Source organism: Aquibium sp. ELW1220 (genome assembly GCF_030398385.1).
Lineage (GTDB): Bacteria > Pseudomonadota > Alphaproteobacteria > Rhizobiales > Rhizobiaceae > Aquibium.
On record NZ_JAOAOQ010000022.1, the window covers coordinates 1 to 55,074 of the forward strand.

A 55,074-nucleotide genomic window follows, 5' to 3' on the forward strand; every position below is an offset into this window, starting at 1 on the left:
GCACGCGCGCATCGATGCGGTCGGTCTTGGCGAGGCCGAAGGAGCGGGCATAGGCGCTGATCTGGGTGCCGTGGCCGCGATGGGCGGGGATCGACAGGCCGTTCAGGACGCCGAGCAGGACATCCTCGTAGCCGCCGGTTGCCTCGCACACGGCGAGATCATGGCCGCGGAATTCGGCCAGCGCCTGGCCCAGCGCCTCCGGCTCATTGTCGACGGTGAAGGTTCGGCCCGACGCGAGGTCGTGCAGCGTGACGGAGTGCTTGGCGACGTCGCAGCCGACGACGCGGTGGAATTGCGGACAATCGTGGATCATGATGGGCCTCCGGCTTCGGATTGTCTTCGGGTGCGTCCCAAGGGGCGTCCCGTTCACGTCAGCAAGCGAGCGAAGCCGGGCCGGCGGGTACCCTTGATGAGGACGGACGAAAATCCGAACCTGAGACGGGAGCCCGCCGGCGCCAGCGCCCGTCTGGCCAGACGGGCGCTGGCGAACCAGCTTCCCCGACAGTTAAGCACATCGACGACAGACAATCCTGAGGCGCGAGCGGAGCGAGCCTCGAAGGACGCACGACCGTGCCGCCGCGGGCTTCGTGACCCGCCTCGCTGCACCGGCGTGGTGCGTCCTTCGAGGCTCGCCCGCGGAGTGAACGGCCGCTCGCCGAAGGTGGTGCGGGCTCGCACCTCAGGATGAGGACCGTGGGTGGCCTGCGTTGCCCGATGCGGAGCCTGGCTGCGCCAAACCTCGCCACGAGGACCCCCGTGCAAGCCCATTCCTGTATACATGATTGATCCCATTGTCGTTCCCCACGAAGCCGCGCATGCCGTCCCTCGCTTTGGCGCCAAGTTCGCAAATCGAATCCGGATTCGTACGGAGACTCTTGCATACCAAGACCTTTTTGCGATTGCGTCGACAGCTTCGGGAAAGTGCAGAGCCATCCGATGTCGGGCCGCATCGGGTTCTTGTGCGTGTTCCCTGGTTGACAGTGCCGTTATGGATCGACAGTATGCATACATGCGCGTCGCTGATGGAGGGCTCGACGGTGCCCCGCCTGCCAGACATCGCCGACCGGAAAACAATCACGCCCCTTGCCCGCGCCCCGGTCAGGCTCTACGCCGCATCCGATCAGTTCCCGCGCGCCAGCCGGCGCCCGCTCGCACCAATACGCAAACCCAAAACGGCCCGATGCCCGCCATCCTCCCGCTGATGTTTCCGATCCTGTTCCTGATCGGCCTCGGCTTCCTCGCCGGCAGGACGGGCTATGCGACGCCCGCCCAGATCGACGGGCTGGCGGGTTTCGTGGTGAATTTCGCGCTGCCCGCGATCATCTTCTCCACATTTACCGGCCAGCATCTTGGGGAGACGATCAACCTCCCCTTCCTCGCTGTCTATGCCGGCGGATCGATGATCGCCTTCGCCGTCGTCTTCGGCGTCATGCGCCTCGTGCTGCGGCGGCCGCTGACGGCGGCGGCGATCGGCGCGCTGGGCGGCACCGGCTCCAACACGGGCTTCATCGGCTTTCCGGTGGCGTCGCTGGTGATCGGCGCGCCGGCCTTCGTGGCGATGCCGCTGACGATGCTGGTGGAGAACATCCTGATCATCCCGCTGGCACTGACGCTGGCCGAGCTCGGACGGAACGGCGGCGGCTCGGTGGCGGGCCTGCTCGGCGGGACCGTACGGCGGCTCGCGGCCATGCCGCTGATATGGGCGATCTTCGCAGGCACTGCGCTGTCCTTTGCCGAGGTGCCGGTTCCCGCCCTGCTCTCGACTTCGGTCGACCTGCTCGGCCGCGCCTCCGCGCCGGTGGCGCTGTTCGTGGTGGGCGGGGTGGTGGCCAGCCTGAACCGCGGCGACGTGACGGCGGATATCGGGCCGGTCGTCATCGGCAAGCTCGTGGTGCATCCGCTGGCCGTGGCCGGCATGCTTCTTGTCATTCCCGGCGTTCCGGCAGGACTTGCCGCATGTGCGATAGTTTTCTCGAGCGCCTCGATGCTAACGATCTATCCCGTCCTCGCCCGCCGCTACGCGCTGGAGACGAAGGCCGCCGCAGCGCTGATCATCGCGACCGTGGCCGGTCTCTTCACCGTGTCGGCCGTGCTGGCAACGCTGCTGACCCGCAGCGACGGAGCCTTCTGACCCGCCCGGGCGCCGCGATCCTCCCGCCGCGCCGCCCAGGCCCGACCTGACCGAATGGAGACCAACTTGGCTGACGAACCTCTGATCCTTTCCGCTTCCTGCTCCAACAAGCCGGGCATCGTGGCCGCCCTGTCGAAGGCGATCTTCGACATGGGCGGCGACATCGCCGACCTGCAGCAGTTCGACGACCACGGCACCGGCCAGTTCTTCTCGCGCGTGGTGTTTTCCGGCGCCACGGCACCGATCGGGGCGCAGAAGGCGCGCGACCTGCTGGCGCCCGTGCTGGCGCCCTTCGAGATGAACTGGTCGCTGCGCGCCCGCAACGAGCGTCGGCGCGTGCTGATCATGGTGTCGCGCTTCGACCATTGCCTGGCCGACCTGCTCTATCGCTGGCACATGGGCGAGCTGAACATGGAGATCGCCGGCATCGTCTCCAACTATGCCCGCGACACCTATCCGAACCTCGCCTTCGGCGACATCCCGTTCCACCACCTGCCGATCTCGAAGGAGACCAAGGCCGAGCAGGAGGCGAAGCTGCTCGACATCGTCAAGGCTGGCGAGGTCGATCTCGTCGTGCTGGCGCGCTACATGCAGATCCTGTCGGAGGAGATGACCGAGCACCTGGCGGGGCGCTGCATCAACATCCACCATTCTTTCCTGCCCGGGTTCAAGGGCGCGAAGCCCTACCACCAGGCGCACGAGCGCGGCGTGAAACTGATCGGGGCGACCGCCCACTACGTCACCAGCGATCTCGACGAAGGGCCGATCATCGAGCAGGACATCGAGCGCGTGAGCCACCGCGACACCGCCGAGGAACTGGTGCGCAAGGGCCGCGACATCGAGCGCCGCGTGCTCGCCCGCGCGGTGCGCGCCCATCTGGAAGACCGCGTGCTGATGAACGGCATGCGCACGATCGTGTTTCCGGATTAGGCCTCGCCGGGACGCTTGACCGGTTGCATCTCCCTTGCCGTTTCCCGGTGAGCAGATACCTTTGGCATCGGGCGGGTCGTCATCCTCGGGCTTGTCCCGAGGATCTGCCGACTTGAGTGAGGTTGGTGCCCGGAGCGTTCCGCGTGACAGCAATACCGTCAAGAAGTCCGGACGTGGGTAGATCCTCGGGACAAGCCCGAGGATGACGGCGAAGGTGTTGCTCCGATAGTCAGCCGCAAGGGCCGTTGGTTAAGCGCTGTCGGGACCGCTTCGTCGTCCCGACACCCTTCGAAACGAGAAAAGCCCCGTCCGGCACTGGCCAGGCGGGGCTTTTCCGTTGGGGACCGTCACTGACGCGTCAGGTCCGCCGCATGGGAATCGGTCGCGCAGGTCAGGTGCGCAGCACCCGATAAATGGCTGGTATGACCAGAACGGTCAAGATGGTCGAGGATGCCAGCCCGAACAGCAGCGAGATCGCCAGCCCCTGGAAGATCGGGTCGGTGAGGATCACGGCGGCGCCGATCATGGCGGCGAGCGCCGTGAGCAGGATCGGCTTGAAGCGGATCGAGCCCGCCTCGATCAGGATCTCGGTCAGTGACCGGCCGGCACCGTCGGCGTGGCGGATGAAGTCGACGAGCAGGATCGAGTTGCGGACGATGATGCCGGCCAGCGCGATGAAGCCGATCATCGAGGTGGCCGAGAACGGCGCCCCGAAGAGCCAGTGCCCGCCGAGGATGCCGATGAAGGTGAGCGGGATCGGCGTCAGGATGACCAGCGGCACCTTGAACGAACCGAACTGCGCGACGACCAGGATGTAGATGCCGAGCAGAGCCACCATGAAGGCCGCGCCCATGTCGCGGAACGTCACCCAGGTGACCTCCCACTCGCCGTCCCACAGCAGCGTTGGGACCGATTCGTCCTGCGGCTGGCCGTGCAGCGCGATCACCGGCTTCTCGAGCCCCGTCCAGTCCTGGGCGTCGATCGCCTCCTGCACCGCCAGCATGCCGTAGAGCGGTGCCTCGAAATCGCCGGCGAGCTCCGCCGTCACCATCTCGGCAGCGCGGCCATTGTGGCGGAAGACCGGGTAGGACGCCGTCTCCGCGTTCAGTTCCACCACGTCGCCGAGTTCGACGACCCCGCGCGCGCCGGGCAGCACGTTGGCAGGGATCGGCGTGGTCAGGAAGCGCTCGTCGAGCGTACGCTCGCCCTTCGGCCGCTCCAGCCTTATCGCGATCGGCTGGCGCCCGCCGCCGCGATGCGAATATCCGACCGTCTGGCCGCCGTTCAGGATGCCGATCGTGTCGAACACGTCGCCCTCCTCCACCCCGAAGAATTCGAGGTCGTCGGTGGAGATCGTCAGCCGCAGCTTTCGCGCCTGCTCGCCGTAGGAATTGTCGACGTCGACGATGAAGGGCACGGAGCGGAACGCCGCCTCGACCTTCGCGGCAACGAGACGCCGCGTCTGCGCATCCGGTCCATAGATCTCGGCCAGAAGCGTCGCCATGACCGGGGGTCCGGGCGGCGGCTCGACGACCTTGAGGCTGGTGCCAGCCGGCACCGGCAGACCGGCGATGCGCTGGCGGATGTCGAGCGCGATGGCATGGCTCGAGCGCGACCGCTCGGCCTTGGGCAGGAGGTTGATCGCGACCTCGCCCTGCTGCGGCTCCGTCCTGTAGAAGGAATGCCGGACAAGGCCGTTGAAGTTGAAGGGGCCGGCGGTCGCCGCATGGGTCTGGACCGACTTCACCTCCGGCAGCGCGAGCACCTCTCCCGCCACGGCCTGCGCCACCGCATCGGTCGCTTCCACGGACGCGCCTTCGGGCAGGTCGATCGTCACCTGCAGCTCCGACTTGTTGTCGAAGGGCAGCAGCTTCACGGTGACGTCCTTGGTGTAGAACAGCGCCAGCGAGCCCAGCGTGAGTGCGCCGACGGCAAACAGGAAGAGCCAGCTGCGCGCCTTCGACGCCAGGATCGGCCGGGCGACTGCCGCGTACATCTTTCCGAGCATGCCGCCATGGGCGTGGTCGTGATGGGCGGGCATCGGTGCGTTGCCCGCCGTCTTCAGCATCAGCCAGGGCGTGACGATGACGGCGACGAAGAAGGAGAAGATCATGGCGGCCGACGCATTGGCCGGGATGGGGCTCATGTAGGGACCCATCATGCCCGAGACGAAGAGCATGGGCAGGAGTGCAGCGACCACGGTGAGCGTTGCCACGATGGTGGGGTTGCCGACCTCGGCCACCGCCTCGATGGCGGCCCGCTTGCGATCGCGCCCGTCGCCCATGCCCCAGTGACGGGAGATGTTCTCGATGACGACGATGGCGTCGTCGACCAGGATGCCGATCGAGAAGATCAGCGCGAAGAGCGAGACGCGGTTCAGCGTGTAGCCCATGACGCGGGAGGCAAACAGCGTGAGCAGGATCGTGACCGGGATGACCACGGCCACCACGACCGCTTCGCGCCGGCCGATGGAAAACCAGACCAGCAGGATGATCGACACGGTGGCCAGGCCGAGGTGGTAGAGGAGTTCGTTCGCCTTCTCGTTGGCGGTCTCGCCATAGTCGCGCGTGACCTCGACGGCGATGTCTTCGGGAATCAGGTTACCCTCGAGGCTTTCAACCCTGTGCAGGATCTCTTCGGCCACGGTGACGGCGTTGGAGCCCGCGCGCTTGGCGACGGCAACGGTCACCGACGGCACGCGGACCAGACCGCCCTCGCCGCGCGTGACGGTGGCGACATAGGTGTCGGCGCCGTCCTCGGCGAAGCCGATGTCGGCCACGTCGCGGACATAGACCGGGCGGCCGTCGCGGGCGGTGAGCAGGAGATTGCCGATCGCGGCGGGCGAGCCAAGGGTTTCGCCGGCCACCAGCATGACCTGATCGCCGCCGTCGCGGACGCGGCCTGCGGGGAAGGCGCGGTTGGCGCCCTGCACCTTGCCCGCCAGCTGCTGCAGCGTCACGCCGAACAGCGCGAGCTTCTCGGGGTCGGGCGCGATGCGGATGCGCTCGTCCTGGTCGCCGACGAGATAGGTCAGGCCGACATCGTCGATCTTGGCGATCTCGGTGCGCAGTTCGCGCGCGATCCGCGTCAGGGTGTTGGCGGTGATGGCGTCGGCGGCTTCCGGCTTCGGCGACAGGGTGAGCGAGACGATGGCGACGTCGTCGATGCCGCGCCCGACGATCAGCGGCTCGGGCACGCCGACCGGAATGCGGTCCATGTTGGCGCGCACCTTGTCGTGGACGCGCAGAACGGCCGAGTCCGACGAGGTGCCGACGATGAAGCGCGCCGTGACCAGCACGCCGTCGTCCTGCGTCTGCGAATAGACGTGCTCGACGCCGTCGATGCCCTTGACGATGGTCTCGAGCGGTTCGGTGACGAGCTTGACGGCGTCCTCGGCCTTGAGGCCGGAGGCATCGACGCGGATGTCGACCATGGGAACCGAAATCTGCGGCTCCTCCTCGCGCGGCAGCGTCATCAGCGCGATGAGGCCGAAGGCGAAGGCGGCGATGAGGAACAGCGGCGTCAGCGGCGAGGAGATGAAGGCCCGCGTCAGGCCGCCCGCGATGCCGAGCGACGTGCCGTGCGGTGTCTCGGGGGATGTCATGGCAGCTCCACCACGTCACCGGCGGACAGGCCGGTCAGGACTTCCAGCGTGCCGGCGTCGCCGACCAGCGGCTCGCCGAGAACGACCGCGCGTTCCACGGGCTGGCCGTCGCGCATGACGGAGACGAAGTCGATGCCCGAGCGGGTCGTCACCGCTGCGCGCGGAACGGCAATTCCCTTCCGTTCGCCGACCGGAACCTCCACGAGGACGCGCGCGTCGACGAAGGCGCTGTCGAGGCCTTCGACCTCGACGTCGGCGACGACGCGGCCATTCTCGATCTGCGGATAGATCTTCGCCAGGCGGCCGGTCAGTTCCTTGCCGTTGCCGGTGATGCGGATGTCGGCGCCCGGCACGAGAGTGGCGGAATGGCGTTCGGGGATGGCGAGCCGCAGGAAGAAGCCGCCGCCGCCGAGCGTGGCGATCTCTTCGCCCGCCATCACGACCGCGCCGCGGGTGACGGGCACGGTGAGCACGCGGCCGTCGGCGGGAGCCAGAACGGCGCCTTCCTGGCCCTGCTGCACGACGACCGAGCGCTGCGCCTGCGCCGCCGCGATCTGGTTGAGCGCCACGTCGACGTCGGTCCTCAGCTGGTCGAGCCGCTGCGCCGTCGCGATGCCCTTGTCGACGAGGGACTGGCCACGCTCGAGTTCGGACTGCGCCCTGGCGAGCTGTGCCTCGAGGGCGCGGAGCTGGGCGTCGTAGGAGGCGATCTGGAACTCGATCTTGTCGTCACGCACGGTGGCGATGCGATCGCCCGCCTTTACCTCGTCGCCTTCGGTCACGAGCAGCTCGACGACGATGCCGCCGATCCGCGAGCGGGCCGGCACGAGGTCGCGCGCCTCGATGCGGCCGTAGACGGCCTTCCATTCGGTGATGGCGATCGGCTCGATAGTCAGCCCGGCCGCCGCCGCCGGGGCGGCGGCGAGCAGGACCGCGGTCAGGAGGGCAATGCGCATGACGGTGTTCCCGTTGTCAGAAGGCGCAGCCCGGCTTCACGCCGAACAGCTTGAAGATGGATGCCGCCGGGCAGAAGCCGGTGAAGGCGGACTGCAAGAGGTTCAGGCCGATGAAGACGGTGAACCAGACGAAGAGCGGCGACACCCAGACCGTCAGAACGACGGACAGGAGGACCATGATACCGGCAAAGGCGAGGACGGAACGATCGAGGGACATGGGTGAATCTCCAATTCGAATTATCACATGATCACTTATGCATGTGTTATGGAAAGTGCAAGGCCCTGGACGCCATTCTCCGATGCGGATCTGGTCAGGCCTGTGGCGCGCCGGTGCCGCCGCCGATCCGGACTTCCTTGAGCTTGTCGATGCCGAGCACCTGGAGCGCGAGTTTCTCGTAGAAGGGCTCGGACTGTCCCGACCGGATCTTGTGCAGGAAATACTTCTCGAAGCCGATCTTGGCGGTGTGGACCCACTTCCCCGACGCCGACCAGTTGACGTTGCGCGGCGGGATCTGCGGCTGCGCCACGAAGGCGATGCCGGAATCGCCGAAATCGGCCAGGCAGACCGCGTTCCAGGTACCCTGGGCATCGGGCGCCTTGCCCTCGACGAGGCGGGCGATGTTGTGGGCGGTGGCGGTGACCATGGATTCGATCATGAAACCGGTTTTCGGCACGCCGACCGGGACCGGCGTCTTGCCGACCGGCGGGATGGCGACGCAGACGCCGATGCCGAACACGTCCGGATAGGCGGGATTGCGCTGGTGCTCGTCGACGAGGATGAAGCCGCGCGGGTTGGTGAGACCCTCGATGCCGCGGACGGCCTCGACGCCGCGGAAGGCGGGGAGCATCATCATGAAGCTCTGCGGCACCGCGTGGACCTCCCGGACGGTGCCGTCCTCGGCGATCTCGCTGGCATGCAGCATGCCGGGCTCGATCCTGTCGACGCGGGCGTTGCAGATCCACTTGATGTGATGCTGGCGAAGCTCGCTCTCGAGCAGGCCCTTGGTGTCGCCGACGCCGTCGAGACCGAGATGGCCGACATAGGGTTCGGATGTCACGAAGGTCATCGGCACGCGGTCGCGCACCCTGGCGTCGCGCAGGGCCTTGTCGAGGATGAAGGCGAATTCATAGGCGGGGCCGAAGCAGGATGCGCCCTGCACGGCGCCGATCACGACCGGACCAGGATTGGCGACGAGGCGGTCGAAGGCCTCCTTCGCCTGCAGCGCGTGGTCGACGTGGCAGACCGACTGGCTGTTGGCGGCCGGACCGAAACCCTCGATCTCGTCGAAGGCGAGATCGGGGCCGGTGGCGATGACGAGGTAGTCGTAGGACAGGCGCGCGCCGTCGCTCAGCTCGACCTGCTTCTCCTTCGGATGCACCTTCGCGGCGCCCTGGGGATGGAGGTCGATGCCGCGCTTTTCGAAGACCTTCGTCAGGTCGACCTCGATGGCCTCCCTGCTGCGCCAGCCGACCGCCACCCAGGGGTTGGACGGAACGAAGGAATAGCGGCTGCCCTTGTTGACGACCGAAATCCTGTGCTGCCTTCCGAGCGCGTCGCGCAGCTCGTAGGCCATGATCGTGCCGCCAAGTCCGGCGCCCAGAACGACCACATGTGCCATGTCTTCCACCTCCCTCGCATCGTGCGAATGCCGCAGGCGTCAGCCGACGACAGGATGTGGATAAGCTTTGGCGGAGCGGGCGTCCTTGACCTCCGTCAACACCGGTTCCGTGCCCGGAGCGCCGAAAGACATGGCAACCGGTCTCTTCCCCGGAGGATTTTACCAACTCGTCGGCTTGCCTGCGACCGCGCCCGGGTGGTCGGTGACGTCGTCAGACGGGGTTTTGCCGCCTGCAGACACGCCTGCTCAATTCAGCGTCTCGTCCAGCAAACCGTTCATCGCGTCGGCCATTGCCTTGCGCGTGGCGGCAGGCACCATCGGGAGATCCAGTCGACGCTCGTGCAGCATCTCAAGCATCTCGCTGTAGGTGATGTCGAGCCGGTCCATGACGATGTGGCGATCCAACCCGCCGGCGGAGAAGCGCCGCAGCAGGTCGTCCGTCAGGTCCAGCCGGGTTTCCGTGGTCTTCGGTTTCATGGTGCCATACCCCTGGAAACGCTCACCCAGCCGTTTCCAGCCACGGTCGGGCAACAGGACGCACAGTACCACACGGCGAGGTCTCCACTCCACCCTCCATCAGCCAGCCGCAGTTGACGTGCCAGACGGTCGCAGCCCGGCGCCGGCGCGTCGATCCTGGCTTTACCCGAGGCGAGCGACCGAAACCGTGGTACAGTGCGGATCGACCGCCAAGGCAGGAGCACTCTCGTTGGGGATCCCGGAACACGAACGACTGTCTGCCGAGGCGTTTCTCGTTTGGGTCGAGAAACAAAGCGAGCGATTCGAACTGGTCGAAGGCGTGCCGATCCGCATGATGGCGGGGGCCAGACAAAGCCACAACGTGGCGACGAGCAACATTCTCGTGGCACTCGCTCCCTCCGCAAAGGCGATGGGCTGCCGCACGACGTCGAGTGACACGGCCGTCAAGACGGGGACGTCCGGCGTCCGCTATCCCGACATCGTCGTGGATTGCGGCCCGCCCGACCCGTCGGCCAAGGCAGCGACACGGCCGACCGTCGTCGTCGAAGTCTCGTCACCGGGGACCCTGGCCGTCGACCTGACCGACAAGATGGATGAGTACCGGGCGCATGACGACATCCGGGTCATCATGCTCGTGGAGCCGGATGTCGTCTTCGTGAAAGTCTACCGACGCGAGACGCATGGCCGGTGGACCGTCGAGAGGTACGATGGCCTCGACCAGACGGTGGTACTGCCCGAGGTGAATGCTACCGTTTCGCTTCGCGACATCTACGACACGCTTGAACCGAAGTCCCGCCCGCGCCTGAACGTGGTCGCGGACGATTGAGCCGAACCTCCAGCCTGTCGCGGGCACCGGCGCCAGATATGCATCGGGGGCGCCCGGCGGACGCCCCCTGGAGACGATCAGACTTTGGCGCGCTCAGGCGGCTTCGTAGGCGACGCCGTCGTCCCCGGCGGTGCCGATGACGTGCCAGACGGTGGCGGCGCCGGCGCCGTCGTTGCGGATCCAGTGCTTCTGGCCGGCGGGCGTCTTGACGAGATCGCGCGGTCCGAGTTCGACCTCGACGGTCTTGCCGTCGTCTTCCCAGCCGACGACCAGCGAGCCTTCGAGGACCAGGAAGGCATCCTCGACCGGGCGGACAAAGGGCTTCAGCGCGACGCGGGACGGGATGCCCCACATTTCCTTGCGGCAGCTGTCGTTGGCAAGCCCGCCCTGACCGACATAGACCTTGCGGGTGAAGCCGGCCTTTTCCCAGATGGTGGGCTGCTGCGCGTGGCGAACGACGTATTTCGCCATCAGCTGCTGCAGCGGATGGCTGCCCTTCGGGTCGAACTTCATGGTCTTGCCGGGCTCGGCGCCGAAGCTGCGGGCGAGTTCGGGAGCATGGTCCTTCGGGTGGTAGTGGTAGACCGGCGGCAGCGGCTTGCCGACGTCGACCGAGATGGTCATCAGCACCGGCTCGACGCCGTCGACGCGGAAGCCGTGGCCGATCTCGCGGGCGTTGAGGATCATGTCCTTCGGCCCGAGATTGACCTCGACGACCTCGCCGTCCTTCTCCCAGCCGACGACGAGCGCGCCGTCGATGATCAGGAAGCTCTCCTCGATCTCGTGGCTGTGGCAGGCGGCGTACTTGCCCGGCTCCTTGTAGATGAGGCTGAGGGTAAAATGGTCGGGCTTCAGCGTCGTCGTGTCGCCGACCTTGGGCGAGCCGCCGGCGCCGATGTAGCGCATCTGGGCGCGGGCGAGATCGGCAAAGCCGACATTCGACGGAAAGGCCTTCCAGTCGAAGGTCTTGTCGGTGAAGCGGCCGGTGTGGGCGGCGAGCGCCTCGGCAAGCGTGTCGAAGTTCCGGTACTGTGCGGTCATGGCGGGTTCCTTCCTGCTGTCAGCCTCGAACTGACACGAACCTAGCCGCGATGGACTTTGCCGGCGAGGCGGCGTTTTGCTGGCAAAGCAGGCTTCTTCGTTGTAGGACGGCCACAAAACCGCGACCGGAGCAGCAGCGATGGCAGACGATCCCGACGGCGACCGCTATCTCGTTCCAGGACTGGTGCGCGGACTGACGGCGCTGAAGCTGTTCACGCCGGAGCGGCCCGCGCTGACGCTGGCCGAGATCGCGCGGGCGCTCGGCATCTCGCGCTCGGCGGCGTTCCGCACCGTCTACACGCTGACCGAGATGGGGTGCCTGCTGCATGACGAGCGCGAGCAGCGCTATGCGCTCGGCCCCGGGGTGATGCGGCTGAGCTATGGCTATTTCGCCACGCGCGAGGTGGTGGAGATCGCGCAGGGCGAGCTGGAAAAGCTGCGCGGCGCCACCGGCTGGTCGGTGCATCTGGGGGTGCGGGACGGCACATCGGTGCTCTACCTGATCCGCATCGCCGGCGACCGCCACAACGCGGCGATCGTGCAGGTGGGCAGCCGGCTGCCGGCCCGCAACACGACGCTGGGGCGCGTGCTTCTGGCCGATCTGGAGGAAGCGGAACTGATGGCGCTGTTCCGGGCCGACGCGGCTGGCCTGTCGAAGGGCAGATCCCCTGCCCTGCCCGGCATCCTGTCGCGCGCGGCGCAGGACCGAGTGGCCGAGGTGGTCGTGCATGCCGGCGATTTCGAAGCGGGCATCGTTTCGGCCGCAGCCCCCGTGCGCGACATGACCGGACGGGTGGTCGCGGCCATCAACGTCACCGCGCCGCACACGCCGGAGGCCGTCGCCGACCTGGACGGCGCGGTGCGGGACGCACTGCATGCCGCCGCGCGCAGGATCTCGCGCATGCTCGGCTGGGACGGCGCGATGCGGGCGGCGCAGGCGCACTGAGCGGGGATTGCGCGCTCCCGCCCGCCCGGCGGGTCGGGATGACGTTGCAGCCCCCTCCGGCAGTCGCTAAGACAGCGATCCGTTCACTATTGGACAGCGCGTTCAACGATCTTCGCACCGGCGGGAGGAGCCAGGCTTGCCAGACATCGCACCATCCGAGGCAAAGGCGCAGACCTATGGCGTGCCGCCGGTCAGCCGCGCGATCGCGGTGATGCGCTACATCGCCGCCGGCAACCGCTGCCGCAACCTGAGCCACGCCGCCAAGGCGCTGGGGATCAACCGGACGACGCTGATCCGCATCCTGGCCACGCTGGCGGAGGAGGACATGATCGAGGAAGTGCCCGATTCGGGCGGCTACCGGCTCGGAACCAGCCTGATCGCACTCGCGGCGCAGTCGCTCAACGAGCGCGGCATCCTGCAGGTCTCGCGGCCGGTGCTGCGGCGGCTGGTCGACGAGCTGAACCTGTCGGCGCATCTCGGCGTCATCGAGGGACGCGAGATCATCTATCTGGCGCGCGAGACGCCGAACTCGCATCTGGCGAGCATGGTGCGCGAAGGGACGCGCCTCCCGGCGCATGCCACGACGATCGGGCGCATTCTCCTGGCGCAGCTGTCGCGCGCGGTCCTGCACGACCTCTACAAGGACGTCGACCTGCCGGCCTATACCGACAAGACCCGCACGAGCCTCGCCGCACTCGAGGAGCAGCTTTCGGCCGACCGGGCGCGCGGCGTGGCGTGGAGCGTCGGCTTCTTCGAGCCCGAGATCGGCTCGGCGGCGGCGGCCGTGCTGGACCACCAGGGCCGCGCCGTCGGCGGGATCAACGTCACAGGCCACTCGAGCGCCTTTGCTCCAGGCAGCCCGACGGCGGGCAAGATCGAGGAAACGCTGAAGCGGGCCGCGCGGTCGGTCTCCGAGGCGCTCGGCTATCGCGGCTGGGGCTCGGATCAGCTGTAGGTGTAGCCGAAGGCGATGCCGGTCTCGGGCAGGCTGAGCGGCGCATTGCCGCGGCGCGCGCGCCTTACCCAGACACGACCATGCGCCTGGACGTCGGCGAAATCGGCCTGTGCAGGAAGAGACGCGCCGTCGGCCCAGAAGCCGCCGAGCCATTCGGCGCCGGCAAAGCCGGTCTCACCGGCGAAGGCGGCTTCGTGGAGCGAGAAGTTGCCATAGCCGACCATCGCGGCGAAATCGGCGCCGGCCGCGAAGCGCGCCCGGTCGAACAGGCCGATGCCGCGGAACTCGGCCGCGTGGAAATCCGCGTCTGCGGTGAAGCGGGCATCCTCGAAGCGCGCGTCATTGTGGAAGACGGTGCCGCCGAAACGCGCCGGCCCGCCGAACTCGGCGCCTCGGAACCAGGCGAGGCCGAGGAAGCGCGCGCCCGTGGCGTCGAGGCCATCGGGGAAGCGTGCGCCCGAGAAATCGATGCCGGTGAGGTCCAGTCCGGCGAGATCGAGCGGTCCGTCGACGGTGACGCCCCTCAGATCGACGTGTTCGCCGTGCCGCCAGGGAGCGACGAGCGCCTCGCGGACGGCGGCGGGCTCCATCAGGCGTCCTCGCCGACGAGGTTGGCGGCCGTCTCGACGACCGCCCGAGCCCAGGGAAAGGCGAGATCCTCGGCCATGTCCGGACCGGACGCGTCGTGCGTGACCCGCTCGCCGACCTGCACGGCACCGCGCGCGGTCATCAGGGCCGCGAGCTTCTCGCCGCCGCCGTTGAATGTGTCGTGGTACTCGCTGTCGCCGAGGCCGAAGATGGCGAAGTGGATGCCGGAGAGATCGGGCGCCTTCGCCTCCACCGCCTTGGCGAAGGGCTGCGCGGAGGCGGGAAGATCGCCGTCGCCATAGGTCGACGAGACCAGGATGTAGAACGTGGCGGCATCGAAGCCGGCGGGGTCGACGGCCGACAGGTTCTTGCAGACGACCTCGTGGTCGCCCTCGAGTTCGGCGGCAAGGTCCTCGGCCAGCATCTCGGCATTGCCCGTCTCGGTTCCGTAGAGAACGGCGATCTTCATCAATGGCTCTCCTTCTGGTCTCCACCGGCCGCGAGCGACAGCATCGCGGCGCGGTCGGCGATCTTGGCGCGGCAGCGGCCGGGCGGCGGGGTGGCGGTCTCGGCCGCGTCGATGCGCGTCCAGCCGTCATAGGTCACCACGCCCGGCAGGCAAGCGAGGAGTTCGCCGCGCTGCCCGGTCGCGGGCATGGCGTCGAGATCGGCGAGGATCAGGGAGGCGAGCGCCTGGGCGTCGGCGCGGTTGTCGGGGATGGTGCCGCGCGGACCGCGCGCGAACCAGCCCGCGCCGTAGAGCCCTGGCGCCATCCGGACGGCGGAGCCGCTCTGCGCCGTCGCGGTCTCGCCGTCGAAGCCGATGGCGGTGAGGATCGACGTCGCGGCGAAGCGCTCCTCGCCTCCGTCGGGCGCGGCGCAGAGAAGGCCGGTGACGTGCCCGGCGCCCTCGACCGCCAGGGGCCGGCGCGCGAAGACGAAGCGGATGCGTCGCGCTCCTGTGCCATGGCCGCGAAGCGCAGCCAAGGCCTCCAGGGTCCGCGTGCCCTCCTCCGTCTCTGCCGTTCCGAGGTCTTCGACCGAGATCGACACCCCGCCGAGCCGAACGAGTTCCTTGAGCATGACGGCGTCGAAGCGAGCGGCCGAAGCCGGAGAGCGGCCGAGAATGGTGATCTCCTCGATGCCGCTGCCCGCAAGCCAGGCCGTGGGTCCGGGACCGAGGTCGGAGCCGTCGAGTTCGCCGGGCGTCTTGGCGAGCAGTCGCAACAGGTCGATGGCGACATTGCCGTTGCCGACGATCAGCGGCCGGGGACCGAGCGGGGGCAGCGGCTCGGCGTCGGGATGCTCGTAGAGCGCGCGGGTGATGCGGCCAGCGCCGTAGACGCCCGCGAGGTCGTCGCCCGGAACGCCGAGCCGGCGGTCGGCCGCGAGGCCGGTGGCGATGACGACGGCGTCGTAGGCCTCGCGGAGCGCCTCGAGCGTCAGGTCGCGGCCGATCGCGACGTTGCCGAAGAAGCGCGCGCCCTGGCGCTCGAACAGCCGGGAGAACTGGCGCGTGATGGCCTTGGTGCCCTGATGGTCGGCGGCTACACCGTAGCGGACGAGGCCGTAGGGGACCGGCAGGCGGTCGAGGACGTCGACCTGAAGCTCCGGGCGCGCCTTCAGGAGCGCCTGTGCGACGAAGCAGCCGGACGGCCCCGCCCCGACGATCGCAACGCGACGGCTCATCGGATCGCCTCCCCCGCCCAGGGATGCGGCGCGCCGGTAAGGTCGTGGTAGAAGCTCTTCTGCGTCATGTAGGCGCGCAGGCCCTCGCGGCCCTTCTCGCGGCCGAGCCCGCTCTCCTTGTCGCCGCCGAAGGGCGTGGCGATGGAGAACTGCTTGTAGGTGTTGACCCAGACGGTGCCGGCGCGGATGGCGCGGCCGACCCGCATGGCCTTCGGGAAATCGCGCGTCCACAGCCCGCAGGCAAGGCCGTATTCGTTGTCGTTGGCCTGCGCGATCACGTCGGCCTCGTCGTCGAAGGGGAGGACGACGAGCACCGGGCCGAAGACCTCCTCGCGGCAGATGCGGGCCGTGTTGGGCACGCCGGCGAGAATCGTCGGCAGAAAATAGGCGCCGCCGTCGTAGTCCGGTCCCTCGGGCGCCGCGCCGCCGCACAGCACCTCGGCGCCTTCGTTCCGCGCCATCTGGACATAGGCCGCGACGCTGTCGCGATGCTGGAGATGGACCAGGGGCGCCACCTGCGTGGCGGGATCGAAGGGATGGCCGACCTTCAGCTTGCGCGTCGCAGCGACCAGACGTTCGACGAAGCCGTCGTGGATCGACCGCTCGACGAAGAGGCGCGAGCCGGCGATGCAGCTCTGGCCGGTGGATGAGAAGATGCCGAACAGCACGCCCGCGAGCGCGACGTCGATGTCGGCATCGGCAAAGACGATGGTGGGCGACTTGCCGCCCAGTTCGAGACTGACAGGCATCAGCTTTTCGGCCGCCTTGCGGGCGAGCGCGCGGCCGGTCGAGGTGCCGCCGGTGAAGCTGACGCGGCCGATGTCGGGATGCTCGACGAGCAGGTTGCCGATCTCGGAGCCAGCGCCGGGCAGCACCGAGAACAGGCCGGCCGGGAGGCCCGAGGCTTCCACGATGCGGGCAAGCTCCAGCGCCACCAGCGGCGACCAGGAAGCGGGCTTGAGCAGCACGGCGTTGCCGGCGGCGAGTGCCGGCGCCACCTTCTGCGCGTCCGACGCGATCGGCGAGTTCCACGGGGTGATGGCGGCGACGAGGCCGATCGGCTCGTGCATGGAGAGCGTCAGCGCGTCGCCGCGCTGCACGGTGGCGAGGTCGTCGGAGGTTTCGAGAACAGCGCCGTAGTAGCGGAAGGTACCGGCCGCCGAAGCGGCGAGCGCGCGGGTCTCGCGCAGCGTCTTGCCGGTGTCGCGGGTCTGGATGAAGGCGATGCGCTCGACATTCGCCTCGATGCCGTCGGCGATACGGTAGAGGAAGCGCGCGCGCTCGTGCGGCTTCAGCCGGCGCCAGGCCGGATCGGCCTGCGCTGCCTTCGCACGCGCGATGGCGCGCTCGCCGTCGGCGATCGAGGCGCCGCGGAGCACGCGGTTGACCGAGCCGTCGGCCGGAAAGATCGAGACGATTTCGGCGCCGGTGCCCTCTTCCCAGACGCCGCCGACGAAGAGGCGGCCGTCGGGCAGGTCGATCGCATGTGCGTCCATCAGATCACCACCGGTCCCTGCCTGTTCCTGATCTCGCGCAGCACGCTCATGATGGTGGCGAGCGAGGTCTTCGCATTGCCCGAAGGCGCGTTCTCGATGCGCATCGTCACCCGCGCCACCGGCGACACGGCCTCGAATTCGTGCACGTTGCCGGGAGCCGACGGATCGGCGACGAGCACGACACGCGTCGCCTCAAAGCCGGCGCCGGCGAGCGCGAGCGTGGCGGCCACGTTGGCGTTCTTGGGATAGGCGGTCGCCGCCTCGCGCGCCGTGCCCTCGAAGATCACCGCCGGGCGGTCGAGCGCGGCGAGATCGACGACGGCCTCGGCCGGCGTGCCCGCCCAGGCCTTCGGCGGCTTGGTGCCGGTATAGCGTACCTGGATTTCGCCGCCGGCGCCGAGTGCCGAGAGGATGTCGATGCCGCCGACCGCGCCCGCCGGCAGGATCATGCGGGAGCGCCCCCCGACGGCAGCGTCGCGCAGACGCCGGGACAGAGCCTCGTCGGCCAGCGCGCCGATGGAGACGACCACGACGTCGAGCCCCGCGCGCAGCAGCGGCGGCACGAAGGCATCGACGGCGGAATGGCCGGCGCATTCGACGACGAAATCCGGCCGTTCGGCAAGCAGCGCATCGACGGACGTGACGGCGGCGACGGGAATGGCGCCGTCGCCGAAGGAGGCCGGCACGTCGGCCTCGCGGCCCGGCCGCACCAGCACGGTGACGGCCTCGATGCCCGAGACCGCGGCGAGATGGCCGGCGAGCGTGCGGGCGATGGTGCCGTATCCGATCAGGCCGAGACGCATCGGATCAGTCCGTCTTGCCGGCGGCACCGGCCGGGGGACCGGCGAAGCTCTGGGCGAAGGGGCCGATGGCGACCATGTCGATCTCGATCAGCTGCGGCCCCTCGGCGGCGAGGGCTGCTCGCAGAACGTCGCCGAAGGCCTCGACGTCGTCGACGCGGTGGTGCGGCATGCCGATCGAGGCGCAGAAGAGCCTGAAGTCCGGCACGGCGATCTTCGAATAGTGCCGGCGGCTGCCGTATTGCGCGTCCTGGATGTTCTGGATGACGCCGTAGGCCTGGTCGTTCATCATCACGTAGACCAGCGGCGCGGCCTCGTCGACGGCGGTGATCATCTCGGCGAGGCCGAGCATGGTGCCGCCGTCGCCGAGCAGCGTGATCGCCTTGGGGCCGTCGGAGGCGAGTGCCGCGCCGACGCCCATGGCCACGCCCTGGCCGATGCCGCCGCCCAGCGCATGCACGCCCTGGCGCGGATCGGTGAGCCGGACGTAGCGGTTGCCGAAGGTCGAGTTGGAGATGGTGACGTCGCGCACCCAGGCGTGGCCGCCGGCAGCCACCGTCTCCGACAGCGTGTCGGCGACGACGAAATAGTCGCCGATCTGGTCGCGCATGCGGCCCTCGGCGGTGGCGCGGGCCTGGGCGATGTCGAAGAACAGGTCCGGGTCGGTGTCGAGCTTCGCCGGCAGGCGTTCCAGCAGGCGGGCGAGCGTGTCGGCCGCGTCGCCATGGGCGAAGACCTCGACAGGATAGTTGCGGCCGCCCTGCGAGGCCTCGGCGTCGATCTGGAGAAGCGGCGACGGCAGCGGCAGTTCGTTGTTGCGGGTCTCGTTTCCGCGCAGGCGCGAGCCCACGACCAGCATCAGGTCGCAGCCGGCGTAGAGCTTTTCGGCCTCCGGCGTCATGTTGAAGGCGCCGAGATTGCCAGACGAGGCCTCCGAGACGACGGCACGGCCGTTGGTGGAGGTGACCACGCCCATGCCGCGGCGGTGCAGTTCGGTGGCCTCGGCCACCGCACCGCGCGCGCCGCCGCCGAGCCAGAGCAGCGGCCGGCGGGCGCGGACGATGCGCTCGGCAAGATCGTCGATGACGCCGTCGGACGCGCGCGGCCGCTGCGGCAGCGGCGGATGGATACGCGCGACGCCGCGGGCCGGCGTGCGCTGGACGTCGACGGGGATTTCGAGGCTGACCGGGCCGGTCGGCGCCGAGATCGCGGCGGAGACGGCGGCGGTCAGGGCGCCGATGGCCCCGTTGGCATCCCACAGGCGATACACCGCCTTGGAGATGCCGCGCAGCATCTCGGGCTGCCGCGGCACGTCGTGGATCGCAGCGCGGTCGCGGTCGGCATAGGCGAGGTCGACCTGGCTGGTGATGTGCAGCACCGGCGCGCCGGCGGTCAGGGCTTCCGCCTGGGCGCCCGCGGCGTTGCCGGCGGCGGTGCCGGTGGAGGTGATGCAGACGCCGAGCGTGCCGGAGACGCGGGCATAGGCATCGGCCATGTTCATGGCGCCCGCCTCGCCGCGCGCCGGCACGAAGCGGATGCGGCCCTGGCGGGCGACCGCGTCGAGGATCGGCATGTTGTGGATCGAGATCACGCCGAACATCACCGTGACGCCGATCTCGGCCAGATAGCGTGCGATGAAGTCGCCGACGGTCTCGGCCTGCACGAGGGGTTCCATCTTCATTGTGTCCGGCCTCAGATGTGTCGCGACAGCCCGCCCGAAACCTCGAGCTGGGCGCCTGTGATGTAGCTGGCCGCACGCGATCCGAGGAACGCGATGGCCGCGGCGGCCTCGGCTGGATCGCCGAGCCGGCCGAGCGGAATGCCCTTGCGGGCGGCGAGCGCGCCGTACCAATCGTCGCGGGACTGCTCCTTATCGTCCCGCGCCTCGAAGCGGCGGCTCCACTGGCCGGAATCGACGAGGCCGAGCAGGATCGAGTTCACCCGGACGTGCGGCGCGAACTCGACGCTCAGCGATTTCAACAGGTTCTGGACGCCGGCTCGCGCAGAGGACGTGCAGACCATGTGCGGCTCGGGCTGATAGGCGAGCAGCGAATTGACCGCGACGATGGCGCCCTTCGAGGCTTTCAGCATCGGCAGGAAGGCGCGGGCCGGGTAGATCTGGCTGAACAGCTTCAGTTCGTATTCGGCGCGCCAGTCGGCATCGGCGGTTTCGGAGAAAGTCGAGACGCGGCCCTGGCCGGCATTGTTGACGAGGAGGTCGCAGCGACCGAACGTCGCCTCGACCTCGCCGGCGAAGGCCTTGACCGCCTCCTCGTCGAGCACCGACAGCGCCCGGGCGAGGACCCGGCCGGCGCCGAACGCGGAGGCGAGCTCCGCCTCGACGGCCTTGAGCCGCGCTTCGTCACGGGCGCAGAAGGCGACACGCGCGCCGCCGTCGAGCAGCAGGCGCACGGTGGCGAGCCCGATGCCCGACGAGCCGCCGGTGACGACCGCGACCTGATCCCCGTAGCCGTAGTCCATCACGAGGCCCCGGCCGTGCGCAGTTCCGGGAAACCGGGATCGGGCCGGCCCTGCATGACGGCGCGCTGTGCCGGCGTCGGCGGGCCGGCGGTCATCCAGCGGTCCATGGCCTCGGGATCGTTGCGCGACCAGACCTGCGCCTCGTGCGTCGCCTCGTCGATCTGCTGCAGTTCGGAGGTGAACTCGATGCAGAAGCCCGAGGGCGAGACGAAATAGGCGAAGGGATTGTTGCCCGGTCCGTGGCGGCCCGGCCCCCAAGTCGGCACGTGGCCCTTCTGCTTCATGCGGCCGATGCCGCGCATGAACTCGTTGATGGTCGGCATTTCGAAGGCGACGTGGTTGACGCTGGCATAGGCGTTGCGGACGAGCGCGATCGAGTGGTGATCGGTGTTGCAGCGCAGGAAGACCATCTGGTCGGCGGAGTAGTCGGAGACGCGGAAGCCGAGCACCTCGGTGTAGAACTGCTGCACGCCCTCCATGTCGCCCGAGTTCAGGACGACGTGCGACACCTTGCGGGGCTTGGCCCACTCGGGCTCCTCGTCGTGCCGCAGCGCCTCGGTGCGGAAGCGCAGGCGGCGGTTGTCGGGATCGATCAGCTCGAAGCCGTAGCCGCCGACCCAGTCGTCGAACGGCGCGGGACGGCCGACGACGGCGGCGCCGCGCGCCACGACCTGGGCAAACAGCGCGTCCATGGAGGCGCGGTCGCGCATGGCGAAATGGATGTACTCGATGCCGAAGACCGGCCCGTCCTTGAGGCCATAGAGATAGGCCTCCGGCCCGGTGCCGCGCAGCAGCGCAAGGCCGTCTTCCTTGTGCGCCAGGCGCAGGCCCCACATGTCCTCGTAGAAGGGCAGCGTGGCGGTAATTCCCGGCCCGCGCATCATGATGCCGCGGAGACTTTCGACCCGAACGGTATCGGTCATGGCGTGATCCTCATTTCCTAGCGAACGGTTTCCGGCACGGCTGCAAGCAGCCGTGCGAGCGCGTCCGGCCTCTCCTGCGCCATCGCATGGCCGGCTTGCGGCACCTCGACGAACCGCCCGCGCCACGGCGACCGAAGCGCTTCGTGCGCGCAGCGCGCGCCGTCGGACGGGGTGATGCGGTCGGCCGCGCCGACGATGACGTCGGTGGGGACGGTGATCTGGGCGATGTCGTCCAGCAGGCGTCCGGCCGACAGCATGCGCGCCGCCTGGGCATAGCCCGGCAGCCGGACCTGGCTCATGGCGCGGCGCACCGCCTCGACATGCGCGGGGTTCCGCTCCGGCTCGAAGACGAGGCGGGCAGCGCGGCGGGCCGCGAATTCCTCCGGTCCCTCGATCCCGAGGTCGTCGATCCGCGCCTGCGCAGACGCGCTGAGCACGTTGCCGCGCGGGATGCCATGGCCGAGCGCCGGCGACGCCAGAACCAGATGGTCGACGCGGTCGCGCCGGGCGGCCGTGAAGGAGGCGGCCATCAATGCGCCGAGCGAGTGGCCGAGCAGAGTGACGCGCCTGACCGCCAGTTCGTCGAGCACGGCCGCCAGCGCCTCGGCATAGTCGCGGGCGAGCGGCCAGTCGCCGGCCAGGGGCTCGGAGCGGCCATAGCCCGGCGCGTTCCAGGCGAGGATGCGCCAGTCGGCCGGCAGTTCGGCCATCAATGGCAGGAAGGAGGAGGCATTGCTGCCGATGCCGTGCAGCAGGACGCAGGCGGGACCGGTCCCCGCTCGTTCGGCGAGCTCGATCGGGCCGACCATGCGAAGCGTGAGGTTCGGAACGGCGGTCATGTGAAGACGAACCCGTTGTTGACCGGCAGCACCTGCCCGGTCAGCGCCAGCGCGCCCTCCGAGAGCAGGAAGGCGATGGTGGCGGTCACGTCCTCCGGCGCCTGCGGACCGGGCACGGCGCGGCCCTCGGCGTAGAGGCGGTGGCGGGCTTCCGGCACGTAGTCGGTCGACGGCGTCGTCAGGATGCCGGGCGCGATGGCAGTGACGCCAACGCGGTCCGGCCCGAATTCGCGGGCGAGAGAGCGCGTCATGGAGATGATCGCGCCCTTGCTGGCGACGTAGGAGAGAAGCCGCGGCGCGCCCCAGAGCGCGGTGTCGGAGGCGACGTTGACGATCCGGCCAGAGCCGCTCGCCCTGAGCTGCGGCGCCACCGCCATGGTCATGAGCCAGGTGCCGCGCACGTTGACGCGCATCACGCGGTCCCAGCTGTCGATCTCGATGTCCTCGAAGCCGATGCCGCCGATGCCGGTGGCGATGGCGCCGTTGTTGACCAGGCCGTGCAGCCCTCCGCTCGTCGATGCCGCGACGGCCGCGCCGAGCGCCTCGATCGAGGCCGGATCGCCGAGATCAATCGGGTGAAACACGGCGTCGAGCGAAGCGGCGACCGCGCGACCCTCGTCCTCGGCGATGTCGGCCAGCACCAGTCGCGCGCCCTTTTCGGCGAGCGCCTTCGCGATGGTCGCGCCGAGGCCGCGCGCGGCGCCCGTCACCAGGATATGGCGGCCGTCGAGGCTCATTCGGCCGCGACCTTGAGAGCGAGCTCGGCCTCGATCTGGCTCTTGGCGGCCTTGGTCAGCAGCTGCCGGACGCGGCTGACGCCGAGATCGTGCTGGTAGAGCATCTCGCGCTTGCGGGCGTCGTCGGGCATGCCTTCGAGCATGACGCGGTCCTGCTCGAGCACGTTCCAGTGGTTCTCCTCGAGCTGCGCCCTATAGAGGAAGCGCCAGCTTTCGCGGGCCAGGCCCGACACCTGGCGCAGGCGCCAGAAGAACACCTTGCAGGTGCGCTCGTCGATCGGCGTGGTGAAGCCGACGATGCGCATGAAGCCGCCCGGACCCGCCGCCTGCGGATAGGGGATGTCGAGGAAGCAGAACATGTTGCCGGGATGGATCTCGAACTCGGTCCAGTCGAAGTTCTCGCCGACCTGGCCGACCCGGCTGACGCGGAAGCCGGCGTCCGTCTTGTCGAGCTGCATCAGGTCCTGCTTGGAGCCGAAGGCCAGCGTGAAGCTCTCCGAATGCAGGTAGCAGCCGTGCATGGGGTCAGCCAGATTGTCGAGCGCGTAGCGGTAGTTGGTCTCCCAGACCGAGGTGCACAGGAAGCCGGTCCAGTCGTCGCTGGTGAGTTCCTTCGGCAGCACGAGCGCGGGCGCCGTGGGCTGCTCGACGGAGGGCATGTAGACGAAGACGGCGTCGTTGGCCTCGGTGACCTCGAAGCTCTTCAGCGCCTTGCGGCCTTCGAGCGCGCATTCGGGCATGGCCGGGACGCGCTTGACCACGCCGTCGCCGTCGACGATCACGCCGTGGTAGCGGCAGCCGATGTTGCCTTCGTGGACCTCGCCGTAGGACAGCGGCGCGCCGCGGTGCGGGCAGAAATCCTCGATGCAGCGGATGGCGCCGGTCTGGTCGCGCCACAGCACGACCTTCTGGCCGAGCAGCTTCGCGCCATAGGGCTTGGTCGCCTTGACCTCGACGGACTTGGCGACGGGGTACCACTGGCCGAGCAGGCCCTGGTTCACCCGGTCCTCGATCAGCGTTTTCTTGTCGATGACGGTCATCGTCGTCTCCTGGATTGGCCGCTCAGTGTTCTGCTTTGGGGAGATAGTGCAGGATCTTCTCCTCAACGCGGGCGAGCACCGTATAGAGGACGATCCCGATCAGCGTCAGGAACAGGATGGCGTTGAAGACCATCGCCGCGTTGGCCTGTCCGCCGCCATAGGAGATCAGGAAGCCGAGGCCGGTGTTGCCGCCGACCAGTTCGCCCACCGTCACGCCGATGACGGCGAGCGTCGAGGCGATGCGCAGGCCGGCCATCAGGTTGGGCAGCGTCGACGGCATCTCGATCTTGCGGAAGATGCCCCAGCGCGACAGCTTGTAGGCGCGCGCGAGGTTGACGAGGTCGCGGTCGACCGTGCGCATGGCCTGCAGCACGTTCACCATCACCGGGAAGAAGACGATCAGCACGGTGACCAGCAGCTTGGGCATGGCGTTGTAGCCGAACCACATGATGAACAGCGGCGCGAAGGCGACCTTCGGCGCGATCTGCAGCGCCAGGATATAGGGCGACAGCACCTTCTCCCAGAAGGCCGACATGCCGAGCAGGTAACCCATCACCGCGCCGAGCGCGCTGCCGATGGCAAAGCCCAGCACGGTGTAGAACGCCGTCGACATCGTGTGGCTGAACAGCCGCTCCTGGAACCACATGCGCTTCAGTTCGACGAGACAGTCTGAGACCGTCGGGATGATGAACTTCGGCACGTCGAGCGCCGGCGGCAGGAACTCCCAAAGCAGGAGGAAGCCCGCAAGGATGCCGAGGCTCGCAAGCAGAGTGCCGTGGCGGGCAAGCGAGAAGCTCCGGCGGGGCTTCACGCCGGCCGGGACGCGGGTCCCGGCCTGCTGAGCAGCGACAGTCATTACTGGATGAACTCGTTGGTGTAGAGATCTTCGACGGGCACGGCGGTCTGGACGATGCCGTTGTCGACGTAGAACTTCTGCACCTTGGCGATGCGCTCGGGGTCGAAGGAGCCGAGCGGCTGGTTCTCGCCCTGCGGATAGACCAGCTTGGCATAGGCGCGCATGATGCCTTCGATCTGGGCCTCCTTGCCGGCGTGCTGCGGCATGAAGCTGACATAGTCGGCAGCGGCCTTGGCCGGATCGGTGGTGATGTCGTTGATACCCTTCATGACGGCGCCGACGAAGCCCTTCACCATCTCAGGACGCTCGGCGATGGTCTTGTCGGAGGCGATGATCGCCTGCGCCATGGCGGGGAACACGGTATCGACGGGCATCTCGTCGAGTTCGACGCCGGCCGCGCGGATGGCTGCGATCCATTCCGGCACGCCGGACATGGCGTCGAGATCGCCCGAGATCATCAGCTGGATGATGCCGCCGGGGCCGACCGCCTGGATGTCGGCGTCGCCCTTCGACAGGCTTTCGGAAGCCAGCACGCCGAGCAGGTTGTAGTAGGTGGTGTCCTGGAAGGCCAGCACGCCGATCTTCTTGCCGGCGAGGTCCTTTGGACCGGTGATGCCGCGGTCCTTGCGCCAGGCGATCTGGGTCAGGCCGCGGCCGCCGAGCAGCGCCACGCCGCGGATGTCGAGGCCGTTGGCGCGAACGATGATCGGCGTGTCGCCGATGCCGCCGCCCATGTCGGCATTGCCGACGGCGACCTGCGTCGCCACGTCGGCGCCGCCCTTGCCGACCTGGAAGGTGACGTCGAGGCCGGCTTCCTTGAAGTAGCCCTTGCCCTTGGCGAGCTGGAACGGCGCGAAGGCCGGCAGGAAGTCGGGCGCCGGGAAGAGATAGGTCACCGCCTCGTCGGCGAAGGCGGCGGTGGCCGAGAAGGCGATCGCCATGGCGGCGACGGCATTGCGCAGATAGTGTCTCATGAAGTTCCCCTGGTCTCGTTGACGTTTCTGGTGGTCACAGCGCCTTCTCCTCGAGCTTCAGGTGCCCGAAGAGTTCGGCGGCGTATCGGCTCACTTCCGGCAGCACGCGCCGCTTCAGCGGCTGGTCGCGATGCGGCAGGTCGATCCTGATCTCGGCGACGATCGTGCCCGGCCGTTCCGAAAGGACGAGGATGCGGTCGGACATCAGCACGGCCTCGGCAAGGTCGTGGGTGATGAGCAGCGTGGTCTTGCCCGCCGCCGCGATGGTGCCGCCGAAGGAGTTCTGCAGCAGAAGCTTCGTCTGCGCATCGAGCGCCGAGAAGGGCTCGTCGAGCAGGATGATCTCGGGATCGATCGCCAGCGTCCGGGCGAGTGCCGCGCGCTGGCGCATGCCGCCGGAGAGCTGGTAGGGAAAATGGTTCTCGAAGCCATCGAGGTGGCAGTGGCGCAGTTCCTTCATCGCGCGTTCGCGCCGCGCTGCCTTGCCGACGCCCCTCGCCTCCAGCCCGAACTCGATGTTGGAGACGATGCTGCGCCAGGGCAGGAGCAGATCCTTCTGCAGCATGAAGCCGACATGGGCGTTGGGGCCAACGACGCGCTCGTCACTGACGAAGACCTCGCCGCGGGTCGGCTGGTAGAGCCCGGCGGTCATCGACAGGATGGTCGACTTGCCGCAGCCGGACGGGCCGACGATGGAGACGAACTCGCCTTCCTCGACCCGGAAATTGATGTCGCGTACGGCGGTCAGCGGATTGTCGGGATTGGTGACAAAGTCCTTGCTGACGCCGCGGTACTCAAGCGCCATAGCCATGCTCCGCATAGGCCGCGTCGAGTTCGGCATTGATGCCGGACAGCTCGGCCTCGAGGAGCGCGACGGACCAGTCGGCAGACCCGGAGCGCGGCGCTGCGACCGCACGCCGCGACAGTTCGGCCGCGACGGCGCCGAAATCATGCGTTCCGGTCCGGTAGATGTCCATCAGCGCGGCGGCGAAGCCCGCTTCGGCCTGCGTCAGCGCCCGTCCGCGGGACTGATGTGCCAGCGCCGGTCGGCTGGTATCGCGGGCGCGTTGTGACAGGCGGTCCTTGAAGGCATCCATGGCGACTCTCGCTATGTGTGTTCACATATGAACGATCTGTTCATATTATGATGAGGCAGCGACGCGAGCCTGTCAAGAAGGTTCGTGACCGCTTCGACGGACGCGCCGGAGAGGCCGGCGAGCGCGCGATTGACAGCCCCGGCCGCGACACCTAATCTGCTTTGAACACTTCGTTCATATTTGATCATCGCTCGATGGAAGGGGGCTTGCCATGAGGTTCGTCATTGCGGGAGGAGGCGTTGGCGGCATGACGGCGGCGCTGGCGCTCCAGAAGGCCGGGCATTCCGTCACCATCTGCGAACAGGCCGGCGCCTACGGCCAGATCGGCGCCGACGTCAACCTGCCCCCCAACGCCGTCCACGCACTCGACGGCCTCGGCATCCGGCCGGCGCTGGAAGAGACCGCGGCGCGGCCGGAGTTCCGGATCAGCCGCACCGGCGACAGCGGCGAGGAGACGTCGCGCCTGCCGATGTCGGCCGCCGCCGAGGCGAAGTACGGTGCCCCGCAGCTCACCATCCATCGCGCCGACCTGCTCGACGCGCTGCGCGGCGCACTCGCGCCCGGGACGATAAGGCTCGGCGCCCGGGCCGCCGGGATCGAGCAGGGAGATGACAACGCCGCGCTCGTGCTCGCCGACGGGAGTCGCGTCGAGGGCGATCTCGTCATCGGCGCCGACGGGATCCATTCGGCGGTGCGTGCGGCGCTGTTCGGACCGGACCATCCGCGCTTCACCGGGCTCGTCTCGTGGCGCGGCACCGTGCCGCGCGAACGGCTGGCCGGCATTCCCGACCTCGACAGCTTCACGAAGTGGTGGGGGCAGACGGCCGATCGCCAGATCGTCAGCTTCCCGCTGCGCCGGGGCGCGGAGATCTTCGTCTTCGCCACCACGCCGCTCGACGGCTGGAGCGAGGAAGGCTGGACCCTGCCCGGCGATGTCGCGGAACTGCGCGCGGCCTATGCCGACTTCCACCCGAACGCTCGGGCGCTTCTGGACGCCTGCGACGCCGTGACCCGGTCGGCGCTGCACGTGCGCGATCCGATGCCGCAATGGTCGAAGGGACGCGTGACGGTGCTGGGCGACGCGGCCCATCCCATGGTGCCCTTCATGGCGCAGGGCGCCTGCATGGCGATCGAGGACGGCGTGGTGCTGGCCCGCGCGATCGACGCCAATCCGGACGTGCGCTCCGCGCTCGCCGCCTACGAGGCGGCCCGTCGCGAGCGGACCGCGCGCGTCCAGCAGGGCTCGCTCGCCAATGACTGGCTGCGCCAGGGGGGCAATGCCGACTGGGTCTATGCCTACGACGCCTGGGCCGATCCCGTCGGCGGTCGGCAAGCCGCCTGAGGCGCAGGCGCCCTCCCCGCCGCCGGACGGCGCGGACCACCAGATGCAGAAAGGGCGCCTCATGGGCGCCCTTCCGTTTTCCGGCTGATGGAGCACGAGGCTCCCGCCGATCACTCGACGATGGTGGCGACGATGCCCGAGCCGACGGTGCGACCGCCTTCACGGATGGCGAAGCGCAGCTTCTCTTCCATGGCGATCGGCACGATCAGCGTGACGTCGACGGCCAGGTTGTCGCCCGACATCACCATTTCCGTGCCTTCCGGCAGCGTCACCACGCCCGTCACGTCGGTCGTGCGGAAGTAGAACTGCGGACGGTAGTTGGTGAAGAACGGCGTGTGCCGGCCGCCCTCGTCCTTGGTCAGGATGTAGACCTCGGCCTTGAACTTGGTGTGCGGCTTCACCGAACCCGGCTTGCACAGCACCTGGCCGCGCTCCACGCCCTCGCGGTCCACGCCGCGCAGAAGCGCGCCGATGTTGTCGCCGGCCTGGCCCTGGTCGAGCAGCTTGCGGAACATCTCCACGCCCGTCACCGTCGTCGACGTCGTCGCGCGGATGCCCACGATCTCGACCGTCTCGCCGACCTTGACGATGCCGCGCTCGACGCGACCCGTCACGACCGTGCCGCGGCCCGAGATCGAGAACACGTCCTCGATCGGCATCAGGAAGGGCTGGTCGACCGGACGCTCCGGCGTCGGGATGTAGGCGTCGACCGCCTCCATCAGCTTGCGAACCGCGTCCTCGCCGATCTCCTTCTGCTTGTCCTCGAGCGCGCAGACCGCCGAGCCGGCGACGATCGGAATGTCGTCGCCCGGGAACTCGTACATCGACAGCAGTTCGCGAACCTCGAGCTCGACCAGCTCGAGAAGCTCCGGATCGTCGACGAGATCGACCTTGTTCAGGAACACCACGATCGAAGGCACGCCGACCTGGCGGGCGAGCAGGATGTGCTCGCGCGTCTGCGGCATCGGACCGTCGGCGGCCGAAACCACCAGGATCGCGCCGTCCATCTGCGCGGCGCCCGTGATCATGTTCTTGACGTAGTCGGCGTGGCCCGGGCAGTCGACGTGGGCGTAGTGGCGCGCCGCCGTCTCGTATTCCACGTGCGCCGTCGAGATCGTGATGCCCCGCGCCTTCTCCTCCGGAGCGGCGTCGATCTGGTCGTAGGCCTTGTACTCGCCAAAGTACTTCGTGATCGCCGCCGTCAGGGACGTCTTGCCGTGGTCGACGTGACCGATCGTGCCGATGTTCACATGAGGCTTGTTACGCTCGAATTTACCTTTTGCCATGTCACTTTCCCTGGACGGCCGTTGCCGGCCTGTTGCGGTTGCCGCGCGCTTAGCCGCAACCGGCGAAAAACACAAGAGGCAGGCTGGCGCCGGACCGGACTGCAGCAGGTGCCGCCGAAGCTGGGAAACCCACTTCGGCGGCAGCCCGCGACGCCGCCGGAACAGACAATGCGCGCTCCGGGACTCAGGCGCTGACCGCGATCGCAGCCGGCTTCCCGGAGGTCCCGAGCGCCTTGTTGACGGCGGGGATGATCTTCTCGCCCCAGGTCTCGATCTGCTTCAGCATGGTCTTCTGGTCGAAGTCGCCGAGCTGCGTCTGGACGGCGATCTGGTCCGGTTTCAGCACCTCGATCTCCTCCAGCAGCCGGTCGATGACCCTGTTGACGCTGCCGACCGGGAGGTTCTGTCGCAGGGTCTCGAAGGACAGGTCCTTCTGGGTCGGCGTCTCCTTGAGCATGTAGCCGTCCTCGCTCTGCTGGCGGCGCTGGTGCAGCGCCTCCGAGAGCCGGCGCTGGAAGCGCGCATTCTCCAGATAGCTGTCGATCTCGGCCTCGTCGTCGCTGGCGTAGCAGCAGCGCAGCAGCGCGACCTTGACGTCGGTGACCTGCTTCTTCTCTGCGGCTGCGGCCTGCTCCAGCGTCTGGCGCAACCCGGCGATCGCCTCCAGCCCGCCGTGCAGGGCGGTGACGAAGAGGTTGTGCCCCTCGCGGTAGCCCCGGCCCATGCTGCGCGCGGAACCTGCGGCGATCCAGATCGGCGGGGTCGGCCTCTGGATGGTACGCACCGAGATCGCCGTCGGCGGGATCTTGATGTGCGTGCCGTCGTGCTCGAAGATCGTCTGGTTCAGACCCTTCATGATGATGTCGAGATATTCGGAAAAAACTGCCGGCGCCTCGTCGACGTCGACGCCGAAGCGCTCGAACTCGAACTGCTGGTAGCCCGAGCCGACGCCGAGTTCCAGGCGACCGTTGGAGACGATGTCGGCGAAACCGATCTCCGAGAGCAGGCGCTGCGGCTGGTAGAGCGGCAGGACGCAGACGGCGGTGCCGAGCCGGATGGTCCTGGTGACGCCGGCCAGATGCGACACCATCATCAGCGGCGACGGCACGAGGCTGTAGTTGTTGAAGTGGTGCTCGGCGAACCAGGCCGTGTCGAAGCCCGCCTTCTCGGAGGTGATGGCCTGTTCGATCGAGTTCCTCAGCACGACGTCCGACGGCTGGTGGTAGCCGCGTTGGGCGGCGAGGATGAAGGTGCCGAATTCCATGATGTTTCCTCGGTGTTTTCTTGATTGAAGGTCGGTCCGCCCGATGGCGCTCGCCTCAGGGCCAGCGCTCGACATGGGCGCGGATGGCGTTCGACCCCGCATCGACCCAACCCTTGCCGGCGGCGTAGGCGATCATCGCGCGATAGGCTTCGTGCCATGCGGCTGTGTCCGGCGCGCCCGGCAGCGCCGGCACGCGGTCGATGCCGATCAGCACGTTGCCGTCGTCGACGAAGCGGACGCCGTCGATCGCGGGCCGGGTGTCGGCATGGCCGGAGAGCCGCAGCTTGAAACCCTTGAAATCGTCGGCTTCGAGCAGGCGCAGACCGGTCGCGGGTGAATGGTCGACGATCATCCGGTCACTCTCCGTCGGTTTCGTCGGCCGGTTTGCTGGCAGGGCCGGCATTGCCGAAGGCGGTCCAGCCGCCGTCGACGTAAAGAATGGAGCCGTTGACGTAGGACGCGGCCGGAGAGGCCATGAACAGGACGGCGTCGGCGACGTCGTCGGGACGGCCCATGTCGCCCATCGGGATGCGCCGCCGGATGGCGGCAGCGTCGATCCGCCCGGCCGTCTCCAGCGCCGCGACACCCGGCGTGCGGATGTAGCCGGGGGCGACCGTGGCCGTGCGAATGCCCTGCGGGCCGAGTTCGGCCGCCATGCAGCGGGTGAGGATGTCGATGGCCGCCTTCGAGGCGCCATAGGCGTGGCGCGGCGCGAAGGGAAGGAAGGTGTTGATCGAGCCGATGTTGAGGATCATCGAGCCGCGCCGCATCGCCCTGAGCGCCTCGCGGGTGCACAGGAAGGCTCCCGCCAGGTTCACGTCGAGTACGGCTTCGAGGTCGGCCGGCCCCTGGTCGAGCGCCGGCTTGAAACCGTCGGCCACGGCCGCGTCGTTGACGAGCAGGTCGATGCGGCCGAAGCGGGCGGCGATGTCGGCGAAGACGCCCACCACCTGGTCTTCCGAGGTGACGTCGAGCGCGTAGCCGGCATGCGATTCGCCGAGCGACCGCGCCACCGTCAGGGCGCCCTCCCCGTCACGGTCGGCAACGACGACCGTGTCGCCATTGGCGGCGAAGGCGCGCGCGATCGCCTCGCCGATGCCGCGGGCAGCCCCCGTGACCACGACGACACGCCCGCTCGCGGCCATGTCGGGACGCGCCAGCTCGTCCGGCGGCGTGCCGTCGACCGGCGGGTGCGCCTCGCCCGGCTGGTTGAAGGAGGCCCAGCCGCCGTCGACCGCCAGCACGGTGCCGGTGACGTAGCGCGCGCGGTCGGAAGCAAGGAAGCGGGCGGCATGGGCGATCTCGTCTGGCCGTCCCATGCGCCCGACCGGCACCCGCCTGCGCACCGCGGCGAGATCCGCCTTTCCCGTGCGCTCGAGTTCGGCGACCATCGGCGTACGGACATAGCCCGGCGCCACCGCGCTCACCCGGATGCCGCGCGCGGCCCATTCGCAGGCGAGCGACTTCGTGAACGAGATCAGCCCGGCCTTCGACGCGGCATAGGCGTTGCGGCGCGGATTGCCGAGCACGCCCGCGAGCGAGGCGATGTTGACGACGACGCCGCCGGGCTTCATGCGCCGCACCGCCTCGCGCGCCATCACGAAGGGACCGACGAGGTTGACGGCGATGGCCTTGCGGAAGGCGTCGAGCCCGGTATCGACGGTCGCCGCCATGGTCGGCCCCATCGCGGCATTGTTGACCAGCGCGTCGACCCGGCCGAACCGCTCGTCGATGCGGGCGTAAAGCGCCAGGATGTCGGCCTCCGACGAGACGTCGCAGGCCAGCCCGAGGTGGCGGGGGCCCAGTTGCTGCGCCAGCGCGACGACGTCCGAGCCCTGCAGGTCGACGGCGACCACCGTGTCGCCGTCCTCGGCAAAGAGCCCGGCGAGCGACCGTCCGATGCCTCCCGCCGCGCCCGTCACGATGACGATCCTGCCCGTGTCGATCATGTCAGTTCCTCCCCGGCCGGCGCACGTCAGGTGACGGGCGCGAGGCGACGGAACGACCCGTCGCGATAGATCAGTCCTTCCTGGTCGAGCGACTCGGCCGCGACCACCCGGCCGAAGTAGATGTTGTGGGTGCCCGATGCGATGCAGTTCTCGACGACGCAGTCGAAGCTCGCCAGCGCGCCGTCGAGCACCGGCGCACCGGTCACCTGCGGCTGCCAGCGGCCCTCGGCGAAACGCTCCTCGGGGCTGAGCTTGGAGGTGGAGAACAGGCGGGCGACGAGATGCTGCTCCTCCGTCAGGAAGTTGACGGCGAAGACGCCGCTCTCGGCAATGATGGCCTCGGCCGAAGCGCCCTTGTTGACGCAGACAAGGATCACCGGCGGACTGGCCGACACCGAGCACACCGCCGTGGCCGTCAGCCCGTTGACGTGGCTGCCCGCGCGCGAGGTGATGACGGCGACCGAGCAGGCGACCTGGCGCATGGCGATCTTGAATTCGCTCTCGCCGATTCCGGCCGGAAGAGGCGCGCCGGTCGGCTGCGCCGCCCGCTCACCGCGCACCGGAACGACCTCCGAAAGGTGTCCGTCCGGCGATCGTGTCCTGCGCATGGGATCCCTGCTCCCTCACTGATAACCGTTCCCTGCCCGGCCGACGGAAGGTTTCATCGGGCAGAGCCGGTTGCATGCGGCACCTTCAAGCTTCGGTCGATCGGTTCGGCTGCGCGGTCCCCGCCGCGCGGATCGCGGCGTAGATGGCGTCGTCGGGAAAGGCCGTGCCGATCGGCCGGCGCGGGCCGAAACGAGCCGCCTCGTCCTCGGCCGGCGGCTGCTGCTCCTCGACCCAGTCGTAGGCGACCACGCGGTCCGCGACGCGCCACTCCCCGCCCCGCTTCTCGAAGCGGTCGCAGTAGCGCCCTGCCAGCAGGTACTGCCGCAGCGCGCCCGCCCTGTCGGGACCTCGCTGCAAGGCGCTGAAATAGCTCTCGACCACCGCCACGTCCGGACCCGTGAACTCGATCAGGATGTTGGAGACCTGATGCACGTTGCGCGGTCCCGCCCGGAACACCTCGACCGCATGTCGGATGAACCCTTCCGCCGATCCGTTGTAGGCGCCGTGGCAGTCGTGGGCATCCTCCCAGTAGGAGGAACGCAGCGCCGCCTCGTCGGCCCGGTCGATGCCGCGGCAGTAGCGGTAGATGCAGTCGCGGATCGCCTCGCGATCGAGGAGTTCCAAGAGCTTCGCGTCGTTCATTCCCATTACTCCAACAAGCACGTCAGGCCTTCGGCACGATCAGCGCATCGAGCGCGACGAGCCCCTTGCCTCGTTCCAGCACCCGCACCGGATTGAGATCGATGCTCTCGATGCCCGCCGCATTGGCGGCAGCGAAACGCGACAGATCCGACAGCATCCGTGCAAGCGCCTCGATGTCGGCGGGCGCTCCGCCGCGCACGCCTTCGAGCATCGCGAAGCCGCGAATCTCGCGGATCATCCGGTGCGCCTCCGCCACGCCGAACGGAGCGGCGCGGAAGGTCACGTCCTTCAGCACCTCGACGAACACGCCGCCGAGGCCGAACATCACCACCGGCCCGAAGGCCGGATCGCTGGTCACCCCGGCGATCACCTCGACGCCGCCGGCGATCATCGGCGAGACGAGCAGGCCGTCGATCCGTGCGTCCGGACGGTGCTTGCCCGCCCTCGCCAGAATCTCGGCCGCGGCGGCACGCACCTCCGCCTCGTCCTTCAGGCCGACGATCACGCCGCCGATCTCGGTCTTGTGGGCGATGTCCGCCGAGGCGATCTTGACGACGACCGGGAAACCGATCGCCGCCGCCGCCGCTCCCGCATCCTCGTCCGGCCGCACCAGCGCTTCCTTCGGGAACGGGATACCGGCCGCCGCCAGGATGCGCTTGGCCTCGTGCTCGCCGATCGCGTTCCTGCCGATGTCGACCGTCGCGGCGGGTAGCCCCTGCTCGGCAGCGGCCTTCGCCCGGTCGAAGGAGCGGCGGAAGTGGACGAGCGCGCCGAGCGCGTTCATCATGGCCGTGCCGTCCTCGTGGACGAGAAAGCCCTTCTCCTCGTAGGAGCGCACGATTTCCGGCGGTGCCGACATGGTAAGCGCCATGATGGTGCCGCGCGACGCGGCAGACGCCGTCTCCAGCACCTCGCGCAGCCTGCCGGCGAAGGTGGGGCTTGCCGGGCCGCTGCCGAAGATGCCGGTGAAGAGGTCGTAGCCGCCCTTTTCCAGCATGGCGGCAATGTAGCTGGTCATCAGCGGCAGGTCGGTCAGCGCCTGCGCCGTCGCGTCGACCGGATTGCGCGGCGAGGCGTAGGGCAGCATGGCCTTGAGCTCGGCCTGCGCCTCCTCCGGCATCGGCGCGACGTCGAGGCCGGCGGCCTCGGCGTCGTCGGCCATCTGGATGCCGAAGCCGCCCGACAGGGTGAAGATGCCGAGCGTGTTGCCGGCCGGATAGATGCCGCGCGAGCAGGCATAGGCGACGTCGAGCTGTTCGGCGGTCGTCTTGGCCCGCCAGACGCCATACTGGCGGAACACCGCGTCGAAGATGGCATCGGAGCCCGCGAGTGCTGCCGTGTGCGAGCTCACCGCATGCGCGCCGACCTCGGAGCGGCCGACCTTCATGAAGACGATCGCCTTCTCGCGCTCGCGCGCCACTTCGAGCGCTTCGACGAAGGCGTCGCGATTGCGGATGCCTTCGGCGTAGGCCATCACGACGTTGACGTCCGGCTGCTCGACCATCCAGCGCAGCGCTTCGGCGACGTCGACGTCGCATTCGTTGCCGGTGGTGATCCAGTGGCCGATGCCGAGGCCGCGCTGGCGCGCGAGATGGGCGATATGCGATCCATAGGCGCCGCTCTGCGACACGACGCCGACGGGACCGGGCTCGATGAAGGCGCCGTCGAGGATGGCCGAAAACGTGCCGTAATAGCCGGTCGCCGAGCTGAAGACGCCGAGACAGTTCGGCCCTAGCAGGCGCATGCCGCTCTCGCGTGCGATGGCCGCCATCTCGTCCTGGATCGCCCGGCCCGCCTCGTCGGTCTCGGCGAAACCGGCAGAAAACACGATCGCGGCCTTCACCTTGCGGTCGGCACAGGCGCGTACCGCGTCGAGCGTTCCCGCAGCCGGAACGGCGAGGATCGCGACGTCCGGGGTTTCCGGCAGGTCGGCGATGGAGGCATAGGCGCGCAGACCCTGCACCGTGTCGCGCTTCGGGTTCACCGGATAGACCGCGCCGCGATAGCCGGCTTCGCGCAGATAGCGAAGGGGCCGGCCGCCGATGCGCTGGGCATCGTCGGAGGCGCCGACCAAGGCGATCGAATTCGGCGCGAGCAAAGCGGAAAGGGCGTTCATGCGGTCGAGCATCAGGAGGCCTTCGCGACGGGTTCGGCTACCGACGCGCCGAAGCGCGTCTCGGGCAGGCCACGCACGCCGAGCCCCTCGATGGCAAAGAGGCAGCCGCCCTGCGGATGGCGCGAGATCGCGCGACCGGAGCCGGAATCCTTGATCGAGGTGACGTAGAGCGTCGACAGGTCGTCGCCGCCGAAAGCGACACAGGAGGGCATGTCGGTCGGTGCGTCGATCAGCCGGTCAAGCTTGCCGGCCGGCGTGAAGCGGGCGATCTTGCCGACCTGGACGAGACAGACCCAGATGCAGCCGTCGGCATCGACCGTCGCGCCGTCGGGACCGGAATCCCAGGGGTTGGTGTCGACCAGCAGGCGCGGATCGCCGACCGGCGTGTCGCCCGGGCCGTAGGAGAACGCCCTGATCGCCCGGTCGAGGCTGTCGGCAAAATACATCGTCCTGCCGTCGGGGCTGAAGCAGAGCGCGTTGAAGATCCGGATCCCGGTGGCGAAGACCTCGGAGTTGCCGTTGCGGTCGACGCGCCAGAGCTTGCCCAGAGGATCGGCGTGCACGCCCATCGTGCCGCACAGGAAACGGCCGAAGCGGTCGTTCTTGCCATCGTTGAAGCGGACCTTGGGGTCCGGTTCCGGCTTGAAGATCGGGCTGAACGCGCCCGTGTCGAGATCGAGTTCGTAGATGCCGTCGGCGAGCCCCGCGACCAGCGTCCTGCCCGCGCCAAGCGCGACGGAGCCGACCATCGAAGGCGTCTTCCAGGAGCGGAACGTGCCTGCGGCCAGATCATGGGCGTGGATCAGCCGCGATACGCCGTCGACCCAGTAGAGGGTCCGGTCGCGACCGTCCCAGACCGGGCTTTCGCCCAACAGATCAGCGTCCCGCGAGACGAGGTGGAACTTCGGGTTCATGAAAATGCCTTGGAAGAACGGGGGGTGGCGAAGGGGCAGATGCCCCTTCGCCGGAGCCTTGGGAGGCTTTACTGGGTCTTGAGCAGCGGGCAGGTGCTCTCCGCTGCCGGCCGCCACACGTCCTCAGCGGGGATCGTCGACGTGACGGTGTAGTAGTCGTAGGGCTGCTTCACCTCGTCGGGGCTCTTGATGGTGACGGCGTACATCGGGCGCATCACCTGGCCGTCGGCGCGGATCTTGACGTCCTTCATCTGGAAGTCGTTGATCGGCATCTCGTGCATCTTGGCCACGACCGCCTCGCCTTCGTCCGTGCCGGTTTCCTTGACGGCCTTCAGGTAGTGCGTGATCGCGCTGTAGGTGCCCGACATGGTCTCGTTGGGGATGCGGTCGCGGAAGCGCTTCTTGAAGCGGTCGGCGAATGCGCGGGTCTCGTCGTTCAGGTCCCAGTAGCCGGGCGTGACGATCGACATGCCCTTGACGGCCTCGAGACCGATGCCGTGGACCTGGTTGATCTGCAGACCGAGCGCGACGACCTGCTGGCCGCCGTCCTGGATGCCGAATTCCTGCGACTGCTTGACGGCATTGGCGAAATCCGAACCGGAATTCGCCAGCACGATGACGTCCGCCCCGCTCGCCTGCGCCTGCAGGATGTAGGACGAGAAGTCGTTGCTGTTGAGCGGATGCAGCACCGAGCCCAGCACCTTGCCGCCGGCATCCTCGATGAACTTGGTCGCGTCGGCCTGCCACTGCTTGCCGAAGGTGTAGTCGACGGTGATGAAGTAGTAGGTTTCGTTCCCGGCCGCGATCATCGACTTGATGACGCCCTTGGCGAGCGAATAGGTGTCGAGAACCCACTGCGTGCCCATCGGCGAGCAGGCGTCGTTGGTGAGGCCCGAGGACGCGGTGCCGGCCAGCATGTAGGGCTTCTTCTTCTCGGCCATCATGGCCTGGATCGCGATGGCGATCGACGAGGCCGAACCGCCGACGATGGCGTCGACGCCTTCGTCGTCGACCCACTTCTGCGCGATCGCCGCGCCGATGTCGGGCTTGTTCTGGTCGTCGGCGATGACCAGCTCGATCTTCTTGCCGTTCACCTCGCCGCCGAAGTCCTCGATGGCCATGCGCGCCGCCTCGACGGTGCCCGGACCGCCGTTGTCGGCATAGGGCCCGGACTGGTCGTTCATGACGCCGATCTTGACCACGTCGCCCGAGATGCCCTCGGCAAAGGCCGACGGGACGAGGATGGTCGAGGCCAACAGCCCGGCCACCGCGTATCTCAACGTATGCTTCTTCATGCCTTTTCCTCCACTTTTGATCTTCGAACCCCCCGGAGGGATGCCTCCGGTCGAAGACGGTTGCATCGGCGGCTCCTGCCGCGATGGATTACGAGAATGCGAATGTCATGGCGCCGTCGACGAGCATCATGTCGCCGCTGACCCAGCTGGATTCCGCGCCCGCCAGGAAGACCGCGGCGTTGGCGATGTCCTCCGGCTCGCCGAGCCGGCCGAGCGGCACCTTCTGGCGCCGCCGTTCCCAGCCGGCCTCGTCCACGACGAGATTGGCGCCGTCGGTGCGGGTCGAACCCGGTGCGATGGCGTTGACGCGGATGTTCAGCGGACCGAACTCGGCAGCGGCCGAGCGCGTCGACGCCTGCACGGCGGCCTTTACCGCGCTGTACATGACGCCGTGCCGCATCGCGATCAGCGCCGCCGGCGAGGCGATGTTGATGATGGAGCCGCCGCCGGCCTTCTCCATCTGCGGCACCACCGCCTGGTAGCCCCAGATCACGCCCTTGAAGCCGACGTCGATCATCAGGCCGATGGTCTTCTCGTCCTGTTCGAGAAGCGAGCCGTAGCGGTTGAACATGGCGTTGTTGACGAGGATGGTCGTCGGTCCGAAGGCGCCCTGCAGCCGTTCCGCCGCCGCGAAGACCTCGTCGCGCCGCGCGACATTGGCGACGAGCGGGATCGCCCGGCCGCCCGCGGCATTGATCTCGTCGGCGGCTGCGCCGGCAATCTCGGGCTTGAGGTCGAGGACGCCGACCGCGGCACCCTCGCGGGCGAAGGCATCCGAAATCGCGCGGCCGATGCCGCGGCCGCCCCCCGTCACCAGCGCCACGCGCCCCGCAAGCCTGCCCGCCATCGTCGTTCCTTCACGCATCTGCACGTCCTGTTCCATTCAACCGACCTTCGCTGCCCTGGCGAAAGTCTCGCGCGAGGCCATCGGAATGGCGCCGCCGCGCGTCGGATCGGCGTAGGTGCCGCCGGCGCTCGCGTAGTCCTTGCCCGTCCGCCGCTCGATCACGATTCCGATCGACTCGACGTTGGGAACGTCTTCGGCCCGAAGTGCCGCCAGCTTGGGCTTGCGGGCGAGCGCCTTCTCGATGAAGGGCGCGAGTTCCTCGTCCTTCCGCCGCAGACGCTCGTCCTCGCCCTCCTTCAGCGCCGGCATGACCTCGCTGGCGAAGAGCTCCATCGCCTCGCAGATATGGTCGTGCCGGTTCATCCCGGACTGCTGGATGAAGATCATCTGGTCGACCCCGACGTCGGCATAGCTCTTCAGATGCTCGCGGACGCTGGCCGGGGTGCCGATCGAGCCCGAGCCGGGCGTCTCGCGCATCTCGTCCTTCACCGCCTGGAAACGGTTCCAGAGATTGGTGACGCCGGGCCGATGCTCGCCGTAGACGGCATAGTGGGCGATCGAGAACCCGAAGAAGCGGAAGCCGTCGAGGCCGCGACGGATCGCCTCCCCGTGGTTCTGGTGCACCATCATCCCGTTCAGCGTCGCGAAGTTGGCGTTCACCGAATGGCCGATCGGCACGCACTCGTCCGACTTGATGATCGCATAATACTCGTCGCGCCACAGCTTGGCCTGGGACGCCTCGACGAAACCGAAAACCAGCGCGCCGACGCCGTTGCGGGCCGCGCGCAGGATGCTCTCGCGGCGCGAGCAGGCCATCCAGATCGGCGGATGCGGCTTCTGCAGCGGCTTCGGCACGACGTTGCGCACCGGCATGGAAAAGAACTGGCCCTCGTGGCCGGGATAGGGCCGCATGGTCATCATGTTGGCCGTCTGCTCGACGGCCTCGCGCCACATGGCCGTCTTCTGCTCCGGCTCGATGCCGAAGCCATGCATCTCGATCAGGGAGCCGGACTCGCCCGTTCCCCATTCGACGCGGCCGCGCGACAGGAGATCGAGGGTGGCAAGCCGCTCGGCGACCCTGGCGGGATGATTGTAGGCCGGCGGCGACAGGCAGATGCCGTGGCCGATGCGGATGTTGCGGGTGCGCTGGGACACGGCGCCGAGGAAGACTTCCGGCGCGGAAGAATGCGAATACTCCTCGAGGAAATGGTGCTCGACCTCCCACATGTGGTCGAAACCCAGACGATCGGCGAGCTCGACCTGTTCGAGCGCCTCGTCGAAGAGCCTCAGTTCGCCGTCCTCGCCCCACGGCTGCGGCAACTGGTGCTCGTAAAAGACACCGAGCTTCATGGCTCATCCTCCTCCCGTCGCGGACTTTGCCCAGCGGGCGTCCGTCTCGTCTCCTCCCGGCGCCAGGGCGTGTTCGGCCTTGACGAGCGATACCTTGTCATGCGCAGTGCGCCGGAACCAGACAAACTCGTACGTGGCGGGCAGTTTCACATCTCTGAATCTCCGCTTCGCCACAGGGACCGTCCGATGCAGAACTCGCAGGTCAAGTCGGCAACCCGAGCGATCGAGATTCTCGAATATTTCAAGCGCGTTAGGCAGCCCCGCGCGATGTCGGAGATCGCGGTGGCGCTGGGCTATCCGCAATCCAGCACGACCGTTCTTCTGAAGACGCTGGTCACGCTCGGCTACCTGAACTTCGACCGCAGCGACCGTCTCTACTTCCCCACGCCCAAAGTGACGTCGCTGGGAGACTGGATTCCGCGCGCGCTGTTCGGCACCAGCCGCGTGCTCGACGCGCTGCGCGACGTGCATGCGGCGACCGGCGAGACGGTGTCGATCGGCATCCGCAACGACGTCTATCTGCAGTACATCCAGATCATCCAGTCGGTGCATGCGCTGCGGTTCCATGTCGACGAAGGCACGCTGCGGCCGCTGACGCAGTCGGCGGTCGGCTGGATGCTCCTGTCCACCATGCCCGACGACAAGATCGACAACATCGTGCGCCGCGCCAACATCGCGACGCCGAAGCCCGCGGAGCGCGTCAAGATCGCCGACATGATGGAGAAGGTGCGCGAGATCAGGCAGACCGGCTATTGCTGGACGGAGAACGTGCCCTTCCTCGGCGGCGGCACGGTCTGCGTTCTCCTGCCGATCACGATCCAGAACCAGCCGGTGGTGCTCGGCCTCGGCGGCGCGGCAGAGCGCATCCGCCAGAACCGGGACCGTTATCTGGCGGCGCTGCAGCGGGCGGCCCGGGCGGTCCAGCCGAGCGATCCCTTCGACCAGCCGATCGACATCGAATTCTGAGCAGACCCGGCCGGCAACCGGCCGGGCCTCGCGTGCGGGCGCCTCAGTGGGCGCTGGCCGGCTTTGGCGCATCCGCCTTCGCGGCGGGCTTCCGGCGGTTGGCGAGGAATGTCGCCAGCGCCGACAGTTCGCCGACGAAGCCGCGCCGGAAGAAGACGATCACGACGAGCAGGATGACGCCCTGGCTGATCAGCGCCCACTCGCCGAAGCCGGCGAGATAGTCGTTGAGCCAGATGATGATGCCGGCGCCGAAGATCGGTCCGAGCAGCGTGCCGAGACCGCCGAGCAGCGTCATCAGGATGACTTCGGCCGAGATCGGCCAGGAGGCATCGGTGAGGGTCGCGAACTGGTAGACGGTCGCCTTCATGCCGCCGGCCACGCCCGCCATGGTCGCCGAAATGACGAAGGCGAGCAGCTTGATGCGTTCCGGGTCGAAGCCCAGCGATTCCACGCGCGGCTGGTTGTCGCGCACGGCCTTGAGTATCTCGCCGTAGGGCGAATGGACCACCCGGTAGTAGACGAAGACGCTGACGAGCGTGATGGCCATCACGACGTAATAGTAGGTGAAGTTGTCGGTAACGTCCAAAATACCGAACATCGGGTTGCGCGGGATGGCCTGCATGCCGTCCTCGCCGCCGGTGAACGGCGACTGCAGCAGAATGAAATAGATGAACTGCGAGAAGGCGAGCGTGATCATGGCGAACTGGATGCCCTGCCGGCGGATCGTCAGCATGCCGATGAGCAGGCCGAGCAGGCCGCTGACCGCGGCCCCCGCCAGGATCGCCAGTTCGATCGAGACCGGCGTCGACTTCAGGATGTAGCCGGTGACGTAGGCGGCACCGCCGAAGAACATGGCGTGGCCGAAGCACAGGAGCCCGGAATAGCCGAGCAGGAGGTTGAACGAGCAGGCGAAGACGACGAAGCACATGATCGTCATCAAGGTGACGGTGTAGAAATGGAAGGGCGCGACGGCGAGCAGCGCGATCGCCGCGGCGATCAGGAGAAGACGGATCATCAGTTCTGCTCCTTGCCGCTGAAGATGCCGGCCGGCCGAAGGTAGAGGGCGACCGTCATGAACAGGAAAATGACGACGCTGGCGGCTTCCGGATAGAACACCTTGGTCAGTCCCTCGACGACGCCCAGCATGTAGCCGGTGGCAACCGCGCCGATGATCGAGCCCATGCCGCCGATCACCACGACCGCGAAGACGACGATCATCAGGCTCGAGCCCATCGACGGGGAGACCTGGTAGATCGGTGCGGCGAGCACGCCGCACAGACCTGCGAGGCCGACGCCGAAGCCGTAGGTCAGCGTCATCATCTTCGGAACGTTGATGCCGAAGGTCTGGACCAGCTGCGGCTTCTCGTTGGCGGCGCGGAGATAGGATCCGAGCTTGGTGTGCTCGATCAGGATCCAGGTGCCGAGGCAGGTGACGACGGAGAAGACCACCACCCAGAGCCGGTAGTAGGGCATGAACATGAAGCCGAGATTGACGCCGCCGGGGATGGGGTTCTGATACGGCAGGCCGGTCGAGCCGTACTGGTAGCGCACGAGGCCCTCGACGATGAGCGCGACGGCGTAGGTGGCGAGCAGGCTGTAGAGGTGATCGAGCCCGGCCAGCGGCCGCAGCAGGACCCTCTCCAGGAACATGCCCGAGATCGCGACCAGCACCGGGGCGATGACCAGCGCCGGCCAGTAGCCGATGCCGAGGTGGTTGAGCAGCAGCCAGGCGACGAAGGCGCCGAGCATGTACTGCGCACCATGGGTGAAGTTGATGACGTGCATCATGCCGAAGATGATGACGAGGCCCATCGAGAGCATGGCGTAGAACGAGCCGTTGATCAGCCCGATCAGGACCTGCCCCATGAGCAGTTGCGTCGAGATTCCGTCGAACATCGGCTCACACCCCCAGGTAGGATTTGACGCGGCCCATGTCGGCGGCGAGTTCGTCGTTGGTCAGCGTGTCGACCACGTTGCCGTTCTCGACGACGACGTGGCGGTCGGCCACGAGCCGGGCGAAACTCAGGTTCTGCTCGACCAGGATGATCGTGAAGCCCTGCGTCTTGAGGCGCTTGATGATTTCGCCGATCTCCTTGACGACGACCGGCGCGAGGCCCTCGCTCGGCTCGTCGAGGAGGAGCAGCCTGGCGCCGGTGCGCAGGATGCGGGCGATCGCCAGCATCTGCTGCTCGCCGCCCGAGAGCTTGGTGCCGGGGCTGTTGGCGCGGGCCTTGAGATTTGGAAAGGTCTCGTAGAGCGCCTCGTCCGACAGGCCGCCCGGACGCAGGACCGGCGGCAAGAACAGGTTTTCCTTCACCGAGAGCGAGGCGAAGATGCCGCGCTCCTCGGGGCAATAGCCGATGCCGAGCCGAGCGATCTGGAACGGCCGCCGCGAGATGGTCTCCTCGCCGCCGAAGCGGATCGAGCCGGTACGCTTCTGCATGAGCCCGACGATCGACCGCAGGGTCGTCGTCTTGCCCGCGCCGTTGCGGCCGATGAGCGTCACGAGTTCGCCTTCGCGGACCTCGAAACCGATGCCGTGCAGGACGCGGGATTCGGCATACCAGGCACGGAGGTCCCTGACCTCGAGCAGCGGCGCGCCTGCCGTCCCGCTCGCCGGACCGGCCGTCTGCGCTAGGCTATTCATCCACCCCTCCCATGTAGGCCTCGATCACGCGCTGGTCGCTGGAGACCTCGTCGTAGGTTCCTTCCGCGAGCACTTCGCCGTGCTGCAGCACCGTGATGCGGTCGCACAGGGTCGAGACGACGGACAGATTGTGCTCCACGAGGAGCACGGTCCGTCCCACCGCCACCTTCCGGATCAGATCGGTGATCGGCTCGATGTCCTCGTGGCCCATGCCCGCGGTCGGCTCGTCGAGGAGCATGACCTGCGGCTCCAGCGCCAGCGTGGTGGCGATCTCCAGGGCGCGCTTCTTGCCGTAGGACAGCTCGGCTGCGGTGATGCCGCGGCTCTCGACGATGCCCACCTGCTCGAGCAGTTCCTCGGCGCGCCGGTTGAGCGGCGCCACCGCGCGCAGCGACCGCCAGAAATGGTAGCCGGTGCCGTAGGGCGCCTGCAGCGCCACGCGCACGTTTTCGAGCACGGTCAGGTTCGGGAAGATCGCCGAAATCTGGAACGAGCGGACGAGGCCGCGGCGCGCCACTTCGGCCGATCGCAGGCGGGAGATGTCCTCGCCATTGAGCAGGATCTTACCTTTGGTCGGCTGCAGCGTCTTGGTCAGAAGATTGAAGCAGGTCGTCTTGCCGGCGCCGTTCGGCCCGATGAGCGCGTGGATGGAGCCCCGCCGCACGGCGAGGTCCACGTCCTTGACGGCCGCGAAGCCGCCGAAGACCTTCGTCAGGCCTTCGCCGACCAGCGCGTAATCCGCGCCCGTCGCCGACGCGGCAGCCCCTGCCGGCACGGCATCAGCCATGGTGACCATTGTTCTCCTCCCTCGAACGCGGGAAACCCGCGGCAGTCGATCAGCTCGGCAGTCGCAGGACGGCCTTTGCCAGGATGTTCTTCTGTATTTCGTTCGATCCGCCGAAGATGGCCGGCGCGCGCGAATCCAGGAACAGGTTCATCGCGTCGACCTCGTCGTTGCCGGCCTCGATGTCGTCGAAGAACCGCGCGTCCTCCCCGGCCAGCATCAGCGTCTCCTCGGTGATGCGCTGGTAGAGCTCGGTCGTGAAGATCTTCAGCATCGAGACGTCCGCACCGAGTTCTCCGCCGTCGCGCAACACCTTGGCGAAGCGATCGAAGGCCGAGCCGAGATCATAGATGTCGAGGCGGTGCCTGGCATAGCGCGACAGGAAGGCCGGGTCGTCGAACGCACCGCGGGCGCGGGCGAGTTTCTCCAGCCGCTCGATGGCGATCTCGGGGCGCGTCGTCGCGCCGAGGAAGATGCGCTCGTGGCCGAGCACCGACTTCGCCACGTCCCAGCCCTGGTCGACCGCGCCGACGACGTTTTCGACCGGGACCCGGACGTCGTCGAAGAAGACCTCGCAGAAATCGGTCTCGCCGCGCAGATTGGCGATGGGACGCACGCGCACGCCGGGCGTGGTCATGTCGATGAGGAGAACGGTGATGCCCTTCTGGCGCACCTTCTCGTCGCGGCTGGTGCGCACGAGCGCGAAGATCCAGTTGGCGCAATGCGCGAGCGTCGTCCAGATCTTCTGGCCGTTGACGACGAAGACGTCGCCGTCGCGCACCGCGGCGGTGCGCAGGCTCGCGAGGTCGGAGCCGGAATTCGGCTCGGAATAGCCCTGGCACCAGACATGCTCGCCGGTGAGGATGCGCGGCAGGTAGTGCGCCTTCTGCTCCTCGGTGCCGTGCTCGAGCATCAGCGGGCCGATCAGGCCGAGCCCGTGGTCGGGAATGCGCGGGCAGCCGAGCCGGCCCCATTCCTCGACATAGATCATGTGCTTGGCCGGCGTCAGGCCCATGCCGCCGTGCTCGACCGGCCAGACGGGGGCGAGCCAGCCTTCCTCGGCCAGCGCATGGTACCAGACCGACACCTCGTCGAAGAGCGGCCGCTGCTTGCGCATGAAGCGAAGGTCGGCCGGCAGCCGGCGCGCGACGAGATCGCGGAAGGCCTCGCGAAAGGCCTCGTCGGACAGGGCGTTCCAGTCGGTCGCGGGCGCCATCAGATCTCGTCCTTGAACACCGCCGGACGCTTCTCGATGAAGGCGCGCATGGCTTCCTTGGAATCCGCGTGGCGGGTCATCTCGACCGTCAGGTTCTGCTCGAAGCGGTAGCCGTCGCGCAGGGGCATGTTCTCGACCGTGTTGATGGCGCGCTTGGCAAGGCTCAGCGCCTTGGGGCTCTTCGAGGCGATGATGCGGGCCATCTTCATGGCCTCGTCCATGAGATTCTCGAGCGGCACGCAGGCCTCGATGATGCCGCGCCGGTAGGCCTCCTCGGCCGGAACGCGGTAGCCGGTCAGGATCATGCGGCGGGCGAGCGATTTCGGGAACAGCGACATGGTGTGGCGCGCGCCGCCCATCAGGCCGATGTCGATCTCGGGCAGGCCGAAAACGGCGTTGTCGGAGGCCAGGATAATGTCGGCGGCGACGATCGGACCCATGCCGGCGCCCAACGCCGGACCATTGACGGCAGCGATGACGGCCTTGCCGCATTCCATGATGCAGTTCGACACCTCGCGCGTGCGGCGCAGGTGGCGGTAGGTCTCGCCCTTGATGTCGCCGATGGCCTGACGGTTCTTGATGTCGGCGCCGGCGGAGAAGATCTTCTCGCGGCCGGTGATGACGATGCAGCGGACTTCCGGGGTGTCGTTCAGTTCGTCGAAGACCTCGATCATCTCGTCGGAGAAGTCACGCGAGTAGGCGTTGACCGGCGCGTTGTCCATCTTGACGACCGCGACGTGGTCTTCGATGGTCACCTTGATCAGATTGTTCCGCATGATGTCCTCCCGGCCTCAGGCCGCACGTTCCAGATTGACGAATTCGAGCCGAAGATCTTCCGGCTGGCCGAGCGTCGCGTTCAGGCTGATCGCGCGCTTCAGGTAAAGACCGATGTCGCATTCGTCGGTAAAGCCCATGGCGCCATGAAGGTGGACGGCGCGCCGGCAGATCGAGACTGCGGAGTCGCCCGCCCGTGCCTTGGCGGCGAGCACGGCCAGCCGGCCGGCCCGCGCGTCATCGTCCCGCAGCGTCTCGACCGCGTTGACGACCGCCGCGCAGGCGAACTCGGCATCCGACCACATCTCGACGAGGCGATGCTGGATGGCCTGGAAGCTGGCGATCGGCTTGCCGAACTGCACGCGCGCCCTGGTGTAGTCGATGGTGATCTCGACCGCGCGCGAGGCGATGCCGGCGAGTTCGGCTGCGAGCGCGACGCGGGCATTGCAGACGGCCTCGTCGAGCAGTCCAGCCTCGGTCGGCGCCTGCGCGATCAGGGCGGCGCCGGGCAGACGGCACTGGTCGAAGCGGATCTTTCCGATCGCGGCACCATCGACGCCGGTGGCCGTTTCGACGGACAGGCCGGCGCTGCCCGAAGGAACCGAGAACAGGCCGACGCCATCGTCCATCGCGGCGACCACGAGCAGATCGGTTGCGGAAAGGGCCAGGTCGACGTGGCGCTTGCCGCCCGCAAGCAGGTACCCGCCATCGGGTGCCGCGCGTGCCGAGACGGCGTGGCCCGCGACGTCCATCCATGCCGGAGCCAGGACCAGGCTGCCGTCGACGAGACCCGCAACGAGACGATCACGTTCGGCCGATGCCGGCGCCCGGGCAAGAAGCGTGGACGCGAAGACGGCACCGATGGCGAGCGGCTCGCTGATCAGCGCGCGGCCGAGCGCCTCGCTGACGACGGCCTGCTCGGTGAGCGACAGGCCGGTGCCGCCCAGCGCCTCGGGGACGAGGATGCCGGTCAAGCCGGCCTCGGCCATGGCCTTCCAGAGAGCGATGTCCGTGTCGGCGCCTGCCGCCCGCTTCCTGCGCACAGAGGCCGGGCCTGGCTGGCGTGAGGCGAGCGTCGACACGCTGTCGCGCAACATGGCGAGCATGCCTTCGGCATCGTCGAAAATGGATTGCGGCATCATTCCTCCCGGATGCAGCTTACGCCGTCTTGTACCGCACGGTAGGCGATGCCTCGCTGGCGGACAAACGAAACAGCTTGCTGCAGTGTCGTTTCATGAATGTGAAGTCGCCTGGCGACTTCGCCTAGGCGGGCAGCCGGTGGTCGCGAAACTGCTCGCGCAGCTTGGTCTTCTGCAGCTTGCCGGTCGCGGTGTGCGGCAGCGTGTCGACGAAGGCGATGTCGTCGGGCAGCCACCATTTCGCGACGCGGCCGGACAGGAAGTCAAGCAGCTCCTCCCGGGTCGGCGCCTTGCCAGGCTTTGCGACCACGATCATCAGCGGGCGCTCCTGCCATCGCGGATGATGGACGCCGATGACGGCGGCTTCGGCGACTCCCGGATGCGCCACGGCGGCGTTCTCCAGGTCGATCGAGGAGATCCACTCGCCGCCCGACTTGATCACGTCCTTCGAGCGGTCGGTGAGCTGGACGTAGCCGTCGGCATCGATCTTGGCGACGTCGCCGGTCGCGAACCAGCCCTCGGCGTCGAGCACGTCGCCGCCTTCGCCGCGGAAGTAGCCGGACGCGACCCAGGGGCCGCGGACCAGCAGATCGCCGGCGACCGAGCCGTCATGCGGCAGAGGCTTGCCGTCCTCGCCGCGGATGCGCAGTTCGACGCCGTAGATGGCGCGGCCCTGCTTCGCCTGCACGGTGACCTGTTCGTCCTCCGGCGCGCCGCCGTGCTTGGGCAGGAGGTTGCCGATGGTGGCGAGCGGGCTCGTCTCGCTCATGCCCCAGGCGTGGATGACGAAGACGCCGAAATCGCGCCGGAAGCGCTCGATGACGGCGCGCGGAGCCGCCGAGCCGCCAATCACCACCCGTTCGAGCTTAAGCCCCGACAGGTCGATGCCCGGCGTGTCGTCGACATGCTTGAAGAAACCGAGCCAGACGGTCGGCACGCCGAGCGAGAAGTTGCAGGCCTCCGCGACCGCGATGTCGAACAGGCTTCGCCCGTCGAGCTGCGGGCCGGGCAGGACGAGCTTTGCGCCGCACATGGCGGCCGCATAGGGGATGCCCCAGGCGTTGACGTGGAACAGCGGTACGGCGAGCAGCACGCTGTCGGCGCTGGACAGGCGCAGACCGTCGGCCGCGCAGGCCGTGAAGGAATGCAGGACCGTGGAGCGGTGGGAGTAGAGCACCCCTTTCGGATTGCCGGTCGTGCCCGAGGTGTAGCAGAGCGAGGAGGCGGATTTCTCGTCGAACTGCGGCCAGTCGAGGACGTCGTCCTCGGCGGCGACCAGATCCTCGTAGGCCTCGCAGCCGGCGAGATCACCCGCCAGGTGGTCCACGTCCGTCATCGCGACGAAGCGCTCGACCTTGCCGAGCTTCGGCCGCAGGTCCTTCACGAGGCCGCCGAAGGTGACGTCGAACAGAAGGACCCGGCTTTCCGCATGATTGAGGATGTAGTCTATCTGCTCCGGGAAGAGCCGCGGATTGACGGTGTGCAGCACCGCGCCGATGCCCGATACCGCAAAATAGAGCTCGACGTGGCGGTGCGTGTTCCAGGCGAGCGTCGCGACCCGGTCGCCCGGCTTGATGCCCATGCGGATGAGCGCCTTGGCCAGTTTGGCGGCACGCGACCGGACCTGCGCCCAGTTCGTGCGCACGATCGGCCCTTCGCAGGTGCGGCTGACGATCTCGACGTGCGGATGATAGCGGGCGGCATGCTCGATCAATGTCGAGATCAACAGCTGCCTGTCCTGCATCAAGCCCAGCATGGGCAGTCCTCCCTGATGTCGAGCCGGCCTCCACCGACGCGGCCGCAAAATCGGGGGCGTGCACGGTCAAGTCAATCGACTGCACGGATGCGCGGCGTCGATTCACACCTGTGAAACTTCCGTGACGAAAGGCCGGCCGGTTTGCCTTTGCGGCGGCGGGATGGTGGAGAGGAGCGTGACATCTGCGAGGGAGGATCCGGATGAGCGTTCTGTTCAGCGAAGGCCGTATCGGCGGCGTTTCGATCGACAACCGCGTCGTCGTCTCGCCGATGTGCCAGTACAGCGCCGTCGACGGGGCCGCGCAGGACTGGCATCTCGTCCACCTCGGCTCGCTGATGATGTCGGGGGCGGGCCTGGTCATCCTGGAAGCCACGGCGGTGGAGGCGGTCGGCCGCGGCACGAATGGCTGCCGTGGCCTCTATGACGACGCGCAGGAGGCGGCGTTCGCGCGGCTGGTCGAGGCGCTGCGGAAACTGTCGCCGGCAAAGATCGGCCTCCAGCTCACCCATTGCGGCCGCAAGGCTGCCACCCGCACCATCCCCGAGCGATGGCGCGGCGAGCCGCTGCCGCCGGAGGAAGGCGCATGGACGCCGGTCGCGCCCTCCCCGATCGCCTATGACGAGGACTGGCAGGTGCCGGAAGAGCTCGACGAGGCCGGAATCCTGCGCATCATCGACGCCTTCGCAGAGAGCGCACGCCGCGCCGCGCGCGCCGGCTTCGATCTCCTCGAACTGCACGGCGCGCATGGCTACCTGATCCACCAGTTCCTGTCGCCGATCACCAACCGGCGCACGGACCGCTGGGGCGGGTCGGCCGGGAACCGCAACCGCATCGCGGTCGAGATCGTCAGGGCCGTCCGCAAAGCGTAGCCCCGCGAGCGGGCGCTCGGCTTGCGGATGAACTCAACCGACTGGACGCCGGAGGGCTCGACGCTCGACGACGCCGTCGCGCTCGCCCGCGCCCTGGAAGCGGAGGGGCTCGACTATGTCGTGATGTCGTCCGGCAACATCCGGCCAGGCATCGCCATCCCGCCGGCCGCGCCCGGCCACCAGGTGCCCTTCGCAAAGGCGATCAAGGACGCGACCGGGCTCGCGGTGATGGCCGTCGGAATGATCGTGGAGGCAAGGCAGGCCGAGGAGATCGTCGCGTCGGGTGCTGCCGATTTCGTCGCGCTGGCGCGGCCGATGCTCGACAATCCGCGCTGGGGCATCCATGCGGCGGCCGAACTCGGCGACGACATCGCCTACCCGCCGCCCTACATCCGCGCGCGGCCGAACAACTGGCTCGGCTTCCGCCACGTCCACCCGCAGGCAAACCCGCCCGCCTCGACGCTCCAGCTCGACCGGCCGCGCAGCGTGGCGAGCTGGGACCGGCCGGATATGCCGGGGAGGAAGTAAGCCTGCGTTCCTTGTAAAGGACGCCAAGGCCGGTGGGAGCTTCGTACGGGAGAGACGGTTGCCGGCCAGTCCGTTCGCGGGTTAACAGTCGATCCTCGGCGCCTTGAACCGACACTGCCGCCTCATGAGTCCTGCCAATTTCCAGCCGATCACCTTGCGTCCGTACCGTCCGGAGGACCTCGAGGATTGCATGACGATCTGGAGAAAGGCCTCGCTCGCCGGCCATCCGTTCCTTTCGCCGGCGGAGATCGAGGCGGACGAACCGCTCGTGCGCGATGAGTACATGCCTATGGCGGAGATCACTGTCGCGTCGCTCGACAGGTGCGTCGTCGGCTTCATCGCAATGCTGGGCGACGTCGTCGGCGGGTTGTTCGTCGCGCCCGAACAGCATCGCCTGGGCATCGGTCGCGCCCTCATCGCCTTCGAGGCCAAACGGCGCGGCCGGATGACCGTCGAGGTCTACGAGGAGAATACGAAGGCGCGCGCCTTCTACCGCGCCTCGGGCTTCGTCGAGACCGGCAGGCGCAACACGGACGATCGCGGGCGCCCGTACCCACTCGTCGGCATGGACATGGCGGCAGGGAGCACCGCCCGCGACAGGTGAACGCCTCGATCGGCCACGTCCATTCCCGGTTCGAGGAGTTCAACGATGTCACCTATGGCGACCTCGCGGGCCTTGCCTTCCCCGGATCGCCGGAATGGTCAAACGGGCTCGGCGGCCGCTACGACTTCCGCAACGGGATCTATCTCGGCGCCGACGCCAAGTAAACGTCGAGCTACCTCGCCCGCTTCGGCAGCCTGCCGCACGACGTGATCGACTCGCGCGTGATCGTGAACGCGCAGGCCGGTTACCGGACGGAGGACTGGGACATCAACGCCTTCGCCGAGAACCTCCTGGACGAGCGCTGCTTCGTCTACAACGACAACGACGTCGCCGCGACGCTGGGCAAGCGGCGGACGCTCGGCCTCAACGTCAAGTTCAACTTCTGACGGACGGGGTCCGCACGGACGATCGGGCGCCGGCCGGCCATCATCGTGCAAGCCGGGTGGCGATCGCAGCCGGCAATCCCGCCGAGGCCTTGCCGGGCGGACGCGCATAGCTGCCGCGGTCGGCGCCCTGCGGTCGCAGCCGATGCAGGGCGACGGCGTGGACAACGGCCGCCTGCACGGGATCGACGAGGATCGCCGGGACATCGCCGGCGATGTCATTGGCAAGGCCCGCGATCGGCGCGCCGGCAAGCACGAGCACGTCGGCCGCCTCGGCTGCACACAGGCAGGTGCGCAGGAGCGGCTCGCGCATCTCCTCCGCCACGCTCGAGATCGAGCCGAACCCCTCGTCCGGGGTGAAGGTACCGGCAAAGCGCGTGGCGAGCCCTGCCCTCGTCACCTGCTCGTCGTACCACGGCCGCATGCGCCGCGAAAACGTGACGAAGGCGAAGCGTTCGCCGAGCGAGAGCGACATGATCATGGCCGCCTCGGACATGCCCGTGACCGGCAGGTCGAACAGTTCGCGCGCCGCCTGGAGCCCCGGATCGCCAAAGGCGGCGATGACCGCCGCATCGAAGGTCCCTGCCCTTTCCGCCAGCCCTTCGAGGACGCCCGCACCGGCGATCTGCGCTTCCGCGCGCGAGGAGATGTAGGGAAATCCCGATCCGGCGGTGACGGGGACGAGATCGACGTCGGACGGCAGCACGCAGGACGCCGACGCGGCCAGGCGCTGAGTCAGCGCGGCGGTGGTGTTGGGGTTGAACAGCAGCAGGCGCATCAGTAGCCGAGCCTCTCGGGCAACCAGGTGACGAGGCCGGGGAAGACCATGCACAGCACGAGCACCGCGTACATGGTGGCGATGAAGGGCCAGCTCTCGCGGACCAGTTCGCCCATCTTCACGCCGGTGATGCCGCAGACGACGAACAGGACCACGCCGACCGGCGGGGTGAGCATGCCGATGACGAGGTTCAGGACGAACAGGAAGCCGAAATGCAGCGGGTCGAGCCCGTACTGCATGGCGATCGGGTGGAACAGCGGCACGAGCATGATGTAGGCCGCGTTCGATTCCAGGAACATGCCGACGACCAGCAGCATGACCGCGATCAGGCACAGGAACAGGAACGGGTCATCGGTCAGCCCCTGCAGCAGCCCGGCGAGCTTCATCGGCAGCAGGTCGATCGTGAACAGGAACGTCACGGTGGAGGCGAAGGCGATCATGGCGCCCACCATCGCCGAGGTCTTCGCCGCACCCAGCAGCACCTCTGGCAGGTGACCGAGTTCCAGCTTGCGGGTGACGAAGAAGCCGAGGAAGAGCGCGTAGCAGACGCCCACCGCCGCGCCCTCGGTCGGCGTGAAGATACCGCCGACGATTCCGCCGATGACGATCACCGGCATCAGGAACACGACGAAGCTGCGCCTCGTCTGGTGCAGGATGTTCGCGAGCGAGACCGGCGTGCCGGCGAGCGGATAGTCCCGCTTCCAGGCGATGAACCAGCACAACACCATGAAGCTCACGAAGAGGATCAGCCCCGGCACCACGCCCGACATGAACATCCCGCCGACCGAGACGCTGGACCCCGCCATGAAGGCGTAGACGATCATGGCGCCCGACGGCGGAATGATGGGGCCGAGATTGGCCGCGGCCGCGACGATGCCGGTCGAGAAGCCGAGGCCGTATTGCTGGCGCAGCGACGGGACCAGGGTGGACGAAAGCGCGGAGGCGTCGGCGACCGCGGCACCCGAGACCGAGGCGAGGCCGGCGCCCGACAGGATGGTGACCTGCGCCAGCCCGCCGCGGACCCGGCCGATGAAGGCATTCGCGAACTCCACCAGCCGCTCCATGATGCCGCCCTTGAGCATGAGCTCGCCCGCGATCATGAACAGCGGGATCGACATCAGCGGGAAGGAGTTGACGGCGTTGAGAAGGCGCGGCGCCAGCACGGCCGCATCGAAACCTGCCAGCCACAGGCCCGCAAGCGCGGAGACGCCGAGCGAGAACGCCAGCGGCATGCCGAGGAAGGCGAGCACCAGGAACAGGACGATGACGAAGAGGCTCATGGGCCGGTGACCTGCGGGGACAAGGCGAGACGGGCGAGATGCAGCGCCGCATGCAGCGAGCCCGCGATGATGGGGAAGAAGAAGACGCTCGAGGTGACGTCGATCGAGCCGAGCCGTTCCGACCAGGTGGCGGACGCCACGCCGATCGAGATCCAGAACACCACCGCCATCATCATCGCGGCGAGCGCGCTGGTCAGCCTGGCGACCAGACGGCGCAGCCGCACCGGCAGGCGCGACACGAGGAGTTCGATGCCGACATGCGTGCCGTCGCGGATGCCGAGCGGGATCGCCAGGAAGATCGTCCAGACGAAGGCGATCCGGCTCACCTCGTCGGCCCAGTCAAAGGACCCGTTGAAGACGTAGCGCATGACGACCTGGGCCGCGACGACGACGACCATGAGCGCTGCGCCCGCCATGACGACGAGACGCGCGCCGGAATCGGCGCGCGTCAGGATCGAGGCGAGGATGCGATCGATGGCCATCGCCTACATGCCGAGCTTCGCGGTCTCGGCGTCGAGCAGCTTCACCAGCTCCGGATCGAGCCGGGCCTTGGTTTCGGCCGCGACGCCGGCGGTCTTCTCGCGCAGGGCGGCGGCGAGTTCGGGCGAGACTTCGGTGAACGCCATGCCCTTGCCGACCAGCGTCGCCAGCCCTGCGGCGTCCTGTTCTGCCGCCAGTTCGCGCTGGTAGGCGACGGCGGTCGCCATCGCCTCGCGGACCATCGCCTGCTT

54 protein-coding genes and 2 pseudogenes (1 of these 56 only partly in view) are annotated in these 55,074 nt (G+C 68.1%); 11 read left to right on the forward strand and 45 right to left on the reverse strand.

Annotated elements, in window-relative coordinates; genetic code table 11:
* Positions 1-313 (reverse strand): annotated as a pseudogene (locus N1F91_RS18860) (IS110 family transposase); the annotation flags it as partial.
* A gap of 867 nt (positions 314-1,180) precedes the next feature.
* On the opposite strand from N1F91_RS18860, the gene N1F91_RS18865 reads away from it, so the two are divergent.
* Together N1F91_RS18865 and purU are read left to right on the forward strand one after the other, a co-directional pair.
* Complete coding sequence (locus N1F91_RS18865) at positions 1,181-2,131, forward strand: AEC family transporter (protein ID WP_289994584.1); 951 nt, start codon at positions 1,181-1,183, stop codon at positions 2,129-2,131.
* A gap of 54 nt (positions 2,132-2,185) precedes the next feature.
* Positions 2,186-3,061 (forward strand): formyltetrahydrofolate deformylase, encoded by an 876-nt coding sequence (gene purU / locus N1F91_RS18870; RefSeq protein WP_289994585.1) that lies wholly within the window; start codon positions 2,186-2,188, stop codon positions 3,059-3,061.
* 391 nt (positions 3,062-3,452) lie between these two features.
* Here the strand turns inward: purU and N1F91_RS18875 are convergent, their stop codons facing one another.
* From N1F91_RS18875 to N1F91_RS18895, 5 genes are all read right to left on the reverse strand, one after another.
* A complete protein-coding gene (locus N1F91_RS18875) occupies positions 3,453-6,665 on the reverse strand; it encodes an efflux RND transporter permease subunit (RefSeq protein WP_289994586.1) in 3,213 nt (1,070 codons plus the stop codon).
* Positions 6,662-7,621 (reverse strand): efflux RND transporter periplasmic adaptor subunit, encoded by a 960-nt coding sequence (locus tag N1F91_RS18880; RefSeq protein WP_289994588.1) that lies wholly within the window; start codon positions 7,619-7,621, stop codon positions 6,662-6,664. The genes N1F91_RS18875 and N1F91_RS18880 overlap by 4 nt, the downstream gene beginning before the upstream one ends.
* Before the next feature lie 16 nt (positions 7,622-7,637).
* Positions 7,638-7,838 (reverse strand): DUF2892 domain-containing protein, encoded by a 201-nt coding sequence (locus N1F91_RS18885; RefSeq protein ID WP_289994591.1) that lies wholly within the window; start codon positions 7,836-7,838, stop codon positions 7,638-7,640.
* 94 nt (positions 7,839-7,932) lie between these two features.
* Positions 7,933-9,240, reverse strand: coding sequence for an FAD-dependent oxidoreductase (locus tag N1F91_RS18890; protein ID WP_289994593.1), 1,308 nt, complete (start codon positions 9,238-9,240; stop codon positions 7,933-7,935).
* Between the two features lie 246 nt (positions 9,241-9,486).
* Positions 9,487-9,789, reverse strand: coding sequence for a hypothetical protein (locus N1F91_RS18895; protein ID WP_289994594.1), 303 nt, complete (start codon positions 9,787-9,789; stop codon positions 9,487-9,489).
* Positions 9,790-9,946: 157 nt separating this feature from the next.
* Here N1F91_RS18895 and N1F91_RS18900 point away from each other — a divergent pair, with 157 nt between their 5' ends.
* Positions 9,947-10,543 carry a Uma2 family endonuclease gene (locus N1F91_RS18900; RefSeq protein WP_289994595.1) on the forward strand — a complete coding sequence of 199 codons (597 nt, stop codon included), beginning with the start codon at positions 9,947-9,949 and terminating at the stop codon, positions 10,541-10,543.
* Positions 10,544-10,636: 93 nt separating this feature from the next.
* On the opposite strand, the gene N1F91_RS18905 is transcribed toward N1F91_RS18900, so the two are convergent.
* Positions 10,637-11,584 (reverse strand): cupin domain-containing protein, encoded by a 948-nt coding sequence (locus N1F91_RS18905; RefSeq protein WP_289994596.1) that lies wholly within the window; start codon positions 11,582-11,584, stop codon positions 10,637-10,639.
* A gap of 139 nt (positions 11,585-11,723) precedes the next feature.
* Here N1F91_RS18905 and N1F91_RS18910 point away from each other — a divergent pair, with 139 nt between their 5' ends.
* Positions 11,724-12,530 carry an IclR family transcriptional regulator gene (locus N1F91_RS18910; protein ID WP_289994597.1) on the forward strand — a complete coding sequence of 269 codons (807 nt, stop codon included), beginning with the start codon at positions 11,724-11,726 and terminating at the stop codon, positions 12,528-12,530.
* A 136-nt stretch (positions 12,531-12,666) separates the two neighbouring features.
* Positions 12,667-13,485 carry an IclR family transcriptional regulator gene (locus tag N1F91_RS18915; protein ID WP_289994599.1) on the forward strand — a complete coding sequence of 273 codons (819 nt, stop codon included), beginning with the start codon at positions 12,667-12,669 and terminating at the stop codon, positions 13,483-13,485.
* Here the strand turns inward: N1F91_RS18915 and N1F91_RS18920 are convergent.
* From N1F91_RS18920 to N1F91_RS18990, 15 genes are read right to left on the reverse strand one after another with little or no spacing between them, the layout of a single operon-like run.
* Positions 13,476-14,075, reverse strand: a complete 600-nt coding sequence (locus N1F91_RS18920) for a pentapeptide repeat-containing protein (protein WP_289994602.1) — start codon at positions 14,073-14,075, stop codon at positions 13,476-13,478. The genes N1F91_RS18915 and N1F91_RS18920 overlap by 10 nt on opposite strands.
* Positions 14,075-14,542, reverse strand: a complete 468-nt coding sequence (locus N1F91_RS18925) for a flavodoxin domain-containing protein (protein WP_289994603.1) — start codon at positions 14,540-14,542, stop codon at positions 14,075-14,077. Before N1F91_RS18925 ends, N1F91_RS18920 begins: the two co-directional genes overlap by 1 nt.
* A complete protein-coding gene (locus N1F91_RS18930) occupies positions 14,542-15,762 on the reverse strand; it encodes an FAD-dependent oxidoreductase (RefSeq protein ID WP_289994604.1) in 1,221 nt (406 codons plus the stop codon). The genes N1F91_RS18925 and N1F91_RS18930 overlap by 1 nt, the downstream gene beginning before the upstream one ends.
* Entirely contained in the window at positions 15,759-17,258 is a 1,500-nt protein-coding gene (locus N1F91_RS18935) for an aldehyde dehydrogenase (protein WP_354670553.1), read from the reverse strand. The genes N1F91_RS18930 and N1F91_RS18935 overlap by 4 nt, the downstream gene beginning before the upstream one ends.
* Complete coding sequence (locus tag N1F91_RS18940; protein ID WP_289994605.1) at positions 17,258-18,061, reverse strand: aspartate dehydrogenase; 804 nt, start codon at positions 18,059-18,061, stop codon at positions 17,258-17,260. Before N1F91_RS18940 ends, N1F91_RS18935 begins: the two co-directional genes overlap by 1 nt.
* 4 nt (positions 18,062-18,065) lie before the next feature.
* Positions 18,066-19,739, reverse strand: coding sequence for a thiamine pyrophosphate-binding protein (locus N1F91_RS18945; RefSeq protein ID WP_289994606.1), 1,674 nt, complete (start codon positions 19,737-19,739; stop codon positions 18,066-18,068).
* Between the two features lie 11 nt (positions 19,740-19,750).
* Positions 19,751-20,539: an SDR family oxidoreductase gene (locus tag N1F91_RS18950; protein WP_289994607.1), complete on the reverse strand. Its 789-nt coding sequence runs from the start codon at positions 20,537-20,539 to the stop codon at positions 19,751-19,753.
* Positions 20,539-21,462 (reverse strand): VOC family protein, encoded by a 924-nt coding sequence (locus N1F91_RS18955; protein ID WP_289994608.1) that lies wholly within the window; start codon positions 21,460-21,462, stop codon positions 20,539-20,541. Before N1F91_RS18955 ends, N1F91_RS18950 begins: the two co-directional genes overlap by 1 nt.
* Positions 21,463-21,479: 17 nt before the next feature.
* The gene (locus N1F91_RS18960) at positions 21,480-22,301 is read right to left on the reverse strand and encodes an alpha/beta hydrolase (RefSeq protein ID WP_289994609.1); all 822 of its coding nucleotides are present in this window, start codon (positions 22,299-22,301) and stop codon (positions 21,480-21,482) included.
* Positions 22,298-23,038 (reverse strand): SDR family oxidoreductase, encoded by a 741-nt coding sequence (locus tag N1F91_RS18965; protein WP_289994612.1) that lies wholly within the window; start codon positions 23,036-23,038, stop codon positions 22,298-22,300. The genes N1F91_RS18960 and N1F91_RS18965 overlap by 4 nt, the downstream gene beginning before the upstream one ends.
* The gene (locus N1F91_RS18970) at positions 23,035-24,078 is read right to left on the reverse strand and encodes an aromatic ring-hydroxylating dioxygenase subunit alpha (protein ID WP_289994613.1); all 1,044 of its coding nucleotides are present in this window, start codon (positions 24,076-24,078) and stop codon (positions 23,035-23,037) included. The genes N1F91_RS18965 and N1F91_RS18970 overlap by 4 nt, the downstream gene beginning before the upstream one ends.
* Before the next feature lie 22 nt (positions 24,079-24,100).
* Positions 24,101-24,934 carry an ABC transporter permease gene (locus N1F91_RS18975; protein WP_289994614.1) on the reverse strand — a complete coding sequence of 278 codons (834 nt, stop codon included), beginning with the start codon at positions 24,932-24,934 and terminating at the stop codon, positions 24,101-24,103.
* Positions 24,934-25,908 carry an ABC transporter substrate-binding protein gene (locus tag N1F91_RS18980; protein WP_289994615.1) on the reverse strand — a complete coding sequence of 325 codons (975 nt, stop codon included), beginning with the start codon at positions 25,906-25,908 and terminating at the stop codon, positions 24,934-24,936. The genes N1F91_RS18975 and N1F91_RS18980 overlap by 1 nt, the downstream gene beginning before the upstream one ends.
* Positions 25,909-25,942: 34 nt before the next feature.
* Complete coding sequence (locus N1F91_RS18985; RefSeq protein ID WP_289994616.1) at positions 25,943-26,713, reverse strand: ABC transporter ATP-binding protein; 771 nt, start codon at positions 26,711-26,713, stop codon at positions 25,943-25,945.
* A complete protein-coding gene (locus N1F91_RS18990; protein WP_289994618.1) occupies positions 26,703-27,005 on the reverse strand; it encodes a recombinase-like helix-turn-helix domain-containing protein in 303 nt (100 codons plus the stop codon). Before N1F91_RS18990 ends, N1F91_RS18985 begins: the two co-directional genes overlap by 11 nt.
* A gap of 211 nt (positions 27,006-27,216) precedes the next feature.
* Here N1F91_RS18990 and N1F91_RS18995 point away from each other — a divergent pair, with 211 nt between their 5' ends.
* Positions 27,217-28,347 carry an FAD-dependent monooxygenase gene (locus tag N1F91_RS18995; RefSeq protein ID WP_289994619.1) on the forward strand — a complete coding sequence of 377 codons (1,131 nt, stop codon included), beginning with the start codon at positions 27,217-27,219 and terminating at the stop codon, positions 28,345-28,347.
* A 110-nt stretch (positions 28,348-28,457) separates the two neighbouring features.
* On the opposite strand, the gene tuf is transcribed toward N1F91_RS18995, so the two are convergent.
* The 11 genes from tuf to N1F91_RS19050 form a co-directional block, all read right to left on the reverse strand.
* On the reverse strand, positions 28,458-29,633 hold the full coding sequence (gene tuf / locus N1F91_RS19000) for an elongation factor Tu (protein ID WP_289994621.1): 1,176 nt from the start codon (positions 29,631-29,633) through the stop codon (positions 28,458-28,460).
* Positions 29,634-29,817: 184 nt separating this feature from the next.
* The gene (locus tag N1F91_RS19005) at positions 29,818-30,897 is read right to left on the reverse strand and encodes an LLM class flavin-dependent oxidoreductase (RefSeq protein WP_289994622.1); all 1,080 of its coding nucleotides are present in this window, start codon (positions 30,895-30,897) and stop codon (positions 29,818-29,820) included.
* 55 nt (positions 30,898-30,952) lie between these two features.
* The gene (locus N1F91_RS19010; protein WP_289994623.1) at positions 30,953-31,249 is read right to left on the reverse strand and encodes a hypothetical protein; all 297 of its coding nucleotides are present in this window, start codon (positions 31,247-31,249) and stop codon (positions 30,953-30,955) included.
* Positions 31,250-31,253: 4 nt separating this feature from the next.
* Positions 31,254-32,846, reverse strand: a complete 1,593-nt coding sequence (locus N1F91_RS19015; RefSeq protein ID WP_289994624.1) for an SDR family oxidoreductase — start codon at positions 32,844-32,846, stop codon at positions 31,254-31,256.
* Between the two features lie 26 nt (positions 32,847-32,872).
* The gene (locus N1F91_RS19020) at positions 32,873-33,454 is read right to left on the reverse strand and encodes a flavin reductase family protein (RefSeq protein ID WP_289994625.1); all 582 of its coding nucleotides are present in this window, start codon (positions 33,452-33,454) and stop codon (positions 32,873-32,875) included.
* 85 nt (positions 33,455-33,539) lie between these two features.
* The gene (locus tag N1F91_RS19025) at positions 33,540-34,097 is read right to left on the reverse strand and encodes a nuclear transport factor 2 family protein (protein WP_289994626.1); all 558 of its coding nucleotides are present in this window, start codon (positions 34,095-34,097) and stop codon (positions 33,540-33,542) included.
* Positions 34,098-34,119: 22 nt separating this feature from the next.
* The gene (locus tag N1F91_RS19030) at positions 34,120-36,225 is read right to left on the reverse strand and encodes an acetate--CoA ligase family protein (RefSeq protein ID WP_289994627.1); all 2,106 of its coding nucleotides are present in this window, start codon (positions 36,223-36,225) and stop codon (positions 34,120-34,122) included.
* Complete coding sequence (locus N1F91_RS19035) at positions 36,225-37,127, reverse strand: SMP-30/gluconolactonase/LRE family protein (RefSeq protein WP_289994628.1); 903 nt, start codon at positions 37,125-37,127, stop codon at positions 36,225-36,227. Before N1F91_RS19035 ends, N1F91_RS19030 begins: the two co-directional genes overlap by 1 nt.
* 68 nt (positions 37,128-37,195) lie before the next feature.
* The gene (locus N1F91_RS19040; protein ID WP_289994629.1) at positions 37,196-38,422 is read right to left on the reverse strand and encodes an ABC transporter substrate-binding protein; all 1,227 of its coding nucleotides are present in this window, start codon (positions 38,420-38,422) and stop codon (positions 37,196-37,198) included.
* 88 nt (positions 38,423-38,510) lie between these two features.
* A complete protein-coding gene (locus N1F91_RS19045) occupies positions 38,511-39,287 on the reverse strand; it encodes a glucose 1-dehydrogenase (RefSeq protein ID WP_289994630.1) in 777 nt (258 codons plus the stop codon).
* 18 nt (positions 39,288-39,305) lie between these two features.
* A complete protein-coding gene (locus tag N1F91_RS19050; protein WP_289994633.1) occupies positions 39,306-40,619 on the reverse strand; it encodes an LLM class flavin-dependent oxidoreductase in 1,314 nt (437 codons plus the stop codon).
* Between the two features lie 186 nt (positions 40,620-40,805).
* Between N1F91_RS19050 and N1F91_RS19055 the strand changes: the two genes are divergently transcribed.
* Positions 40,806-41,585, forward strand: a complete 780-nt coding sequence (locus N1F91_RS19055) for a helix-turn-helix domain-containing protein (RefSeq protein ID WP_289994635.1) — start codon at positions 40,806-40,808, stop codon at positions 41,583-41,585.
* 43 nt (positions 41,586-41,628) lie between these two features.
* Here N1F91_RS19055 and N1F91_RS19060 read toward each other — a convergent pair whose 3' ends face one another.
* The 8 genes from N1F91_RS19060 to N1F91_RS19095 all read right to left on the reverse strand — a co-directional run bounded on the left by N1F91_RS19060 (position 41,629) and on the right by N1F91_RS19095 (position 49,901).
* Complete coding sequence (locus tag N1F91_RS19060; protein WP_289994637.1) at positions 41,629-42,600, reverse strand: branched-chain amino acid ABC transporter permease; 972 nt, start codon at positions 42,598-42,600, stop codon at positions 41,629-41,631.
* Complete coding sequence (locus N1F91_RS19065; RefSeq protein WP_289994639.1) at positions 42,600-43,481, reverse strand: branched-chain amino acid ABC transporter permease; 882 nt, start codon at positions 43,479-43,481, stop codon at positions 42,600-42,602. Before N1F91_RS19065 ends, N1F91_RS19060 begins: the two co-directional genes overlap by 1 nt.
* A 4-nt stretch (positions 43,482-43,485) precedes the next feature.
* Entirely contained in the window at positions 43,486-44,232 is a 747-nt protein-coding gene (locus N1F91_RS19070) for an ABC transporter ATP-binding protein (RefSeq protein WP_289994640.1), read from the reverse strand.
* A complete protein-coding gene (locus N1F91_RS19075) occupies positions 44,225-45,028 on the reverse strand; it encodes an ABC transporter ATP-binding protein (RefSeq protein WP_289994641.1) in 804 nt (267 codons plus the stop codon). Before N1F91_RS19075 ends, N1F91_RS19070 begins: the two co-directional genes overlap by 8 nt.
* Positions 45,029-45,068: 40 nt before the next feature.
* On the reverse strand, positions 45,069-46,232 hold the full coding sequence (locus N1F91_RS19080) for an acyl-CoA dehydrogenase family protein (RefSeq protein WP_289994642.1): 1,164 nt from the start codon (positions 46,230-46,232) through the stop codon (positions 45,069-45,071).
* A complete protein-coding gene (locus tag N1F91_RS19085; protein ID WP_289994644.1) occupies positions 46,232-47,008 on the reverse strand; it encodes an enoyl-CoA hydratase/isomerase family protein in 777 nt (258 codons plus the stop codon). The genes N1F91_RS19080 and N1F91_RS19085 overlap by 1 nt, the downstream gene beginning before the upstream one ends.
* Before the next feature lie 15 nt (positions 47,009-47,023).
* Positions 47,024-48,145 (reverse strand): acyl-CoA dehydrogenase family protein, encoded by a 1,122-nt coding sequence (locus tag N1F91_RS19090; RefSeq protein WP_289994645.1) that lies wholly within the window; start codon positions 48,143-48,145, stop codon positions 47,024-47,026.
* 124 nt (positions 48,146-48,269) lie between these two features.
* Positions 48,270-49,901 carry a long-chain-fatty-acid--CoA ligase gene (locus N1F91_RS19095; RefSeq protein ID WP_289994647.1) on the reverse strand — a complete coding sequence of 544 codons (1,632 nt, stop codon included), beginning with the start codon at positions 49,899-49,901 and terminating at the stop codon, positions 48,270-48,272.
* Positions 49,902-50,101: 200 nt separating this feature from the next.
* Here N1F91_RS19095 and N1F91_RS19100 point away from each other — a divergent pair.
* From N1F91_RS19100 to N1F91_RS19115, 4 genes and pseudogenes are all read left to right on the forward strand, one after another.
* Positions 50,102-51,298, forward strand: a pseudogene (locus N1F91_RS19100) (NADH:flavin oxidoreductase/NADH oxidase).
* A 190-nt stretch (positions 51,299-51,488) separates the two neighbouring features.
* Entirely contained in the window at positions 51,489-51,902 is a 414-nt protein-coding gene (locus tag N1F91_RS19105) for a GNAT family N-acetyltransferase (protein ID WP_289994648.1), read from the forward strand.
* The gene (locus N1F91_RS19110; protein ID WP_289994650.1) at positions 51,899-52,066 is read left to right on the forward strand and encodes a hypothetical protein; all 168 of its coding nucleotides are present in this window, start codon (positions 51,899-51,901) and stop codon (positions 52,064-52,066) included. Before N1F91_RS19105 ends, N1F91_RS19110 begins: the two co-directional genes overlap by 4 nt.
* Before the next feature lie 42 nt (positions 52,067-52,108).
* Positions 52,109-52,288 (forward strand): hypothetical protein, encoded by a 180-nt coding sequence (locus tag N1F91_RS19115; protein WP_289994651.1) that lies wholly within the window; start codon positions 52,109-52,111, stop codon positions 52,286-52,288.
* A gap of 40 nt (positions 52,289-52,328) precedes the next feature.
* On the opposite strand, the gene N1F91_RS19120 is transcribed toward N1F91_RS19115, so the two are convergent.
* The 4 genes in view from N1F91_RS19120 to N1F91_RS19135 are tightly spaced (at most 3 nt apart) and all read right to left on the reverse strand, a layout consistent with a single transcriptional unit that may run on beyond the window.
* A complete protein-coding gene (locus N1F91_RS19120; RefSeq protein ID WP_289994652.1) occupies positions 52,329-53,063 on the reverse strand; it encodes an aspartate/glutamate racemase family protein in 735 nt (244 codons plus the stop codon).
* Entirely contained in the window at positions 53,063-54,343 is a 1,281-nt protein-coding gene (locus N1F91_RS19125; RefSeq protein ID WP_289994653.1) for a TRAP transporter large permease, read from the reverse strand. Before N1F91_RS19125 ends, N1F91_RS19120 begins: the two co-directional genes overlap by 1 nt.
* Positions 54,340-54,825, reverse strand: coding sequence for a TRAP transporter small permease (locus N1F91_RS19130; RefSeq protein WP_289994654.1), 486 nt, complete (start codon positions 54,823-54,825; stop codon positions 54,340-54,342). Before N1F91_RS19130 ends, N1F91_RS19125 begins: the two co-directional genes overlap by 4 nt.
* Before the next feature lie 3 nt (positions 54,826-54,828).
* Positions 54,829-55,074: the 3' portion of a DctP family TRAP transporter solute-binding subunit gene (locus tag N1F91_RS19135; RefSeq protein ID WP_289994655.1), read on the reverse strand. It continues 747 nt past the right edge of the window; only the last 246 of its 993 coding nucleotides appear in the window; the start codon falls outside the window, past its right edge; it ends in the stop codon at positions 54,829-54,831.

Excerpts from the sequence above, each read along its gene's own strand:
- N1F91_RS19050 (WP_289994633.1), bottom strand. The coding sequence starts at position 40,619 with ATGAAGCTCGGTGTCTTTTACGAGCACCAGTTGCCGCAGCCGTGGGGC.
- N1F91_RS18925 (WP_289994603.1), bottom strand. The coding sequence starts at position 14,542 with ATGAAGATCGCCGTTCTCTACGGAACCGAGACGGGCAATGCCGAGATG.
- N1F91_RS18940 (WP_289994605.1), bottom strand. The coding sequence starts at position 18,061 with ATGCGTCTCGGCCTGATCGGATACGGCACCATCGCCCGCACGCTCGCC.
- N1F91_RS19030 (WP_289994627.1), bottom strand. The coding sequence starts at position 36,225 with ATGCTCGACCGCATGAACGCCCTTTCCGCTTTGCTCGCGCCGAATTCG.
- N1F91_RS19105 (WP_289994648.1), top strand. The coding sequence starts at position 51,489 with ATGACGATCTGGAGAAAGGCCTCGCTCGCCGGCCATCCGTTCCTTTCG.
- N1F91_RS19010 (WP_289994623.1), bottom strand. The coding sequence starts at position 31,249 with ATGATCGTCGACCATTCACCCGCGACCGGTCTGCGCCTGCTCGAAGCC.
- N1F91_RS19055 (WP_289994635.1), top strand. The coding sequence starts at position 40,806 with ATGCAGAACTCGCAGGTCAAGTCGGCAACCCGAGCGATCGAGATTCTC.
- N1F91_RS19095 (WP_289994647.1), bottom strand. The coding sequence starts at position 49,901 with ATGCTGGGCTTGATGCAGGACAGGCAGCTGTTGATCTCGACATTGATC.
- N1F91_RS18890 (WP_289994593.1), bottom strand. The coding sequence starts at position 9,240 with ATGGCACATGTGGTCGTTCTGGGCGCCGGACTTGGCGGCACGATCATG.
- N1F91_RS18985 (WP_289994616.1), bottom strand. The coding sequence starts at position 26,713 with ATGGCGCTTGAGTACCGCGGCGTCAGCAAGGACTTTGTCACCAATCCC.
- N1F91_RS18980 (WP_289994615.1), bottom strand. The coding sequence starts at position 25,908 with ATGAGACACTATCTGCGCAATGCCGTCGCCGCCATGGCGATCGCCTTC.
- N1F91_RS18965 (WP_289994612.1), bottom strand. The coding sequence starts at position 23,038 with ATGAGCCTCGACGGCCGCCATATCCTGGTGACGGGCGCCGCGCGCGGC.
- N1F91_RS19020 (WP_289994625.1), bottom strand. The coding sequence starts at position 33,454 with ATGCGCAGGACACGATCGCCGGACGGACACCTTTCGGAGGTCGTTCCG.
- N1F91_RS19070 (WP_289994640.1), bottom strand. The coding sequence starts at position 44,232 with ATGAATAGCCTAGCGCAGACGGCCGGTCCGGCGAGCGGGACGGCAGGC.
- N1F91_RS19065 (WP_289994639.1), bottom strand. The coding sequence starts at position 43,481 with ATGTTCGACGGAATCTCGACGCAACTGCTCATGGGGCAGGTCCTGATC.
- N1F91_RS18885 (WP_289994591.1), bottom strand. The coding sequence starts at position 7,838 with ATGTCCCTCGATCGTTCCGTCCTCGCCTTTGCCGGTATCATGGTCCTC.
- N1F91_RS18970 (WP_289994613.1), bottom strand. The coding sequence starts at position 24,078 with ATGACCGTCATCGACAAGAAAACGCTGATCGAGGACCGGGTGAACCAG.
- N1F91_RS19005 (WP_289994622.1), bottom strand. The coding sequence starts at position 30,897 with ATGGAATTCGGCACCTTCATCCTCGCCGCCCAACGCGGCTACCACCAG.
- tuf (WP_289994621.1), bottom strand. The coding sequence starts at position 29,633 with ATGGCAAAAGGTAAATTCGAGCGTAACAAGCCTCATGTGAACATCGGC.
- N1F91_RS18960 (WP_289994609.1), bottom strand. The coding sequence starts at position 22,301 with ATGACCGCCGTTCCGAACCTCACGCTTCGCATGGTCGGCCCGATCGAG.
- N1F91_RS18875 (WP_289994586.1), bottom strand. The coding sequence starts at position 6,665 with ATGACATCCCCCGAGACACCGCACGGCACGTCGCTCGGCATCGCGGGC.
- N1F91_RS18975 (WP_289994614.1), bottom strand. The coding sequence starts at position 24,934 with ATGACTGTCGCTGCTCAGCAGGCCGGGACCCGCGTCCCGGCCGGCGTG.
- N1F91_RS18910 (WP_289994597.1), top strand. The coding sequence starts at position 11,724 with ATGGCAGACGATCCCGACGGCGACCGCTATCTCGTTCCAGGACTGGTG.
- N1F91_RS18990 (WP_289994618.1), bottom strand. The coding sequence starts at position 27,005 with ATGGATGCCTTCAAGGACCGCCTGTCACAACGCGCCCGCGATACCAGC.
- N1F91_RS18955 (WP_289994608.1), bottom strand. The coding sequence starts at position 21,462 with ATGACCGATACCGTTCGGGTCGAAAGTCTCCGCGGCATCATGATGCGC.
- N1F91_RS19035 (WP_289994628.1), bottom strand. The coding sequence starts at position 37,127 with ATGAACCCGAAGTTCCACCTCGTCTCGCGGGACGCTGATCTGTTGGGC.
- N1F91_RS19120 (WP_289994652.1), bottom strand. The coding sequence starts at position 53,063 with ATGCGCCTGCTGCTGTTCAACCCCAACACCACCGCCGCGCTGACTCAG.
- N1F91_RS19125 (WP_289994653.1), bottom strand. The coding sequence starts at position 54,343 with ATGAGCCTCTTCGTCATCGTCCTGTTCCTGGTGCTCGCCTTCCTCGGC.
- N1F91_RS18995 (WP_289994619.1), top strand. The coding sequence starts at position 27,217 with ATGAGGTTCGTCATTGCGGGAGGAGGCGTTGGCGGCATGACGGCGGCG.
- N1F91_RS18880 (WP_289994588.1), bottom strand. The coding sequence starts at position 7,621 with ATGCGCATTGCCCTCCTGACCGCGGTCCTGCTCGCCGCCGCCCCGGCG.
- N1F91_RS18865 (WP_289994584.1), top strand. The coding sequence starts at position 1,181 with ATGCCCGCCATCCTCCCGCTGATGTTTCCGATCCTGTTCCTGATCGGC.
- N1F91_RS19085 (WP_289994644.1), bottom strand. The coding sequence starts at position 47,008 with ATGCGGAACAATCTGATCAAGGTGACCATCGAAGACCACGTCGCGGTC.
- N1F91_RS18920 (WP_289994602.1), bottom strand. The coding sequence starts at position 14,075 with ATGGAGCCCGCCGCCGTCCGCGAGGCGCTCGTCGCTCCCTGGCGGCAC.
- N1F91_RS19015 (WP_289994624.1), bottom strand. The coding sequence starts at position 32,846 with ATGATCGACACGGGCAGGATCGTCATCGTGACGGGCGCGGCGGGAGGC.
- N1F91_RS18930 (WP_289994604.1), bottom strand. The coding sequence starts at position 15,762 with ATGAGCCGTCGCGTTGCGATCGTCGGGGCGGGGCCGTCCGGCTGCTTC.
- N1F91_RS18905 (WP_289994596.1), bottom strand. The coding sequence starts at position 11,584 with ATGACCGCACAGTACCGGAACTTCGACACGCTTGCCGAGGCGCTCGCC.
- N1F91_RS19080 (WP_289994642.1), bottom strand. The coding sequence starts at position 46,232 with ATGGCGCCCGCGACCGACTGGAACGCCCTGTCCGACGAGGCCTTTCGC.
- N1F91_RS18950 (WP_289994607.1), bottom strand. The coding sequence starts at position 20,539 with ATGGACTACGGCTACGGGGATCAGGTCGCGGTCGTCACCGGCGGCTCG.
- N1F91_RS19075 (WP_289994641.1), bottom strand. The coding sequence starts at position 45,028 with ATGGTCACCATGGCTGATGCCGTGCCGGCAGGGGCTGCCGCGTCGGCG.
- N1F91_RS19040 (WP_289994629.1), bottom strand. The coding sequence starts at position 38,422 with ATGAAGAAGCATACGTTGAGATACGCGGTGGCCGGGCTGTTGGCCTCG.
- N1F91_RS19025 (WP_289994626.1), bottom strand. The coding sequence starts at position 34,097 with ATGAACGACGCGAAGCTCTTGGAACTCCTCGATCGCGAGGCGATCCGC.
- N1F91_RS19130 (WP_289994654.1), bottom strand. The coding sequence starts at position 54,825 with ATGGCCATCGATCGCATCCTCGCCTCGATCCTGACGCGCGCCGATTCC.
- N1F91_RS18935 (WP_354670553.1), bottom strand. The coding sequence starts at position 17,258 with ATGGACGCACATGCGATCGACCTGCCCGACGGCCGCCTCTTCGTCGGC.
- N1F91_RS19090 (WP_289994645.1), bottom strand. The coding sequence starts at position 48,145 with ATGCCGCAATCCATTTTCGACGATGCCGAAGGCATGCTCGCCATGTTG.
- N1F91_RS19060 (WP_289994637.1), bottom strand. The coding sequence starts at position 42,600 with ATGATCCGTCTTCTCCTGATCGCCGCGGCGATCGCGCTGCTCGCCGTC.
- purU (WP_289994585.1), top strand. The coding sequence starts at position 2,186 with ATGGAGACCAACTTGGCTGACGAACCTCTGATCCTTTCCGCTTCCTGC.
- N1F91_RS18945 (WP_289994606.1), bottom strand. The coding sequence starts at position 19,739 with ATGAAGATGGAACCCCTCGTGCAGGCCGAGACCGTCGGCGACTTCATC.
- N1F91_RS19045 (WP_289994630.1), bottom strand. The coding sequence starts at position 39,287 with ATGCGTGAAGGAACGACGATGGCGGGCAGGCTTGCGGGGCGCGTGGCG.